A 57,671-nucleotide genomic window follows, 5' to 3' on the forward strand; every position below is an offset into this window, starting at 1 on the left:
CACCACAAGCCCCGCACCCTCACCCCAGCCCGTCCCATCGGCCGACTCCGCGAACGCCTTGCACCGCCCATCAGCAGACAACCCACGCTGCCGCGAGAATTCGACGAGCATGCCCGGCGAGGACATCACGGTCACGCCACCGGCCACCGCCAAGGAGCACTCGCCGCTCCGTATCGCCCGGGCGGCTTGGTGCAACGCGACCAGGGACGACGAGCACGCCGTGTCCACCGTCACCGCAGGCCCTTCCAGACCGAGGAAGTACGCCAGCCGACCCGACGTGACGCTCCCGGTGTTTCCGGTGAGCACGTATCCGTCGACCCCGCCGTGCGGGGTGTCGAGCCGCGGGCCGTAGTCGCCCGCCATGGCACCGATGAACACGCCCGTGTCGCTGCCGCGCAGCGAACCGGGCTCGATCCCGGCGTCCTCCAGCGTCTCCCAGGCGGTCTCAAGCAGCAGCCGCTGCTGCGGGTCCATCGCCAGCGCCTCGCGCGGCGACACCCCGAAGAACCCGGCGTCGAATCCGGCGATGTCGTCGAGGAACCCGCCCTGCCGGACGTACGTCCGTCCGGAGGTCTCCGGATCCGGGTCGAACAGGTTGTCCAGGTCCCAGCCTCGGTCGCGAGGCAGCTCGGACACGGCGTCCCGACCTGATCGCACCAGCTCCCACAGATCGTCCGGCGACGACACGCCACCGGGATACCTGCAGCCCATTCCGACGACGGCGATCGGATCGTCGACGTCGCCGTCTTGAGACGCCGGGACGCTCGGCGCGCCCTCCGCGTCGCCGTGCCCGGTGAGCTCAGCGTGCAGGAACGCCGCGAACCGATCGGGGGTGGGGTGGTCGAACACCAGCGATCCCGGCAGAGCCAGACCCAGCTCCGAGGACAGCCCTGCGCACAGCTCGACCGCGGTGAGCGATGTCAGGCCGAGGTCCTTGAACGACGTCAGCGGCGTCATGTCGGCCGCGTCGTACCCCAGGACGGCCGTGAGATGGGTGCGCACCAGAGTGAGCAGGCTCTCGCGGTCGTGGACCCGCGGCGGCTCCGCGGCGGGCGCGGCCTCGCGCGCCGCCTCGCCGATCCAGTGCCGGCGGCGCTGGAAGGCGTACGTGGGCAGCACGACCCTGCGGCCGCCGTCCAACAGCGGCGTCCAGTCCACCGGCGCCCCCGTGGCATGGAGGGTGCCGAGCGCCTTGAGCAGGGTGTGGACCTCCGCCTGCCCGGTGCGCAGCATGGCCGCCGCCGCCGGCGCCTGCTCGGCGAGGGTCTCCCGGGCCATGCCGGCGAGTACGGGGTCGGGGCCGAGTTCGAGGTAGCGGGAGACGCCTGCGTCGTGCAGGGCGCGGATGCCGTCGGCGAAACGGACGGTGCCCCGGATCTGGCGTGCCCAGTAGTCGGGGTCGGTCAGCTCGTCCGTGGTGGCGGGGCGTCCGGTGAGGTTCGAGATGACGGGGATCCGGGGAGCGTGAAAGGCCAGCCCGCGGATGGCGTCGGCGAACTCGGCGAGAACTCCGTCGAGATGGTGGGAGTGGAACGCGTGGCTGACGTTCAGCCGCTTGGTCTTCACTCCTGCGGCGCGGAAGGACTCCGCGGTCGCGAGCACCGGGTCGGTGTCTCCGGAGATCACCACCGAGCGGGGCCCGTTGACGGCGGCGACGCTCACCCCCGAGGCGGGCATCAGCGCCCGCACGTCGCCCTCGTCGGCGTTGACGGCCACCATCGCCCCACCGGACGGGGCCGCCTGCATCAGCCGTCCGCGCGCCTCGACGAGCGTGCAGGCGTCGGACAGCGACAGCACTCCCGCGACGTGCGCGGCCGTGACCTCGCCGATCGAATGGCCTATCAGATGCGTCGGACGCACTCCGAACGACTCCATCAGCCTGAACAGCGCCGTCTCCAGCGCGAACAGCGCCGCCTGCGTGTACCGGGTCCGGCCGAGCAGGTCCGCGTCGGCCCACACGATCTCCCGCAGCTCTCCGCCCAGCGACGGATCCAGTTCCGCGCACACCGCGTCGAAGGACTTGGCGAACACGGGGAAACGCGCGTACAGATCCCGTCCCATGCCGGTTCGTTGCGCGCCCTGCCCGGTGAACATGAAGGCTGTCCCGCCCTCGGCGACCGCACCGGACACGACGTTCGGCGCCGGCTGGTTCGCCGCCAGCGCGGCCAGTCCCCCGCTCAGCTCGGCCGGGTCCTCGCCGATGACGACGGCGCGGTGCGACAGCGCGGCACGGGTGGTCGCCAGCGAGAACCCGACGTCGAGCGCGTCCGGGGGGCCGTCCTGTGCGGCAAGGTGCCCGGCCAGCCGTTCGGCCTGGACCCGCAGGGCCCGCTCGGTGCCGCCGGACACGAGCCAGGGAACAAGGCTCGCCCTCACGCCGTGGTCCTCCTCGGCCGGGGACGGATCCGGGGCCTGCGCGAGCACCAGATGGCAGTTCGTGCCGCCCATCCCGAACGAGGACACGCCGGCGACCCGCGGCTCGTCGCCGGGCCATGCGCGCAGCTCGGTGGCGACCTCGATGCCCAGCTCGGCGAGCGGGATGTCGTCCGCCGGGGCGGCGAAGTTCAGACTCGCCGGGACCCGGCCGTGCTGGACGGCCAGGGCCGCCTTGATGAGGCCGACGACCCCCGCCGCTCCTTCCGCGTGCCCCACGTTGGTCTTCGCCGACCCCACCACCAGCGGCCGGTCCCGGCCGGCGAAGGCCGCGGCCAGCGCCGCCGACTCCACGCGGTCCCCCACCGGGGTACCGGTGCCGTGCAGCTCCACGTATCCGACCTCGGCGGGCCGCGTCCCGGCGTCGGTGAGGGCCGCTCGCAGGACGTCCTCCTGCCCCGCCCGGCTCGGCGTGGTGAGCTGCTCGCCGCCGCCGTCGTTGTTCACCGCTCCGCCGCGGATCACGCACACGACGTCGTGTCCGTACGCGTGGGCGTCCGCCAGAGGCATGAGCACGACCAGGCCGGCGCCCTCGCCGCGCACGTAGCCGTTGGCGCGCGCGTCGAACGTGTAGCAGCGGCCGTCCGGCGACAACGCGCCGAACTCGCTCGCGGTCGCCGTCGACTCCGGCGAGAGGACCAGGTTGACCCCGCCCGCGAGCGCCCACGCCGACTCCCCGCGCCGCACGCTCTCGTACGCCTGGTGCACGGCGACCAGGGCGGAGGACTGTGCCGAGTCCACGACCACGCTCGGGCCGGACAGTCCCAGGAAGAAGGAGATCCGGTTGGCGAGGACGCCGCGCTGGAGCGAGGTCAGGGTGAAGCTGTCGATCGCTCCGGCGCCCTGGTCGCGCACCAGACCGGCGTAGTCGTCCCCCATCGCCCCGAGGAAGACTCCGGCCCGGCTGCCCCGCACCGCCGACGGGTCGACTCCCGCGTGTTCGAGCGCTTCCCACGCGAGTTCCAGCATCAGCCGCTGCCGGGGGTCCATCGTCGCGGCCTCGCGGGGCGACACCCCGAAGAAGCCCGCGTCGAAGTCCGCGACGCCGTCGAGCAGACCGGCCCTGGACACCCGTGTGCCGACGTGGGCGGCGCGGTCGGCGGGAACCCCGCCGACGGCCTCCCGGCCGGCCGCCAGCAGCTCCCAGTACGCCTCGGGGGAGCTCGCGCCCGGAAGGCGGCACGACAGACCGACCACCGCGACGACGCCCTGACCACTCGTTTTCACGAAGTTCTCTGTCATGACAGCGGAATCTCACTCTGCTCTCGGGAAGGGTGGGCTCGGCCGGTGCCGCCGCTCGCAAACCTCTCGCCCCGGCAATGCGACGAAGGTTGTAGGGGACACGATCCGACTCGGTCACCGGGGTGGGACCTTCGCCTCGCAGCATTGCCTGCCCGGCAAAGGGATCGGCAGAGTCTGGGTCGAGGCCCGACCCGACGATCACTGTGTGGAGGCATTCGCCCGTGTTGCGATTCCAGGTACTAGGCCGCCTAACCGTCACCAACGACCTGGGCGACTGCACGCCGACCGCGCCGATGGCGCGTCGGGTGCTGGCGCAGCTGCTCCTGTGCTCGAACAACATCGTCATGCTCGACGCGATCATCGATGAACTATGGGGTGACAAACCTCCGAAGAGTGCCGTCCCCACCGCGCAGACGTACATCTACCAGCTGCGGCGTCAGTTCGAACCGTGGGTGCCCGAGGGCACGGTCGAGCAGGTGCTCGCCACCTGCGGCACCGGCTACATGCTCCGGGTGGACCCGGACCAGCTCGACCTGGGAGCGTTTCTCGGGCTGGCCAAGCAGGGGCGGACCACGCTCGCCGCCGGCGATCCGGCCGCGGCCGCGCGGTTACTGCGGCAGGCCCTCGATCTCTGGTCGGGGCCGGCGCTCGCCGATGTGACCGCCGGTCCGTCGATCCGGGCGCACGTCGTCCATCTCACGGAACAGCGGGCGCATACCGTCGAACTGCGCATCCAGGCGGACGCCATGCTGGGACGGCACCGGGAACTGGTCGGGGAGCTGAAGGCGATGCTGCTGGCCGACCCGCTCAACGAGTGGTACCACGCGCAGCTGATCAAGGCGTTGGCCTCCAGCGGCAGGCGGAACGAATCGCTCGTCGCCTACCAGCATCTGCGCCGGACGCTGTCGGCCGAACTCGGCCTCGAACCCTCGGGGATGCTGCGGGAACTCCATCAGGAGGTGCTGACCGGACGCGACTCCTGGTCGGACTGGGGGGTCTCGGGGAGGCCTTTCGCGGAGCAGCTCAGCCGGTAGTCACCGCCCCGCGGAAGGCCACGCGGACGGATCGGGGATCGCCTCGCGGCGATCCTCGACCGCGCCGGTGTCGTCCTACCTGTTGTGCAGGAGCCGGCCGCCGTCGACGACCAGGGTGTGCCCGGTGATCCAGGACGCATCGTCCGAGAGCAGGAAGGCCACGGCGGCGCCCACGTCGGCGGGTTCGCCGAGGCGCCTCAGCGGGATGGAGCCGATGACCTTGTCCTCCCTGCCCTCGACGTTCGCCCGGGTGAAGTCGGTGAGGACCGTGCCGGACGCGACGCCGTTCACCCGGACCGTGGGGGCGAGCTCGTTCGCCATCTGCCGGGTGAAGTGGTTCAGCGCCGCCTTGGCTGTCCCGTAGGCCGTGCCGTCGGGAACGGCGAGCTCGCCGGCGATGGAGGAGATGTTGACGATGGCGCCGCCGTGCTCGCCGAGCCAGCCGTGCCAGGCCGTCTGGACCCAGGTGAGGGCGGACATCAGGTTGATCTCGACCGTGCGCCGGTACGACGCCACATCGACATCGACCAGTCGGCGGGCGGTCCGCTCCGTGCCGCCGACGTTGTTGACCAGCAGATCGAGGGACCCGAACCGGTCGACGGCGGTCTCCACCGCGATCCGCTGGTGCTCGGGGTCGCGGGCGTCACCGGCGACCGCGATGACCCGTTCCCCGTCGAGTGCGGCGGCCGCCTTGCGCAGCTCGTCCTCATTGCGTGAAGTGATCACGACGTTCGCGCCCCGCTCCACCAACGCGGTGGCGATGCCGAAGCCGAGACCGGTCCGACCGCCCGTCACCAGCGCGGTCTTGCCCTTTAAGCCTGCCACAGTCTGCGTACCTTCCCTTGATCTGCGCCTGCGGTTCTTGCGCCGTGTCAGCCGGCCGCATTGCTCCCGGCGTTTCACCCGGCGCGGGCGATGAGCCCGATGGAAACCGCCTTGTTGACCGCTTCGAGCCGGGAGCGAGCGCCTAACTTGGTGAAGATGGTGCCCAGGTGGCGCTTCACGGTTCCCTCGGCGATGGTCAGTCGCCGCGAGATCTGCCGGTTGCTCATGGCCTTGCTCACCAGGGTCAGGATTTCCATCTCCCGCCGGGTGAGCTTGTCCTGGCAGCTCGCCGTCGTGGCGATGTGCGTCAGCGCCTCGACGGATATGTGGAGCACGATGCGGATGTCGTCCGCGCACACCGCTCGGATGCTGGACACCAGGTCGTTCCGGCTCGCCGACTTGTTCAGATAGCCCCGGACGCCGCAGTCGAGCAATTGGCGCACCAGCGCCGGATCGTCGGGCATGCTGACGATCAGGATTCGCGCGTTCGGCGAGGCGGAGCGGATCGTGTGCACTGTCTCGGTCACCGACTCGTCAGGAATGTTCCCGTCGAGCAGCACGACGTCGGGCTGTTCGGTCTCACAGTGCGCGCTGCCGGCGGCACCGCCGGCGGCGACGCCGACGACGACCATGTCCGGTTCCACGTTGAGCGTCGCGCACACCACCTCGCGCAGCAGCGCGTGGTCGTCGATCAGTACGATCCGCAACGGGCCGGCGCGGTCAGGCAGCATTCCGCGCCCCCGGATCGGGCGGCGGTTCCCACGACGGTGCCGGAATTCCCGCCGAGCGGCGTACGGAAAATCTTGGAGGCTCCGTCACGGAGCCGACGTCGATAGGCTCTGCCGTCTTCCATTCAAGCTCGTGCTTGACTTTACGGGCTGCGAAATTGGCATGTCGCTTTACCGCTGAGGCTTTTGCCGCAACAGCTGTCATAACTCCCCCATATTCGCTGGCGCACGACATACCGTAGCCCGGGGCTCCACTTCCCAACAAGATCGAATCGAGTCGTTTTAACCTTTCTTGGTAAAGGAGTTCAGGACGGCAAGCCCGGGAGTACATGCCGGGCGTTGCCCCACTGCTTCGGTTCACGGCTGTTCAACAGGCAGGAACCACCGTGTGGCACCCGGAGGGGGAGTCGGCGAAGCGCGACCCCGGGGATACACGGTGGCCTGTCCCGGTTTGACCTGCAGTGACCGTTGAAGCCGGTACGTGCGGCGGACGGGGTCGTTCTTTCGACGCCGCCTGTTTCCGGCGGATCGCCTCTACTTCGGCACCCGCACGACGGTCGTGTACGTGTGGTTGGTCACCATCTCGAATTCCGGGTCCAGGAGTTTCTCCCGAATTACGGAGAGGTCGGCCTCGGTCAAAGATGTCCGACTCAGCAGGAAGGGCTCCAGCATGCTGCTGTGCAGCCGGGCGAGCCGCGCGGTCGGCGCCCCGCCCTCCCCCGGCGCCCGGAAGTCGCGCACCGTGATGTCCCGATAGCCGGCGGCGGACAGAACGTCCGGCGCACACGCCGCCCATTCGAAATCCATACCGGTTTCTCCGGCGAGTTCGTGCACACCGTCGTGGTATTCCTGGAAGATGCGCGCCGTGTATGCGTCGACCGGGGACTTGATGATTCCCTCGTCGGCACATCCGCAGTACCAGTCGGTGAGCACCAGCGCGCCGCCCGGCCGGAGATGTGCGGCCAGCCTCGCCGCGACCGCTTCCTTGTCGGCCACGTGCATCAGCACCAGCCGCGCGTGAATGAGGTCGAACGCGGGCTCCGGCCACGGGTCCTCGACGAGGTCGTGGCGGATCGCCTCGATCCGCGGATGGCTGGGTACGTGCTGGGGCTTGAGGTCGCTGGCCACCACGTGTCCGGACGTCCCCACCCTGGCGGCCAGCCAGCGGGCGACGGAGCCGTCACCGGCGCCCACCTCCCAGCAACGCCACCCATGCCCGACGCGTACCTCCTCACCCAGGGTGCGGAAGGTCTCCCTGTTGAGGATCTCGGAGAGCAGGCCGAGCTGCTCGGGTGCTTCCGGAGCGCCGTTGTCGAAGCGTTGCTCGTGCTCTGTTCTGTACATGATCTTCTCCTTGGTGAGCCGTCCACGCCACCGGCCCCGCGGCTAGATCGACGCGGGCAGCAGCTCGTTGACCAGTTCGACGAACTGCTTCGGGGTCGAGTTCTTGCTCGCCCTGTCGTCCTCGGGCAGGCCGATGCCGAGTTCACGCTCGACCTGGAGCGTCACCTCCACCATCGCGACCGAGTCATAGCCCATATCGGCGAACGTGATGTCGGCGATATCGCCGTCCAGGTCGAATCCCTCGTCCTCGCCGGCCGCCTGGCGTATGTGCCCCACCAGGTCCGCCTGAGTGAAAGTCGCCATTGTCGATCCCTTCGTCTCGTGACGTCGAAACCAACATCGCCGGAAGGCTTCGACACCCAGTCGAGTTCCGGTCGACGGGGCTCCCGGTATTCGGCCTCTGGACCGTCCGGACGCGCGCACCGCGGCAAGGCTTTTCGTACGCGCCACGGCGAGGCCTCGCCCGGGCCTCGAACGAGCCTCCGCCGGACATGACGACCATGACCCGACAGGGGAAACCCGAGGCAATCCGATCCGTGGGAGGAAGAAGATGAGCGACGGACTCTACGTCGCCGCCGCGAGTTCGTGGCTGCCCGAGCGGCTGACACTCGACGAGGCGGAGCTGGCCGGCCTCGCCGATCGGGCGCGGGTCTGGAACACCGGCATCGAGTCGGTGTGCGTCTCGCCGGACAAGTCGGCGCCGGAGATGGCGGTGCTGGCGGCGCGGAACGCCCTCGCGCGCGCCGAGGTCGGGCCGGAGGACCTACGGCTGCTGCTGCACGCCTGCGCGTACCACCAAGGTCATGACATGTGGCCGGCGGCGTCGTACGTCCAGCGCTTCTGCGGCGGTGGCTCCTGCCCGGCCGTCGAGGTCCGCCAGATGTCCAACGGCGGCATGATCGCCCTGGAACTCGCGGCCGGCCACCTGCGCGCGTACGGCGGGGCGACGGCCCTGGTCACCACGGCCGACCGGTTCAGCCTGCCCGGCTTCGACCGGTGGCGCAGCGACCCGAGCACCATCTGCGGCGACGGCGGCACCGCGGTGGTGGTCTCCACCCGTACCGGCTTCGCCCGGCTCCGCGGACTCGTCACGGTGTCGGATCCCGGGCTGGAGCACGGCAGCCGGGGCGAGCGGTTCAGTGACGCGCCGTTGGCCGCGCGAGCGCCGATCGACCTGCACAGCGACTCCCTGGTCCGGGAACTCGGCGTGGAGGCCCTGATCGACCGCATCGAAGCGGGGCAACGGGAGGCGTTCGACCGGGCCTGTGCCCAGGCGGACGTCAAACTCGGCGACATCGACTGGTACGTGCTGCCGAACCTGGGCCGGACCCGGATGCGGGCGCAGTACTTCGACCCGTTCGGCATCGATCCGCAGCGCTCGACCTGGTCCTGGGGGCGGCGGGTCGGGCACCTCGGCGCGGGCGACCAGTTCGCCGGTCTCGCCCATCTCGCCTTCGAGGGCGCACTGGAGCCGGGGCAGACGTGCCTGCTGGCAGGGGTCGGCGCGGGCTTCACCTGGACGGCCGGCATCCTGGAGATCATCGCCAGGCCGTGAGCCGGAGGACACCGAGTCGAGGTGCCCGCGTCACCAGCGGGTGCCTCGTCCGGGACGACGCCGGTGGCAGCCGTCATGGACGGCTGCCACCGGCGTTCGTCATGCCGCCGTCAGCACCATCGCGGAGTTGATGCCGTCGCTGCGGGCCAGCACCAGAGCCGTGGACACGGTCGTCTCCCTCGGCCGGTCGAGCACGAGGTCGAGCCGGTCGGACCGGACGGGGTCGGTCACATTGATCATCGGCGGGATGACCCCGTGCCTCATGCTCAACGACGCCGTGGCCACGTCGAGCGCCGGGCCACCGGAGTACAGCCGGCCTGTCATCGTCTTCGGCGCGGTCACCGGAACACCCCGTGGACCGAAGACGGCGGTGACGGCGGCGGCTTCCGCGCGGTCGAGTTCGCCGACCCCGGCCGCGTCCGCGAACACGACGTCGACCTCGTCGGGCGTCACACCGGCGTCCGACAGCGCGGACTCGATCGCCCGGCGCAGCCCGGGCTCCCGTGCCGAACCGGGCCGCGGGTCGAAGGTGGTGGCGTACCCGGCGATCTCACTGTACGGCCGGGCGCCTCGACCGCGCGCGTGTCCGGCCTCCTCGACGACGACCATGGCGCCGCCCTCTCCCGGTACGTAGCCGGACGCGGCGGTGTCGAACGGCAGGTAGGCCTGGGTCCGGTCGGCGACCGTGCTCATCCGGCCGGTGGTCAGCTCGATGGTCCACCCGAGCGGGCACATCGCGCTCTCCACGGCGCCGCACATCACGACCGGCAGGCCGTCGACCACGTGCCGGCGGGCCTGCGCTATGGCGTCCAGGCCGCTGGTGTTCCCGGTCAGGACGCCGCCGGGGCCGTGCCACCCGTGCCGGATGGAGATCTGACCCGTGTTCACCGCGTAGAACCATGAGAACGAGAGATAGGCGCTCACATGGTCGCTGCCGAGGCTCCAGAGCTTCTCCAGCTCGCGCTGGCTGTACTCGAGCCCGCCGGCGGAGAGACCGGTGACGATGCCGACCCGGTCCTCCGGGAGCGCGGCCGGATCGAGCGAGGAGTCCCGGACAGCTGCGTCCGCCGCGATCAGCACCAGCCGGGTGGTCTGGTCGGTCTGCGGCACCAGACGTCCGGGGATGTACGCCCGTACGTCGTAGTCGGCCACCTCGCCCGCCAGTGTGGCCGGGTACTGCTCCGGATCGAAGCGGGTGACCCGGTCGATGCCGCCCCGCCCGTGGAGGACGGCGTCCCAGTACTCGTCGGTGTCGAACCCGTTCGGCGCGACCACCCCGAGACCGGTGATCACCGCGCGAGGACGCTCCGGCGTCGTGCCGTCGCCGTTCTCCGGGACTGCCCTACTCATCGGATCCCCCCTTGGTCAGCACCATGGCACTCTGGAAACCGCCGAACCCGCTACCGACCTTGAGCACCGTCCGCAGGTCCGCCTGCCGCGCCGTCAGCGGCACGTAGTCGAGTCCCAGTTCGGGGTCGGGTTCGTGCAGGTTGGCGGTCGGCGGAATGAGCCCGGCGTCGATGGCCAGCGCGCATGCCGCGATCTCGATCGAGCCGATGGCGCCCAGCGAATGCCCGATCATGGACTTGATCGAACTGACCGGCGTCCGGTAGGCGTGGTCGCCGAGAGTGCGCTTGAACGCGTCGGTCTCGTGCGCGTCGTTCTGCTTCGTACCGGAGCCGTGGGCGTTGACGTAGTCGACCTGCTCCGGCACCCGCCCGGCCATCCGCAGCGACACCTCGATGGCCTTGGCCAGTTCCGGGCCCTCGGTCCTGAGGCCGGTCATGTGGTACGCGTTGGCGCGCACGTCCCATCCGCCGATCTCCGCGTAGACGCGTGCGCCGCGTTCCCTGGCGTGGTTCAGCTCCTCCAGCACCATCATCGCGCTGCCTTCGGCGAGCACGAAGCCGTTCCGGGTGCGGTCGAACGGGCGGGACGCGGTGGCCGGTTCGTCGTTGCGCGGCGTCGTCGCCTTGATCGCGTCGAAGCAGGCGACGCAGATCGGTGAGAGGGACGCGTCCGAGCCGCCGGCCAGCATCACGTCGGCGGATCCCTCGCGGATCAGCCGCGCCGCGTGGGACACCGACTCGATGCCCGCGGTGCATCCCGTGGACACCAGGGACACGGGGCCTTCCGCCCCGGCCGTCCAGGCCACGTCCGCGGCGATCGACGTCGGGACGAGATGGTTGTACATGTGCGGCACCGCGTACTCGTGGTCGAGGAGCCACTTGCGGCCGCCGTCGGAGAGCACGTTGTACTCCCGGTCCAGGCTCATCGTGCCGCCGATGGCGCTGCCGACGCTGACCCCGCAGCGATGCGGGTCCGTCTCGGCCAGGTCGAGTCCGGCGTCCGCGACGGCTTCCCTGGTCGCGGCGACGGCGAGCTGCGCGCTCCGGTCCATGCGCCGGATCTCCTGCGCGGAGAAGCCCTCCGCGACCGGGTCGAAATCGCACTCGCCCGCGATCCGGGAGCGGAACCCGGACGCGTCGAAGAGCGAGATGGTGCGTATGGCCGAGGTACCGGAGGAGATCAGATCCCAGAACTCCTTGGCGTTTCCTCCGCCCGGGGCGCGCACTCCGATACCCGTGATGGCGATCCGACGGGTCATCGTGCCCTCACCGCTCGTGCGCTGACTGCTGTATTCGGCATGTGGGTCTCTTTTCTGATGACGGTCCATGGCGAGAAAACGGAATCGTCGATGCCGGGGTCAGGCATCGAAGGTGACCGGCAGGGCCTCCAGCCCGCGGACCGTGAGGCTCCGCTGCCATCGCAACTGCTCCGGCGGTACGGACAGGGCCAAGCCGGGCAACCGGCCCAGCAGTCCGTGGAACGCGATCCGGCCCTCCAGCCGGGCCAGAGGAGCACCGAGGCAGAAGTGCGCACCCCGCCCGAAGGCCACGTGCGCGGGGTCCGCGCGGCTGACGTCGAAGTCGTCCGGTGCCGGGAACTTCGCCCCGTCCCGGTTGGCCGACGCCAGGGACAGGAGCACCGGGTGGCCCTTCTCGATGCGCGTGCCCGCCACCTCGATGGGTTCGAGCGGGAACCGCCACGTCGCCGTCTCGAACGACCCGTCGTACCGCAGCATCTCCTCAAGCGCCGAGTCCACCAGTTCCGGTCGCTCGCGCAGCAGGGCGAGTTGGTCGGGGTGGCGCAGCAGGGCCAGGGTGCCGTTGCCGATCAGATTGACCGTCGTCTCGAAGCCGCCGACCAGCAACAGGGACATCATGGACAGCAACTCGGCCTCGTTCAGCCGGTCGTCGTCGTCCCGGGCCGCGATCAGCGCGTCGACCAGTCCGTCGGCCGGGTCCTGACGGCGCTTCTCGACCAGTCGGGTCAGATATTCGAGGAGGTCGCGCAGTCCGACCGGCCGGGCGTCACCGCGGTCGTCCTGGGCGGAGTCGGTGTTCGTCCATCGCCGGAAGTCCTTCGTCCACTGGCGGAACACGTCCTGGTCCGCCTTGGGCACTCCCAGCAGTTCACAGATCACCGTGATCGCCAGCGGGAACGCGAAGTCGCCGATCAGCTCGGCCTGTCCGCGGGGCACGATGGTGTCGAGGAGCCCGTCGGTGATGTGCTGCACCTGCGTGCGCAGGCCCTCGACGCGGCGGGCGGTGAAGGCGGTCGAGACCAGCCGGCGCAGCCGCGTGTGTTCGGGCGCGTCCGTGGTCAGCAGATGCGTCCCGAGCCCGGTGCGGTCCTCCAGCGGTCTCCCCTTGCCCGCCTCCTGCCAGTCGAGCGGTGCGTTGCGCGGGTCCTTGCTCATCCGGGGATCGGACAGCAGTTTCCGCACGTCCTCGTACCGGGTCACCAGCAGTCCGTAAAGGCCACGGCCCTCCAGGACCTGCCGGACCGGTTCCTCCGCACGTGACCACGCGTACTCGGGATAGGGATCAGCGCCGAAATCCATCCTCCGCCTCCTCTGCCTCGGTGTTGGGTTCCTGACCGGCCTCGCGTCCCACCCGGACCTGATCCCTGCCGGCCCGGCCTCCACCATCACGCGGGGAACGTCCGCGAACGGGGCGCGCCGAGCGCGCGTTCGCTTGAGGTCGGTGGTCGAGGGACCTCATGGCGCCGATGCTCGCGGCAGCGGTTCGAGGCGAGTTCGTGTGTGGTTCGACCCAGGGACGGGCGTACGGAGGTGGTCGGGGGGCGCCTCCCGGCGCCGAGACGGCGATGCGGTCGACACCGACCGTGCCGGTGTCGACCGCATGCCAGGGGTACGGATCCGCGTCAGGCCTTCTGCCGGCACAGGATCCGGTCGAGGACGTCCCGCAGGTGCCGCGTGCTGGTCGCCTCGGCATGCCGTGTGGTGGCCGTACGCCAGCCGACGAACCCGTCCGGGCGGACGAGCACGGCGCCGTCCTCCTTGATGCGGGCGGCCTCGGCCCACCCTTCGACCGCGTGCGCCGTGATGCCCAGGTCCCGTGCCGCGTCCAGCCAGTGGTCGGCCGCGGTCCCGGTGATCAGCGTGAATCCGTCGACGAGGTCGACCGTGGACCGTCCGTCCGGAAGCCACCGGTGCGGCAGACGGCTGCCCGGGGCACCGTCCAGGACGAGGTTCTCCATGTCGGAGAGCGGCTCCGGGTCGACCACCGCGCCGGAGTCGTACCGGTAGCCGATCACGGGGATCATGATGCCCGCCATGCCCACGGCGGCCCGGTCGGCGGCGCGGCTCGCGTCGTTGTCCCAGTGCAGGTCACGGTTCTCGGCGCGGAGCACGGTCTGTCGCATGGTGAACAGCGCGACCGGCCGCCGCTCGGCCTCGTAGGTGTCGAGCAGCGCGTCACCGCCGGCGGCCAGTTTCCACGCCAGGTTGTGGCCGTCGGCGATGCCCACGTTGAGTCCGAGACCCCCGACCGGCGGCACCACGTGGGCCGCGTCGCCCACGAGGAAGACGTTGCCCTGCCGGAAGCGGTCGGCGACCCGCGCCGTCGACGACCAGGGCAGCAGGCTGATGATCTCCGGCTCGATGTCGCTGACGCCGGTGGCGTCCCTGATCTGCTGCCGGATCCGCTCGACGGGGGTCTCCGGGTCACCGTTCGGGATGTGGAAGACCCAGCGGCCGCTCTCGTCGACCTTCAGCAGGATCCCGGACGCCCGCTCGTTGCGCAGGAACGTCATGGACGTCGGCGGGGTGGGCAGTTCCGCGCGGAACAGCACGTTGAGCATGTGCGAACTGCTCAGCGGTCCCGGGCCGGTCACGCCGATGCCGAGCAGGTCACGCATCCGGCTGCGGACTCCGTCGGCGGCGATCACGTAGTCCGCGGTGACGGTCCTGCCGTCCGCGGTGGTGACGCCGCCGTCCGTCACCGCGACCACCTCGCTGTCGAAGTCCACCTGGCCGCCGAGCTCCCGCAGCCGTGCCAGCGCTGCCCGGTCGACCCGGTCCTGCGGGCAGCTTCCCAGCTTCGCCGGGCCGATCTCCGGCGGCTCGAACTTGGCCGTGACGGTGGTCAGATCGGCCAGGCTCGTGCCCGTCATGAGGCCACGGACGAGATGGTCCGTCTCGATGTCGATGCCGGCCTCCCGGAGGATCTCCGCCGACCGGTCCGTGATGCCGAAGGCCCGCGGATGGTCGTTGACCTGTGCCCGGCGCTCCAGCACATGGACCGAGACACCCTGACGGGCGAGGAAGACGGCGGTGCACAACCCGACCGTGCCGCCTCCGACGATCACTACGCGCATGCTTGTCCCTCCGAGATGAGAACGGTGTTTTCCTCACGGGTACGTCGCACCCGTGGCGGTACTGGAGACGCCCCGGCTCACCCGCCGCGGCCCCGGGTGGGAGACGCGCGTACGGATCTAGAGTCCGGCGCGGGCGAAGCGACGCACCGAGAGCGGCACGAAGATCAGCAACAGCAGGCCGGCCCACAGCAGGCTCGCGGTCACCGGGTGGGTCAGCGGCCACGCGGCGTCCGGGCCGGGAGCACCGGGGTTGCCGAAGAGCTCGCGCGCGGCCGCCGCGGCGGAGCTGAGCGGGTTCCACTCGCACAGCGCCCGGAGGCCGACCGGCATCCGGTCGGTGGGCACGAGGGCGTTGGACACCATGGTGAGCGACAGCGTGAGCGGTGCAAGCCGGGCCGCGGTCCGTGCCGACCGCACCACAAGGCCCAGGTAGGTGCCGACCCATGCCAGCGCGTAGCGGAACAGCAGGAGCAGGCCGATGCCGGCCAGCGCCCGCGGAACACCGTCGTGCGGCCGCCAGCCGACGACGAGGCCGCACACCATCAGGACCGCGAGGCCGTAGGCCCCGAGGATCCCCTCGGCGCCGCTCTGGCCGAGCGGCACGGACACCCGGTGGGTCGGGAGCGAACGCAGACGCTCCATCACCCCGCGCGCCTGGTCCTTCGCCACCTCCACCATGGCGGTGGACAGGGCGGTCCCGGTCGTCATCACGAACAGGCCGGGCATCATGAACTCGCGGTAGTTCGAGGTGCCCGGCACCTCGATCGCGCCGCCGAACACGAAGCCGAAAAGCACCACGAACACGCTCGGCATCATGAGCATGGTGAGCAGGGTGCCGGGCTCGTGGCGCAGCCGGAACAGCCTTCGCTGGGTCAGCGTCCAGCCGTCGGCCAGGAGGTTCACGACATCGCCTCGGGCGTCTCGACCGGGTGCGCCGGTGCGACGGTCTGCCCGGTCATCGTCAGGAAGACGTCGTCCAGGCAGGGCTCGCGGATCCCGATGTTCCTGATCACCGCGCCGGACGCGTCCAGTTCACTCACGATCAGCGGCAGGGCGGGCGCCTGATCCACCGCGGCCACGACGATGCGTGATCCGTCGGCCTCCGGGCACCGGCCGGTCAGCCGCTCCAGCCTCGCCATGGCACTCGGCACATGGTCCGCCGACTCGACCACGACGTCGATGTGACGGCCGATCTGGGCTTTGAGCTGGGCCGGACTGCCTTCGGCGATCAGCCGGCCGCGGTCGATCACGCCGACCGCCGTGGCGAGCCGCTCCACCTCCTCCAGACACGGGGTGGTGAGGAGGACCGTGGTGCCGTCGGCCACCAGCCCGCGCACGCTCTCCCAGATCTCGGCGCGACTGGAGGCGTCGAGCCCGGTGGTCGGCTCGTCGAGGAAGAGCACAGCGGGAGCCCGTAACAGACTGGCGATCAGGTGGATCCGGCGGCGCATGCCATCGGAGTACGTGCCGACCAGCCGATCACCGGAGTGGGCGAGACCGAACCGTTCCAGCAGCTCGTCGGCGCGCCGGCGGGCGCCGCGCGAGCCGAGGCGCGAGAGGCGGCCGAGGATCCGCAGGTTCTCCCGGCCGGTCAGTCCGTCGTCGAACGAGGCGTCCTGACCGGCCAGGCCGATCACCTTCCGCACATCGGCCGGATTCCGGGCCACGTCGAACCCGGCGACGACGGCCCGCCCGCTGCTGGGCCTGGTCAGGGTGGTCAGGATCCGCACGGTGGTGCTCTTCCCCGCGCCCTTCGGGCCGAGCAGGCCGTAGACGGTGTGCGACGGCACCACCAGGTCCAGGCCGTCCAGCGCGACGACGCCCCCGTACTGCTTCCTCACATCCTCGGTGTACATGATCGCGTCTTCCATGCATGAACCCCTCACCGAGTACGGTGTACGCGATTTTAGCGTAGCCAACTGAGTGCGCCGTACGCAACTCTGTGGCGGACGCGTAGGATGACTGTCGTGTCGGACTCGAAACCAATCATCTGGATGCGACCGGAGAAGCCGGCGCGAGGCCCCGCGCCGGCGCACAGTCGTGGGCAGATCGCCGCGGTGGCGATCGACATCGCGGACTCCGAGGGCATCGAAGCCGCGTCGGTGCGCGCCATCGCCAAGCGACTCGGCACCGGTGCGATGACCCTCTACCGCTACCTGCCGGCCAAGGAAGACCTGTACACGGTGATGATCGACGAGGCGACCGGCTTCGAGCCGCAGGAGCCGACCGGCGATCTCCGGGCGGATCTGACGACCTTGGCCCTCCGCCGCCGGCAGATCTTCCTGCGGCACCCCTGGCTCGCCCCGCTCCTCGCCACCCGCCCGATCATGGGCCCCAACTTCATGCGCGGCATGGAACGCGATCTCGCCGTCCTCGCCGGCTGCGGTCTGGGCATGGACGACACGGTCCACGTGCTCAACCTGATCCACTCCTGGGTCGGCGGCGCCGTGCAGGCCGAGTTGACCGAGCGGGCGACCGCGCAGCAGTCCGGCCTAGATCGCCATGCCTGGCGGCTGCGGATGGAGCCGTACCTCAAGTCCCTGCTGGAGACCGGTGAGTTCCCGCACCTGAGCCAGATGGTCCAGGCCTCCGAGATCGGGGAGGCGGACGAGCGGTTCACGAACGGCCTGGAGATCATCCTGGACGGAATCGAAGCCCGCTTCCCGACGGCCGCAGGGACGGACGGATCGCGCCGGCCGGTCGGCGACACCGGCGGTGGCGCGCCGTCGGCGCGGGGCGCGAACGGTCAGCCGACCGCACGCAGTTCGACGACGGAGTAGCGGTCGGCCGGCGTGACCGAGGTGGTGTGCAGGCCGACGGTTCCCGCCAGTTCGGCCAGTTGCTCCAGGGTGTGCTGCCGGCCGCCGAAGTAGCCGAGCATGCGCAGGTCGCCCTCCGTCTGCACGGTCCGGTCCCCGAAGTAGTCCACGACGAGCACGCGCCCCGTCGTCTGCGCCGCGTCGGCGCAGCGGCGCAGGATACGGGCGGCCGCCGCGTCGTCCCAGTTGTGCAGGATGCTCGACAGCAGATATCCGTCCGCACCCGCGGGAAGAGCGTCGAAGAAACTGCCGGCCGCGACGTCGGCCCGGTGGTCGAGACCGGCCGCGGCGATGGCCTTCTCGGCGCGGCGCACCGGGCCGGGCAGGTCGACGACCGTCCCCCTCAGATCGGGGTAGGACTGCAGGATGGCGATCAGCATGGTGCCGTCGCCACCGCCGACATCGACCACATGACGGAGCGATCCCCACGGATACGCCCCGACCACGGCCGGCGAGTGCGCCGTCAGCCTGGCGCCCATCAAGGTGTCGAAGGACTCGGCGCGCCCATCGTCGGACGACAGGTCGTCCCAGAACGTCACACCGTACTGCTGCGGGAACGCGGCCTCACCCGTACGCACCGTGTGCAACAGGTGGACGAGGCTCAACTCGGCGTGCCCCAGGGCTCCTTCGATGTCGAGTATGGCCCGCATGTCCTCGGGCGCGCCCTCGCACAGGTGGCGGCCCATGGCCGTCACGCCGTAGGCGCCGGGCCCGGTGCCCGACAGCACGCCCGCGGTCACCAGGTGGTCCAGCAGCCGCCCCAGCGCGTCCCGGTCGGCGCCGACGGCCTCGGCCAGCGCCCCGGTCGTCCGGGCGCCCGCGGCGATGTGGTCGGCCAGCCGCAACGTCGCCGCCACCCGGACGGCCATCGGGGTCAGCAGATCGGCGGCTGCCCACACTCCCCCGCCTCGGGGGTTCGTCTCCTTGGCCATGAATCTCTCCTGACTCGGCGGTTCTCTGTTCATGGGACCCGGCCGGGACGGTGCCGGTGCGGCAGCTCACGTCCGGCCGGGCGGTTCCTCGCCCCTCGCGCTGCGGCGAGGTCTCCGGGAGGCCGGTGCGGCCGGCTCAGAAGCCGGCGCGCTCCTCCGCGTACGCCTTGGCGAGGCGGAGGTTGCTCATGCTGTTGCCGCTCAGCAGCCGTCGCAGGTACCGGCGCCCCTCGGCGACCGTCGTCGCACCGCCCAGCTGGGACAGCGCAGAGCGCTTGAGCGTGCTGGTGTGCCGGGCCTCGGCGATGACGCCTTCCGGCGTCTCGGTGAACCGCCAGTGGCCGGTGTGCGCGTCCAGCATCGTGGGCAGCGAGATCTGCTTGTACACGATCAGGTGGTTCGGGAGACAGATCCGCACCGAGCGGACGGTGTGCGTGCTGCCGTCCGGGCCCTTGGTGTCCATGTCGAAGAACTGGACGTTCGGCACGTCCTCGGTCATGGTGAGCCCCACCACGTGCGGGATGCGCTCGGGCCACAGGTCCGCCCGGTAGAGGTAGTCGTAGGCGTCCTCGACGGAGCCGGCGATGAACAGCGGGTCGGTGAAGGAGACGACGAGTTCGTCCAGATCGGCCCGGCGCTCGGCCGTGTCGCGGAGCGTGGCGAGGCAGTCCTCGCTCTCCTGCGCGATCCTGTCCAGCACCGGGCCGAGATCGGCGTCGGCCGGCGCGGCGACCTGGTGGCTCAGCTCGACCCGGGTCCGGTCCGGCGTCAGTTCGCTGAAGACCCACTCGCCGCGGAGGTCGGTGACGGGCTGTTCGGGTTCCTCGTGCGCGAAGGTGATGCGGCGCCCCGGCCGGTCCGTGCGGCGCACGGTCTGCCAGGTGCGGACGGCCGCGTCACCGGCCAGAGCCCAGTACCTGACCGACTCTCCCTTCTCGTTGGAGTGGATCGTCTCCGCGTGCACCGCGGACCGGTGGAACTGCGGCCACCGCGCGATGTCCGCGATCAGGTCGAACACCGTCTCCACGTCGGCCTCGATGGTGATGGCGTGGTCAACTCGCCGCTGCGTACTCGACACAACAAGACACCTCACAAGCGTCGTCACATCCGGATCCGTCGCGACCGACGATGTCCGCCCTCGATCGACCTCGCTTCGAGGACCCTTCGAGTTCGCCGTCCGCGTCCGGCCCCGGCCGTTGACCGGGCGTCGATCCGGCGTCGAAGGCGCGAGCGCAAGCTGGGCGCACCCCCGAAACGCACCCGGCCTATTCGTCAGGAGACGCTCCATGCCGAGCATCGTCACTGTCGGCACATTCGACAGCGGTGACGTCGCCGACGTCACCAAGATCCTTCAGGAGTTCGATGGCGAGGTCGCGTCCGAACTCCCCCAGCTGCGCCGCCGCCAGGTGTTCAGCTACAGCGACCTTTACGTGCACATGCAGGACTGGGACGTCGCCGACCCCGACGAGGCACACCGGATCCTCACCACCGACCCCCGGTGCACGCGGCTGAACGAACGTCTGTCGACCTATTTCGGCGATCACGCCGCCACGGAGGACTGGGACGGCCCGGTCGACCGGCCGACGGCCGAGCGTTTCTACCTGTGGCCGGCCGAGCGACTGGACGACCTGGAGCAGACGTACAGCGCGGTGATCGTCAACACCCAGCGGCAGGAACACATCCCCGAGGCGTCACGGCTGTTCGCGGAGTCGGACGCGACCGACATCCCTCAGAAGATGGGCACGCTGCGCCGCCAGATCTATCTGTGGCGCGGCATCTACCTGCACATCCAGGACTTCGCCGTAGCCGACAGCATGGAGGCGATCAGCGAGGTGTGGACGGAAGGCGATCCCCGCTTCCTCCAGCTCGTCGACGACCTCACGGAGATCATTCCGCCGTACGACCCGCAGGGCAATTCACTGGCCACCCGTTTCTACCACTGGGCTGCAGAGGTGTCAGCATGACGAAGATCCCGACCCACCCCATTCGCCGGCAGCTCCCCGGCGTACTGCCGGCCGAGTACGAGACACTGCGGGAACGAGGCATCGGCCAGGTCGAATTGCCCACGGGCAAACTCGTCTGGATGGTGGTGAGGCCGGAATACGCCCGCATCGTGCTCTCCGACCCGCGGTTCAGCTCGGACAAGACGGACGACCGATTTCCGAAGCTGACACCCAATTCACTGATGAAGCTGCGGTACTGCGCGCCGTTCATGATCAACCTGGACGGCCCGGAACACCTGAAGAAGAAGAAGTCCATCATGGACGAGTTCTCCCCGGAAGGACTCGCCCGGCTGCTGCCGCGCCTGCGGGTCGCCGTCGAGGAGAAGATCGACGACATGCTGCGGCAGCCGACGAAGCCGGTCGACCTGGTGAAGGAGCTGGCGTTCCCCATCGCGTGGCGCCTGCAGGAGATGTTCCTCGGCATCCCCGCGGCCGAGCTGCAGACGATGCGGGACAACGTCTGGAAGCTGCTGCTCGGCACCACCACCGAGGCCGAGGAGAGGGAAGCGGCCGACCGCCTGAACGGGCACGCGGAAGAGGTCCTGAAGGAGAAGTCCAAGCACCTCGGCGACGACATGATGAGTCGTCTGATCGTGCAGGAACGCGAGAAGCACGGCGAGGTCGACTGGTACGAACTCGCTCCGCTGATGCTGTCGAACGCCCAGGGTATTCACAACTCGGTGTCGACGATGATCGCGCTGGGCGTGCTCACCCTGCTGAACCACCCGGAGCAGCGGCCGACGCTGCTCGCTCACCCGGACCGGATGACGAACGCGGTGGACGAGATGCTGCGGTACTTCTCGGTCAACGACGGAACCCCCATGCGGCTCGCCACCGAGGACATGCGCATCGGCGACACGCTGATCAAGGCCGGTGACGGCGTGGCGGTGCCGACGCTGCCCGTCAACCGCGACCCGTCGGTGTGCCCGTATCCCCATCAGCTCGACATCATGCGGGAGGAGCCCGCCCGGCATCTGGCGTTCGGTCATGGACCGCACAAGTGTCCGGCGGACCGCCTGGTGCCGAGCCTGCTCGAGATCGTCTACACGACGCTCTTCGAGCGGGTCCCGACGCTCGCGCTCGCCGTGCCCGAGGCGGAACTGACGTACAAGTACCACTCGATCCAGGCGTTCGGCCCGGCCGAGATGCCGGTCACCTGGTAGCGGCGAAGGCCGCCGCGCTCATCGGCGACGGGCGTGGCCGCCGCGGAGCGCGGTGGCCACGCGGGCCCAGGACCGATCGAGAGAAATGACAACCTCGGGTTGACACCACCCGACTGACAACCTACGGTTGACACCATGACGCAGATCACTTCGCCGGTCAAGCTCGACGAGCTCATCACGGCGATCACCGAGAACCACACCTCCGCCCTCGACCAGCTCAGCGGCGCCATCCTGCTGGCCGACCACATCGGCGAGGTCGCCGACCATCTCATCGGCCACTTCGTCGACCAGGCCCGTCGCTCCGGCGCGTCCTGGACCGACATCGGTCGCAGCATGGGCGTCACCCGGCAGGCAGCCCAGAAGCGGTTCGTCGGCAAGCCCGACGCCAAGCCGTCGAATGCCTTCGAGAAGTTCTCCCAGCCCGCCCGCAGCGCGATCATCGCCGGCATGAACGAGGCCAAGACGGCCGGCAACGCCGAGATCGTCCCGGCGCATGTCCTCCTCGGCCTGCTCGGCACCGAGGGCAGCGCGGTCGGTGCCCTGCGGGCGCAGGGCATCGACCTCGACCGGGCGCGAGACACGGCGGTGGCCGCCCTGCCGCCGCGCAGTGACGCCGATCCGGTGCTGATCCCGTACGACGCCCGCGCGAAGAAGGCGCTGGAACTGGCGTCGCGGGTGGCCTTCCGCCTCGACCAGGACAACGTCAGCACCGGCCACATGCTGCTGGGGCTGCTGGAGGAGGAGGACGGCGCAGGCGTCCTGGCCTCGCTGGGCCTCGACACGGCGGCGGCCGAGCGTTTCGTGGCGGAAGCCGCCGACGAATCGTAGCGAGACCGTCCGGGTCCGTCCGCGGCCGTCGGCCGACGGCTGCGGACTCCTGGAATGGACACGGCACGGGCACCGAACGGGTTACGGCACGGGAGCTCCGGGCGAGGCGGAGCCGGCCGAAGGTGACACCCCGCCCGGATGTCCTCGTGCCCGCTCCGACCCTTGCCGGACTCCGTCGCGCCCTGCGCGTGGTGAACCGCCCAGGGCCTGATCCGAACGACAGGCCCTGGGCGGGTGCGACGGCGGCCGGACCTCCCGCGCAGGATCGCATCCCGTCCCCCTTTCCCGACCCCGTACATGCGGAGTGGTGTGATGACTTTCGACCGGACGCGGACCCTCGGCCTTCGGCGCCTACGGAGGGCACGTCGGCACACGACCGTGCGGGGAAGCCTCGCACCGGCGGGCTCCCTGACCGTGCCGCGCCGGCCGGCCGGTGCGCGTACGGGAGCGTCTGTCTGATGGCGACGCCGGGCACCGACGGCCGTGTCGCTCTCGTCACCGGCGCTTCGGGAGCCCTCGGCGCCGCCGTGGCACGGGTCCTCGACCACCGTGGCTACCGGCTGGCGTTGCACTACACCAGCGGCGAGGACCGGGCCCGCGCGCTGGCGGCCACGCTCAGCGGTCCGAGCACCCTCGTGCGCGCGGACGTCGCAGACTGGGCTGCCACCCGGGACATGGTCGACCGCGTACGCGCTGAGCTGGGAGGCATCAGCGTCCTCGTCAACGCGGGTGCGATCCGCCGGGACGGTCTCATGGCCACCCAGTCCGTCGACGACTGGACCCGGACCGTCGCCGTCAATCTGATCGGCACCTTCCATACCTGCCGGGCGACGCTCCCGGACATGCTGCGGGGCCGCTGGGGACGCATCATCAACGTCGTCTCGCCCGCCGGCCTCCTCGGCAGCCGGGGACAGACGGCGTACTCGGCGGCCAAGGCCGGTGTGCTGGGGATGACCCGGAGCCTGGCTCTGGAGTGCGGTCGGTTCGATGTGACGGTCAACGCGCTGTCACCCGGCCTCATGGCAACCGCGCTCACCGAGGAGCTGCCGGCCGCGGTCCGCGCCACGCTCGTGGCGCGGACCGCGTTCGACCGCATGGGCACGCCCGACGAGGTGGCCCGCGGCATCGAACTGCTGCTGGACGCCGACTACATGACCGGTCAAGTGCTGTCCATCGACGGGGGCATGTCGATCTCGTGACCGCCGTGCAGGACGGCTGCCCCCCCCCCGCGCCCGCCGGAGGAGTTCCCCGCGGCCTTCCTCCTGCGAAGTCCCGGCACCGGCCCGACACCACCGCGAACGCGAACACGGAAACCATCGCATGATCGGCTCCCTCTTGCCCCCCGCCGCCCGCTCCGTTCAGTCCTTCACCCCTCGGCTGGACATCACCCTGTCCCCTCGGGAAGAGGCGCTCATCGCCGGGGCCGTCCCGAAACGGCGCAACGAGTTCACCACCGTCCGCGCCTGCGCCCACGAAGCGCTGGCCGCGCTCGGCCTGGCTCCGGTTCCGCTGCTCCCTGACGAGCGGGGCGCCCCGGGCTGGCCGCCCGGGATCGTCGGCAGCATGACGCACTGCGCAGGCTACGCGGCCGCGACGGTGGCCCACGCCCATGAGATCGCCGCTCTCGGCATCGACGCCGAGCCCAACTGCCCGCTTCCGGAGGGGATGCTGGAGGCCATAACCCTCCCCGAGGAACGCTCCGCCCTGGCCTCACTCGCCGCCCTGCCCGCCTCGGCAGCCGAACCCGCGTGGGACCGCCTCCTGTTCAGCGCCAAGGAGTCCGTATACAAGGCGTGGTACCCCGTGACCCGCCGCCGGCTGAACTTCCAGGAGGCGTTCCTCGAATTCGCCCCGGACGGTACGTTCACCGCCCGCGTCTTCGTCCCCGCCCCGCCCGGACTCGCCCGCATGCGCGGACGTTGGGCCGCCGACAGCAGCCATGTGCTCACAGCCGTGGCCGTGGAGCAGGCGTAGAGCCTCACCGCCGGTTCCGAGGTCATGCGGTCGGCAGGCGTGGTGGGTGGCGCCGGGACGATGGCGCGGTTCCGGGCACCGTCGTCCGGAAGGTGTGCCAGGGATGTGTCGGGTGTTCGGAAGGCTGGGACCTGTGCCCGAGCGTCTGCCCTTCCAGACCTGGCGGCAGGGGGGTGCGACAGGGTGCTGTGGGCTGTGTCCCTTCGTTGAAAGGTTCCTCAGTTGGTACAGCACGAACGCCGCCCCGATCAGGCGGCTGAAGCCCAGGCCCCCAGGCCCCGGAAGCCCGAGCCGACGGATGCTGCCGGCATCCTGGCGCTCCAGCGCACCGCGGGCAACGCCGCCGTCCTGAGGATGCTCCAGCTTTCCGGTCACCCTCACGCCCGGCCTTCCGTCCAGCGCAAGGACCAGGCACAGGAACAGCACGTGCACGGCGCGAGCTGCGGTCACCAGCAGACCGCATCCGGCCGGCCCGCCGTCCAGCGTTCCACCGTCCACGATGTCCTCGCCGGAACCGGCCGCCCCATGGACGCCCCGCTGCGCGAGGAGATGGAAGCCCGCATCGGCGCCGACTTCTCCGACGTCCGCATCCACGACAACGGCGCCGCCCGCGCTTCCGCCGCCGAGATCGGCGCCCGCGCCTACACCAGTGGCAACAACGTCGTCATCGGCGACGGCGGGGGAGACAAACACACCCTCGCCCACGAACTCACCCACGTCGTCCAGCAGCGCCAGGGCCCCGTCTCCGGCACCAGCAACGGCGCCGGCCTCAGCATCTCCGACCCCGGCGACCGCTTCGAACGCGAAGCCGAAGCCAATGCGGCGAGAGTGATGGCAGGTGAACCCTCCGCGGTGCGATCGGCCGGTGACACGCCGCATCACTCGGCATCAGCGATTCAGCGAGCAGGCGGAAAAGGTCCGAAGAAGGCCGCCGTCAAAGCACCCGCCGTCGCCGTCGCTTCCACCGTGAAGACCATCAAATTTCCCGAGCAGGCCCCACAGACGATCAGCGAGACATACGACTCGCGAGAGGCGTCGCTAGGGGTCCACAAGGTAGGGGACCACGTCTACAAGATATTCGGCGGAGGCTCATTGGTCAAAGCCCCGTCGGGGTATACCAAAGCAGTGAAGGCCCTGAATGAGTTCAAGAAGCAGGGCCTGGGCGATCGAATTGCCGGTGCTGAGGCGGCAGGGCGCCTTACGTTTTCCGAGGGAGGGCAGGACAAAGTCGGCTGGGCTGTCAGAATGGACTTCGTCACTGGCACACGCTGGCAGATCGGAAAGCCGGGAGGGGATACGATCTTCAACAATGAGATCCGGGGTCTCGCGTTGCCCCAGCTGGAGGAGATCAAGGAGAATCTCATAAAGGCAAGAAAGGCGAAGGTCAACGACCTTCAAGGGGTCATAAATAGCGGAGTCATGCACTTCCTGGATCTCCACACCGGAGGATCCGGAAGCCAAGCGGAGTTTGCTATGGAATTTGTTGACGCCAGAATCGGAGAGCTGTCGCGATAGCAAGCGTGCCGCTGAACCGCCTGCCGGGTCTCCCGTCATCGGGGATGGCCGGTGCCGTTCCGGCTGCTGTCGTTGCGGTGCCGTTCCGGCCGGGTGTCCGCGTACGAGCTCCTCTGCACAGCCCTGCACAAGCTGCGGCGCAGAGGCCGAGCGGCACTCGTTCGGGGCCGTCCGATCACCAACTGGTCGTTGGACTGGGACGACTGGGTGACCGGACGGCCGTAGGCCGGCGCGGAGCGGCGCTGCGGGCGCCCTCGGCCGCTCGGAGCGGTCCGCACACTGCCCGACCGGACGGCCCCGGCACCCGCCGTGATGGTCCCCCGTCAGATCCAGGGCCGGGCCCCGAAGGGCCCGGCGCCCGGCCCTGCCCGTCTCCCCTTCTCCTCCTCCCCGCTACGAGGCGCCCGCACCGTGCCCGCCCACCGCATCGATGTCCACGCCCGAATCAGGCGGCCAGGCGGGTGCCGCGGCGCCACACCGCGCGGGTGTTGAGGGTGTCGGTGATGGTGGTCGTGGGGTCGCCGTCGACCAGGAGCAGGTCGGCGCGCAGGCCATCGGCGATCCGGCCGCGGTCGGAGAGGTGGAAGCGGCGGGCGGTCGTGGCGGTGGCGGCGCGCAAGGCGGCTGCGGGGGTCAGACCGGCTTCGACGAGGTGCTGCAGTTCCTGGTGGACACTGGCGCCGGGGGCGAGGCCGCCGAGGAAGGGCATGGGCTGGGAAACGTCGGTGCCCACCAACAGGTCCACCCCGGCGTCGGCGAGGGCCTTGACGCTGTCCAGGACGTCCTGGAGCTTGCCCTGGGGGTAATGGCCGAAGCAGGAGCGCAAGGTGGCGTCCCAGGCGGCGTTCAGGCGGGAGGCCACCCGCGGGTCGTCGGCCAGTTCCCTGCCGGTGATGCCCATCATGGAGGCGTTCAGCACGGTGCACGGCACGACGAACATGCCCGCGTCCTTGATCAGTGTGACGATCTCGTCGGTGGGAGGTTCGACGAACAGGTGGGCAAGGCCGTCGATCCCCGCCTCGATCGCCATGCGGGTGGCGTCGATGGTCAGTGCGTGGGCGACGGTCAGCGCGCCGTGCTTCTTCGCCGCGGCGACGCCGGCGTTCAAGGTGGCCTGGTCGAGCATGGGCAGGCCCGGGTGCCCCTCGACGCTGCCGTCGTCGATCATGAACTTGATGTAGTCCGAGCCGTGGGCGATCAGCTGCGGAATCGAGGCCGCCGCGGCCTCGGGGCCGGTGGCGTCAGGGCGGTAGGGCGGCTCGCCGCGGTGCTCGCCGCCCGGGCCGCCTCCGGCGGGCCTGCCCGGGTGGAAGTCCTTCGGGAACAGTTCGCTGGGGTGCCCGCCGGGCGGGGTCAGGGCGAAGCCCGAGGAGCGCACGTCGGCGACAGAGTCGTCCTCGCTGATAGCGCCGCGCCGGTTGCGAGTGTTGGCGCCCTGCATCTCCAGTTCGGTGGTGACGCCGAACTGCAGGGCCAGTGCGAGGGAGTCGCGGTCGGCGTGGACGTGCGCGTCGATCAGGCCGGGCAGCAGTGTCGCCCCGGCCCCGTCGACGACCTCGGCCTCGGCCGGGGCCTGGCCGCCGACCTGGACGATCCTGCTCCCTTGGATGACGACGGTGGTGACGCCGAGCGACTTCTCCCCGTCGAAGACCTGCGCGCCGGTGATGGCGGTGGTGCTCATGGTCGTGCCTCGCTTCTACTGGACTACAGATCCATACCTTAAGTCATATAGATGCAGCACGTATATCGATGGTGCGTGTCGTAGATTTGAGGCGTGAAGAGCCAGGAACAGCCTGTACCCGCCGACGACGACTCGCTCCTCGACAACGTGGGGCCGGCGCTGTCCCGGCTGCGTCGGCAGGTCGGGTCAGGACGTGGGGACCTGACCCGCAACATCGTCCTGAACGTGGTCGGCGACGCGGCGGGCCGGATCACAGTGGGCGGCGTCGCCGACAAGATGGGCGTCGCCCAGCCCGTCGCCAGCCGCGCCGTCGCCGCATGCATAGCGGAGGGCCTGCTTCGCCGCGTCGCCTCCCAACAGGACGGCCGCAGCAGTCGGCTCGAACTCACCGACGAGGGAGAATCGGCACGCAGGGCCTACGCCAGTGAGCAGCGCCTCGCCTTCGAGGAGATCACCGCGCACTGGGACAGTGCGGACCGCTTGCAGTTCGCGCGCTTCCTCACCAGATACGGCCAGGACGCAAGCGCCTGGACAACCCGCGGCAAGTCGGAAGGCTGATCCGACCGCTCAACGACGGCTGTCGGCGCTCGAAGCGACCTCGCCGCGGTCCGCCACCCCTCCGGCTGCCCCTCTCCCCCACCGCATCGGCGTTTCTGACTGCCCTGTCGACAACACTGATGGGCAATCATCTGGTGCGCGGCTGCGGGCGCTACCAGATCCTGATCTTCGTGATCTTGTGGATGGGCTCACCGGCGGCGTTGCCGAAATGCCACTTGTCCACGGTCGCGCTGGTTGCCGGCGCGCCCAGCCTCGGCACGTACTCCAACGTGACCTTGTTGTCTCCGGTCCAGATCCGATCCACGCCGTAGATCGCCACGCTCTGCACGCCCGCGTTGGCGAAGCAGAGGGAGCCGCCTGCGTTGTGAAGGGACAGGAGACCCAATCCATTGCAATCGGTGCGGTTGATGGCGTACGCCGACGAAGCAGGCAGCACAACGGCTATGGCTCCGGCCGCCGCGACTACCCCGAGGCGTGTGATGAAGCGTTTCACTGGTCAGTTGTTCCTTCCATGATGGTGCGGTGCCGCCGGGGGCCACGGCGCACGGCGGCATCGCAGGGACGCAGGCGCGTCCCATCAGCGCAACGTGGGGAAACGCGGTCCGGTTCACCGCTTGAGCGCCTTCTTCGGATCTGGTCGCGGTCTCCCGCCGCGCCTGTCGGCCCCTCACCCGAGGGCGCGTCTCCACGCTCCCGGCGGAGCTCCGGATCCAGTCGCGCCCCGCCGGCCGGATGCCGCCTGCCCACTCCGCCCGAGGGTCATAGGCGCCTCGGGGACCGCCCCGCAAGGCCCCGCGTGGCGTGCGGCTCGAGAGCCGCCAACCGGTATCCGGTGGCCCTGGCACCGCGACTGAGCGAGGTTCGCCGACCTCGGACAGGGTCGACGCCTCTCCTGTTCCCGAAGTCAGCAGGCGGTGGAGTCCAGGACTTCGTAGACATGCCTGATGTAGTCGTGGGTGCGCTGCGAGCCGAGGATTCCGTCGCCCAGCCGGTTCATCGTGTACGAGAACGTGACGCGCCGGTCGAGGTCCATCATGACGATCGAACCGCCCCGGCCGACCCAGAAGCAGACCCTTCCGGTGGGCATGTGCGGCATCGTCCTCGCATCGGCGAGCGCGAATCCGATGCCCCAGCGCACGGGAACGCCCAGGAACAGGTCGACCCCGTCCGCCTGTACGTCGAGGACCTTCTCCACCGTCTCCTCGGAAAGGAGCCGGAGGCCGTTCACCTGGCCTCGTCGGGAGATCACGGAGAGGGCACGGGCCATGCCTCGTGCGTTGCCGTGGCCGTTGACCGCGCCGAGTTCGGCACGGCGCCACTGCGGCGTGTCGACATGCTCGTCCCTGGCGGGACTTCCGAGCAAGGTCTTGATGAAGATCCCCTCGGGATCGAGACCGGCGGGTATCCCGGAGAGCTGCGCCGGGGCCACCAGTTCGGCGATGCGCGGCCAGTCGGCCTGCCGCGCACCGATCTGGACGTCGGCCAGCGACGGCCTGGCGATCTCCGTGTCGACGAACTCGGTCAGGGTACGGCCGCTGACCCGCCGGACGAGCTCTCCCACGAGCTGCCCCTGGGTCTGCACGTGATAGCCCGAGGCACTGCCCGGCTCCCACCAGGGCGCCTGCGCGGCCAGCCGGGCGCTGGCGGTAGGCCAGGCGTACAGATCGTCCATGGTGAACGGCTGCTGCCAGCCGGACAGCCCCGAGGTGTGCGCCAGGACGTGCCGCACCTCGATGTCCTGCTTGCCCTGGGCAGCGAATTCAGGCCAGTAGTGCGCGACCGGTCGGTAGAGATCCAGTGCCCCCCTGTCGACGAGGACGAGGGCCGCCAGACTGCTCAGGGTCTTGGTGGTCGACCAGAGGTTGACCAGTGTGTCCTGGCGCCACGGGACGGTTCGCGCTTCGTCGGCGTGCCCGCCCCAGAGATCGACTTCCATGACTCCGTCGACATCCACGGCGATCGACGCCCCCAGTTCCTCGCCTGACTCCAGGTGCGCTGCCAGCGCCGCTCGGACCGGTTCGAACCGGGCGGTACTCGTTCCTTCGACATGGACCATTGTTTTCTCTCCACTCCTGACGACGGCCGTTCGGTCACTCAACGGAGCGGATGTCACGCTGGTTCACGCGTCGTCGCAGGTGAGGGACGTCTGCCTGGAAGCACCTCTGGCAGGACGGCGCCTGCGGAGATACATCTGCACCGGCTCCGCGGCGCGGGCGCCCGCGGTTCGGCAGGCCGGAATCCGCGGCGCCTTCGCAGGGTGGTGGTTCCGGCGCTCGACCAGGATGGACCTTTCGCGGACCGCCTCACGCGCATCGTGTGCAGCACTCCGCGGGTCGGGGCTCCATCTCGACGAGGAAGCCGTCCAGCGCATGGCCGCCTCCGAAGGGATCACGCCGATCGGCGTCCTGCTAATGTCCCGTGTGGTATGCGGGAGGGGACGACGGGGTCCCCACCGCCCCGATCACCTCAGCAGCACCCATCTCGGCGGCTGGGTCACCGCGACGGGGATCGCGCGGGTCCGGTTTTCGTCACAGCGGGAGCGGATCGCCCTCATGTCGGCTGGTCGTGGTCATGTATGTGCTTCCGATGGTGGCGTCGGCGAGCGGGATTCTGGATGAGTACGGTGGCAGGCGTGGGACAGGATCTCGACTTCGGACTGCTGGGTCCGCTGGTGGTACGGCGAGCGGGGGCGGCACTCGATCCGGGCCGGCGCCGACAACGGCTGCTGCTGATCCGCCTGTTGCTCGCCGACGGCCGGGCGGTCGCTCCGCAGACGCTGTGCGAGGAACTGTGGCCGCAACAGCCGGGCCGGACACCGGACGGAGCGATGGGCTCCCTGCACGCCCATGTCAGCAAGGTACGCGCGGTCCTGGAACCCCGGCACCTGCGCCGGAAGGGCATCTGCGAGGTGCTGGTCACCGAGCCCTTGGGCTATGCCCTGCGGGTACCGGCCGAGAGCCGTGACACCGTGCGCTTCGAGCGGACCCTTGCCCGGGCGCACCGGTTCATGCACCAGGGTCGGCCCGAACACGTTGCGGAAGAGGCGCGAACAGCCCTGGAGATGTGGCGCGGCCCCGCGTTCGCCGACGCCGCGCACCACCTGTTCGTCGTCAACGAGGCGGCACGCCTGGAGGAACTGCGCCAGACCGCCCGTGAGATCCGTGCCACTGCGCTGCTCCTGCAAGGACGGATCGTCGAGGCCCTGGACGCGGCGCAGGAGATGACCGCGGAGCATCCTCTGCGGGAAACCGGCTGGGTCCTGCTGCTGCGCGCCCTGTACCTGGCAGGCCGGCACCCCGAAGCGCTCCAGCGCTACACCGACCTGCGCCGGCACCTCGCCGAGGAGCTCGGACTCGAACCCGGCCCGACCCTGCGCGCCCTGCACCACGGCATCCTCCACCACGACCTGCCGCCCCTTCGCCCAGCCGATGAGCTGAGCAGGTTCGGCGCGGCATCCGTATCCGGAGGGAGTACCGGACACGGGCGCGATCCGCTTGGGCCGAGCACGTCCGGAACGCCGGAGGCGGACGCGTCCGTGGGTCCGGCCGAGGACGAAGCGTCCGACGCCGCCGATCCGTCCGATGCGAGTCGCGACCCGGCGGCGGATGCCGAGGGAACGCCGCCGCCCCGGACCCGTCCGGCGCAACTGCCGCGCAGCCTGACGGTTTTCGCGGGGCGGGAGGCCGAGGGCGCGTGGCTGTCGGCCGTGAGCGGTGTGCCGACCCGGTCCGGAACGACCGCTGCCTCTGCCGTCGTCATCAGCGGGGCTCCCGGGGTCGGCAAGACCACCTTCGCCGTCCACCACGCCCACCGCATAGCCTCCTCCTTCCCCGACGGGCAGCTTTTCGTCGACCTGTGCGGTTTCCACCCCCACGCACCCGCCGTCGAACCCGGCAACGCTCTGCACGGCTTCCTGACCGCGCTGGGCATTCCCGCCCAGCGCATCCCGGAGGACACCCCGGGCCGCAGCACGCTCTTCCGCAGCCTCCTCGCCGACCGGCAGGTCCTCGTCGTCCTGGACAACGCCCGCGACGAGCAACAAGTGCGCCCCCTCCTCCCCGGGGGAGCGGGCTGCCTCACGCTGATCACCAGCCGCAACCGGCTTCCCGGGCTGATCACGACCGACGGCGCCCGGCCCCTCGCCCTCCCCCTGCCCTCACAGGCGGAGGCCCACCAAGCCCTCGAACGACGCCTGGGCACCGAACGAGTGGCCGCCGAGCCCGCCGCCACGGCAGACATCATCCGCCTGTGCGGACGGCTTCCCCTGGCCATGGCGGTGGTCGCCGCCCGCGCCGAACTCGATCCGTCCTTCCCCCTTCACGCCATCGTCGACGACCTGCGGGACACCGAGGGCCTGGACGCGTTCACCGGCTCCGACTCCACCACCGACGTACGCGCCGTCTTCTCCTGGTCCTACCGGTCCCTGGACGAGCCCACCGCCCGGCTCCTGCGCCTCCTGGCCCTGCACCCCGGCCCCCACATCACCGCCCCCGCCGCGGCGAGCCTCGCCGGTCTGCCCCTCGCCCGAACCCGCCGCGCGCTCGCCGGCCTGGTCAGCTCATGCCTCGTGGAACAACCGCTGCCCGGCCGCTACGGCCTGCACGACCTGCTGCGCGGCTACGCCACCGAACTCGTCCACGCCCACGACACCGTCCAGGAACGCCACCAGGCCACCCTCCGGATCCTGGACCACTACCTGTTCACCGCCCACGAGGCGAACCAGCTCCTCAAGCAGGACACGCCGCCCGACCTCGACCTCGGTGCACCCGGCCCGGGCGTCACCCCGGAGAGCCTCACCACCGTCGCGCAGGCGACCCGATGGCTCACCGCCGAACACCGGGTGCTGACCGGCCTCCTCCACACCGCCGTCGGCCAGGGGCTGGACCACCACACCACCGGCTTGGCCTGGTCGCTCAAGGAACATCTCAACCGCCAGGAATTCTGGCCCGAAGCCATCACCGCGCTGACCCCCGCCCTCGAAGTGGCCCGACGCCGGAACAACCGCCTGGAAGAAGGCCGTTGCCTACGCCACCTCGGCCACATCCACGGCTATCTCGGCCACCAGGAGCAAGCCCTTCAGCACCTGCGACGTGCCGTCACGATCTTCGAAGAGCTCGACGCGACCGGTGAACAGGCCCGAGCCCACTACGTCATGGCGTGTGCGCTGTTCCTGTTCGGCCGGATCCAGGAGGCCGTGACGTTCTCCGAAAAGGGACTGGAGCTGTCCCGGGAGACGGGTGAGGAGTTGTGGCTGGCCGAGTGCCTCATGGAGCTCGCCTGGTTCCACGCCAACCTCGGGCAGCTTGAGAAGAGCCTTGAGTACAGCGAGGAGGGCATCGCCTTGTTCCAGCGCCTGGGCGCGCCGTGGCAGCTGGCCCAGGCGTGGGACATCCTGGGCTACACCCTCCGTATGCTCGGCCGTTACGAGGAATCGGTGGCCACCTACCAGCGGGCGACACGGGCGTTCGAGGAGCTGGGCGACCACAGGAACGCCATCGGCTCACTGATGCGGCTGGGTGACACCCGGCTGGCGCTGGGCGACCGGGAAGGCGCACGGGCGAACTGGGTCCAGGCCCTCGAAAGCGCCGACGAGCGTGCCATGTCCCACAGCGCCCAGCAGGTCCGTGACCGGCTCACCGCGCTGGACATGGACGCGGACCCCGCACCCGCCGTGCCGGAGAGAGCGGCCGCCCGTCACGGTCATAAGCTTCCGACTCCGAGAAGTGGGCATCCTGCGGCTTAGAACTCCGGCAAGGGTGGTTCAGCGAAGGGCCGTCCTTCCCTCCGACGGCGCGGGGGCGGTGGACCTCCCCGTCGGGACGAACGGAGGCATCGCACGTCGTGGCGTGAGGTTTCCTCCGTAGCCCCGAACGGTTGCGGCTGCCGAACGGCCCGTCCGGGGCGCCGTCTGGTTTCCACCGGAGTACGTCCCGGGACGCCTTCGGGGGGCCTGTACGCGGCTCCGTCGGCGCGGTGGTCACCGTGGTGCGTCCTTCTTATCCGGATGCGGCGGGCGTGCAGGACTGCGCCCCGTCACCGCTCGGCGGTGACGGGGCGCGTGCGGGCGCCGTCCGGCCCGTGGGCGGCGCCGGCCTCCTGCCCTACTTGGCGAGGAAGGCGAGGAGGGCGTCGGTGACCTCCCGGGCGTGGGTCCACAGCAAGCCGTGCGGGGCACCCTCGACGACCACGTAGTCAGCCTGCGGAAGCGCCTTGTGGAAGAGCTCGCCGGTGGCTTCGATGGGCAGGATGCGGTCGGCGGTGCCGTGCAGGATCAGGGCCGGCACGTCGATCTTCCGGATGTCGGCACGGAAGTCGGTGGTCCACGTGGTGACGCAGGCCAGCGAGGCGTACCAGGAGGCGCCGGCGGCCACGTTCCAGCTGTTGCGGACGGCCGCCTCGCTGATCCGGGTGCCGAGGTTCTCGTCCAGGTTGTAGAAGTCCTGGTAGAACGCGCTGAAGTAGGCGTACCTGTCGGCGGTGACGGCCTGCTTGATGCCCTCGAAGACGCTCCCGTCGACACCCTCGGGGTTGTCGTCGGTCTTGAGCAGGAACGGCTCCAGCGAGGCGAGGAAGGCAGCCTTGGCGACCCGGGCCGAGCCGTAGGTGCCGAGGTAGCGGCCGACTTCTCCGGTGCCCATGGAGAACCCGACGAGGACAGCCTCGTGGAGGTCGAGGCTCTCCATGACGGTGTTCAGGTCGGCGGCGAAGGTGTCGTAGTCGTAGCCAGTGGTGGGCTGGCTGGAGCGGCCGAATCCGCGCCGGTCGTAGGTGATGACACGGTGGCCGGCCTCCAGCAGGGCCGCGGCCTGCTTCTCCCAGGAGTGGCCGTCGAGCGGATAGCCGTGGATCAGCACGACCGGCTGCCCCGTGCCGTGGTCCTCGTAATAGAGGTCGATGGTGGTGGAGTTCTCCTGGCCGACGGTGATGAACGGCATGGTTGTTGCTGCCTCTCGTTGTGGGTTGTGGTGCGGGATGGTGGTGCGGGTACGGTCGGAGGTCGTTGCGGGCCGCGGCTTCGGGTGACCGGCGTCGCATCCGCCGGCCTGGAAACGGTGACGGGGTGGGCGCGGTTCACGGTCTGGCCGAGAAGGGATTGCTGACGCGGCCGGAAGGCAGGGGGCATGAGTGACCCCTTGGGGGACGGATCCGCAACGGACCCCGCGGGAACGCGCACCCGACCGCGTATGCGGCTTGCGGAAGCACCTGCCGGAACGACTCCTCTGCCCGGATCGGCGGGTCCCGGTCAGCGGACCGTACGAGCCGCCTTCTCCACGATGCGGGCGACGGCGTCGGGACGCGAGACGGACACCGCGTGCGAGGCGTCGATCTCAGTCGTACGGGCGTGCGCCCGGGCCGACATGAAGCGCTGGGCCGCCACGGGGATGTTCCGGTCCTCGGTGGTGACCAGCGACCAGGAGGGAATCGTCTTCCAGGCGGCACGGGTGGAGTTCTCCTCCAGCGCGGCGGCGGCGATCGGACGCTGCCCGGTGGCCATGAGCCTCGCCTTGTCCGCAGGGACGTCCGCGGCGAACTGCTGGTGGAACTCGTCCGGCTTGATGAAGACGTCGGCGCCCGAGGCTCCGTCGGGAAGCGTGTAGTTCACCGGATCGATGACCTGGCCGAGGGTGCTGCCGGGAAACTTGTTCGTCAGGCCCAGCGAGTTCTCGCCCGTGTCGGGAAGGAACGCGGCGATGTAGACGAGCGCCTTGACCTTTTCCTCCAGGCCCGTGGCGGCCTGGCTGATGACGGTGCCTCCGTAGGAATGGCCGACCAGGACCACCGGGCCGTCGATGTGCTCGACGACGCTGCGCAGATAGGCGGCATCGGTGGCCGGTCCGCGCAGGGGGTTGGCGGCGGCCACCACCGGGTAGCCGGCACGCCGCAGCCGCTCGACGACCCCGTCCCAGCTGGAGGCGTCGGCGAACGCCCCGTGCTCCAGCACGATCGTCGGCCGGACCGGCGGACGGGGCGTCGCGCCGGCCGTGCCGGGCAGGGTGATGGTGGTGACGGAGAGGCCCACGGCCGCGACGCCGAGCAGGGTGACCAGACGGGCGGGCCTGGTCGGTCGGGTGATACGCATCTTCGATGTCCTTCTGTATGAGGGCTCTAGCCCTGAGAGGGCGGGACGGCAAGGCGAACCGGCTCCGGCGAGAAACACGGCACAACGTCACATCGCAATCAATTGATTCGTGTGCAATGAGAATGGGCGTGAGACTTCGTCCTGGCTCATCGGACGGTGGGCGGCTCCGGGGCCTGACCGACCCTGCCGACTGCCGCCACAACAGCCGGCAGGGCTGACGTCCGGTCAGTGCTTTCATGTGCCCGGACGTCACTGCTTCCTACGAGCGATCCCGCACCGCGGTTCACCGACGGTGGTGACCTCGGCGTCCGTTCCGGCCCGAGCGGTCCTGAGGGGAACTCCGCGGAGCCAGGAGCGTCCGCGCGCGCGGCCATGCGAGGACCTCCAACCCTCAGCCCTGCCAGACGTCGTGACGGCGACCGGCAGGTGGGCCGACAGACCCTCGGATCCATCGGCCCCATGCCCGGCATCGCCTGTCGCCGGGCTGCCGCGATGGCCATGCCGCAGGTGCTGGTTCGGCACCCGTGTCCCGGTCTTCGGGGGCCGGGGCGTCGCTCCGGCCCCCGACGAGGGCGGTGACTGCTTCCGGAGCCTCTCGTACACCTCGACGGCCGTCACCAGGTGGCCGACGGCGTTGGGGTGGGCGGATCCGGACGTCCGCGGCAGCAGCGGGTCGATCCACTGCCCGTCCGGGGGCCGGCACACATCGTGGCCCCGGAACACCGAAGAGGTGTCGACGAACTCGGCCTGCCTCAGGAGAGCCGACATCCCCAGCATGACGTTCAGCCGGTTCGAGGGATCACCTCACCGCCCCCCGCCCTGGAAGTGGCACAGCGCCGGGCCACCGCCCCCTGCCAGGAAGCCCCGTGGCGTGAGGTCCAGCGCTGGGACCGCGTGAGCTGTGCCCTCCATGGACTCGACCGGTACGAGGAGGCGGCGGGCGCCGGACGCGTTCGAGCAACTGGAGGCCCACAGGAATGCGGTGGGTGCACCCCGTAGACCCCCTGCCCCGGCCCTTTTCCTCCGGCCGGGGGCCAGAGCTTCGTCGGCGCCGCCGAGCATCCCCTCGGGGGACACGACGACGCGCCGGGAGTCGGCGGCATGGACCGACAAGCGGTGCGACAAGGAGACGACAAGGTTCCGCAAAGGGGTCCCGCCGAGTGTGGAGCCACTCCCCCGCGCAAGCGGGGGAGCACGCCACGGAACACTCGAACAGAATTGGCACCACCCATGAACGGGACCATGAAGGCGGGGACGGCCCCCCTCGCTCCGACTCGGGCTCATGCCCCGCACGTCGCTTCGGACACCGACCACGACGCCTTCGTACGAGACATCTACGAGCAGTACGGGCCTCTGCTCGTCCGGTACGCCGCGCGGCTGCTGGACGGCGACTGGCACAGAGCGGAAGACATCCTCCAGGAGACCGCGGCGCGCGCCTGGAAACACGCCCTGTTCTTGAGCGCCCGCAGCGAACACATCCGGCCGTGGCTGTTCACCGTGGTCAGGAACCTGGTCATCGACCATCACCGGGCCCGGCAGATCCGGCCACTGGATCTGATGGCAGTCGAGGACCTGAACGTGTCCTGGGACGCCACGGAGTCCACGATCACCTCACACGCGGTGCTGGAGGCGCTGCGGGAGCTGAAGGAGCAGCACCGAACCGTCATCCGTCTCATGTACTTCCTGGAATGCAGCGTGGCCCAGGCGGCCGAGCACCTCGGCATCCCGCCCGGCACCGTCAAGAGCCGCGCCTTCTACGCCGTGCGGGCCCTGCGCAAGGCATTGGAGAGGCAGGGCGTACTCGGCATGTAGTCGCGGCACGGACGTATGGTGCCGGCGTGTTGCCGGTCCCCTCGCGTATCGGTCCGCTCGCGTTCGAGGGGGCTTCGACAGCGACGGGAGAAGACGCGCAAGCAGGTCGAGGAGGGCGCTGCCGACCGCAGCCTCGACGGTCGCTTCGGACAGGACGATCCGTCCGTCGGTAACCGTCTCGTCCACCGGACATGGCTGTCTTCGCACCGTTGCCGTCCCCGAAAGGCAGGCAGGCCGGGGACGGATCGTGGAACCGGAGAGCTCGGAGCGATCTCCGAACTCGTCGTCGAGAAGGCCCGCTGCGGCAGGAACGGCACCGGGCCGAGCTCGTGTTCCCGCCGCGGCAGGGGGGCGTCGGCACCCGTGCGAAGTACTGGCCGGTGGTTGCCGACCATGCTCCTCCAGCTCCACCACCGGGCCGGGCACGGCATTCTGCCCGCCGGCCGGCGTGGACCGCTCACCCTCACCCGGGCTGCCCACGAGGTGCGCCCCTTCGGAGACCGCACACCTCCGGGGGTCCGCAGTCAGGGACCGGCGGTCACCCCGCCCGACAGCACGCGCGACCTTGTCAGGCGCGGTTCTCCGCCTGGAACATCCAACATTGCCTCTCCAGTTCGGCCGTCAGTCCGATGAGGAGATCCTGGCTCACGGCGTCCACCGAGCCAGTCGCCTCGATGCGTTCCCGCACCCTCCCGATGACCGCGGAGAACATGTGCACCAGGGCGTCGACGGCGTCGCCGTCCTTCGTCCAGCCTGACGGGAAGGCAGGCAAGCCGCTGGTACCCGCGATGGTGCCCGCCCGTCCGTCCGGACTCACTCCCAGCGCAGCCGCGCGTTCGGCCACCGTGTCCGCGTGGTCGCGTGCGATCGCGGCGACCTCGTCGAGCTGGACGTGGACTGATCGGAAGCGGGGTCCGTACAGGTTCCAGTGGGCCTGCTTGGCCACCAGAGACAGATCGAGCAGGTCGACCAAGGTCGCCTGGAGGGCCGCGCCGGCGATCTCGCGGTCGCCCTCCGGCAGTGGGCTGTTGATCATCGTCATAGGTCTACGGTCCTTAGGGAGTGGCGTCGGCATCATGACAAGGAGGCCGACGGATTGCCGTCTGGATGAACACCGGCCCTCACACGCACCCGCTTCGGAGCGCCGACGACCTCGGCGCTATGTACGGCCGCAGACCCCGAGGGGTTCAGCCTCTCCGGCATACGGCTGCGCACGCCGCACGACGCCCGGCCATCTCGCATGACTCCGGACCGAGGCCATACCCGCAGGTCAGGACCGGAGCAAAGCCGAAGCATGGATCGACTGAGCGGCAGCACGCGTGGATCGCCTCGACACGCTGAACACACCGCCCCGGCTGCCCGACATCCCCGAACCACGAGCCGACGATCTCATGCCCTTCTCGGACACTGAAGCCCGTTCGGCCCCTGATCGACCCGGACCGGACACCTCCTGGCCTCACGGAACGTCACTACCGAGAGGCGGATGGGGCAGGGGCAGCCAACAGCTCGGCAGCCAGTGCCCCAGCCCTCCACGTCGCTTACCGCCACACAGCCAAGGGCTCCGCGCGGCGGTCACCAACCGCACATGACGCCCCATCAGGCAACTCGCCGTTCGTGCGTCAAACGTGCGTCACGTGTGTCGAACATGCGTCGAGATACCGCACCTGACGCACCTGACACCCATCACACGCACTCGAAGAAAACCCAGGTCAGGCGTCCTTCTTCACCGGCTCAAGGATCGCCACGCACTCCACGTGGTGCGTCCCTGGGAACACATGGAGAGGCAAGCGACGGGGCAGGGTCACAGGTCAGAGTCCCCGTTTCGTCGGCGCAAGGGAGCTGCGTGCGTCAGCAGCGTCACCATCTCCCCACATCTGAGGTTGCCGACCAGCTCAGGCACCTGATCCATAGCCTGTTCTAGGATGGCGAAGACCATCTCAGCGGCCCGACGGGCTTCCGCTCCACTTCCGTGGAACCGAAGGATATGCCCCCACCCGCACGAGCTACTTCGTGCTGCCTGGGGGCACTTCCTTTGCTGTTCCGTGAGTCCGCGGCGTCGTTGGCCAACCGCACCCACCTTGAGGGACAGCTGGCCGAGCTCCTGACCGAGAACTTCCTGCACAAACACCGCCACCGGCCCCAGCCGTCAGAGGTGCGCTCTTGGCAGCGGAGCATCCCAGCACTCACCAACGCGCTTGTCGAAGCCGGGCTCGGTGAAGTCGAGATGCTGTTGGAGTACGCGCTGCCCCTGACCAGCAAGCGCGCGGACGTGATACTTGCCGGTGTCCATCCGAGTACCGGAGAGCCCTCGTACGTGGTGGTCGAGCTGAAGCAGTGGAGCGAGGCCTATCCGGAGGAGGACGATCCGCTGTTGTGCCGCATCGACGCCTACCCGCATCCGATCCTCAACCCGATCGAGCAGGTGCGCGGCTACTGCGACTACCTCATTTCGTTCAACGGAGCACTTGAACGGATCCCCGATTCGGTCGCGGGGGTCGCCTACCTTCACAACGCGACCGACTTCGGGGTGGCGGGACTCCGTGCCGTCACCGAGGACGATCGGGGCCGAATGTTCACCGGCGACCAGCGTGGTGCCTTCCTCGGCTACCTCCGCTCGAGGCTGGCGGCAAAGCCGGGTGCCGAGGCAGCCGACGCCCTGCTGCAGGGCAAGGTGCGGCCGTCGAGGCAGCTGATGGCCGTTGCCGCCGAAGAGGTACGCAACCGGGAGCAGTTCGTTTTGCTGGACGAACAGCGGCTCGCCTACGAAACGGTCATGTCGGCAGTCCGACAGGCCCGGCGGTCCAACCGCAAGCAGGTCGTCGTCGTGGCCGGCGGGCCAGGCTCCGGCAAGAGCGTGATCGCGCTCTCCCTGTTGGGCGACCTCTACCGGCGCGGGGTACCGGCCCTGCACGCCACCGGATCGCAGTCCTTCACCAAGACGATGCGCAAGGTCGCCGGTGCCCGCAAGCCGGAGGTCCAGCGGCTCTTCCGCTACTTCAACAGCTTCATGGAGGCTGAGCCGAACGACCTCGACGTGCTGGTCTGCGACGAGGCGCACCGGCTGCGCAAGACCTCCGCCAACCGCTACACAAAGGCGACTCTGCGGACCGGCCGACCGCAGGTGGCGGAGCTGATGGACGCCGCGCGGGTTCCGGTGTTCCTGCTGGACCAGCACCAAGTGGTGCGTCCGGGCGAGATGGGAACCGTGGAACAGATCCAGGAAGCGGCGGCCGAACAGGGGCTGGACTGCACGGTGGTGAAACTCGACAGCCAGTTCCGGTGCGGTGGCAGCGACGCCTACATGCGCTGGGTGGTAGACCTGCTGGGGCTCGAAGGAAACGCGCCCACCGTGTGGGAGTCGGACGACAAGGTACAGCTCCTGACCGCGGACACCCCCCAGGAGCTGGAGGACTTCCTGGCTGCCCGACGGGCCCAGGACTACGGTGCGCGCATGTCCGCGGGCTACTGCTGGAAGTGGACGACGAAGATCACATCCAGCATGCACACCCTGCCCACCGACGTGGTAATCGGCGACTGGGCCAAGCCGTGGAACCTCTTCGGCGACCGTGCCCTGCTCGGCGCTCCGCCGGCACCCCTCTGGGCCACCGACCCAGCAGGGTTCGGACAGGTCGGGTGCGTCTACACCGCTCAGGGCTTCGAGTACGACTGGTCAGGCGTGATCATGGGACCGGACCTCGTCTGGCGTACGGACCGATGGCTGGTGGACCGAAGCGCGTCCAAGGACCCGTCCTTCACCAAGGCCACCGCAGACGAGGACGTCGACCGTCTCGTCCGCAACACGTACAAAGTATTGCTGACCCGGGGCATGATCGGCACGATCATCTACTCGACGGACCCGGAGACCCGTGAGAAGCTCCGCTCGCTCATCCCCTCGACGCTGTGAGCGTCGTAGGCACCTGGGTCATGCCTGGTGCGCGCACATGCGACTGCAACTGCGGAATCCACACCCCAGCGTGGGCTCACGAGTTAGCATGATCGCGCTGCGCACCTTCCCGGAGGGTACGAGGCTGCGGTTCCTGAGCTCGCCCCAATGAGCTGCGGGTGAGGAATGGTTGTGCCCGTCGTGTGGTGACATGCGACGCGAGCGTGGATGCCCGGTAGGGCGTCCCCCTGCCATTCCGATCTCACTGCTTTGGAGTGGCCATGACCTCAGTCGAGTGCAAGCCTGCGCGTCGTGAACGGATCCGCGAGATCCTGATCGAGATCGCCGCCGCAGTCGTCTCCAATCTTTTGGTGACGGCCCTGGTGGCGATGGCAGGTCTGCTCTTCTAGTGCAGGCCGGTGGCGGGCCCGGTGAGTCCGCCACCTCACTTATGCGACAGCTCCTGTCAGAACAGCCTCATCTCAGGGGCTTGCGACCTCCCACCCTTCTGACGTCTCCCCTTGCCCCGCCCCCGCCCTCGGCCAGGCCTGGGCAGATGTGGTGTACGCGCCTCCACCGGCAGGTTCTCCCAAGTGGGACGCAGCCCGTGAATCTCGACTTTGCCGACGAGGCTCTTGAGATAGTCCCGGGTCTCCTGGTCCGTGGAATACAGCACCGTGGCACGACTGGCCCGGGTCATCAACACGTGATAGGCGTGCCGGACGAGACGCGCGAACTCGTCGTCATCGACACTGCCGGCCTTCACTTTGGGATCGAACGAACCGGGCTCTGCAACCCGCTTGATACCCGGATCTGCTGTCTTGAGCTCCTTGCCCCGCCGAAAGACCCACCGGTCACCGCGGCGCACCATGTCGTCACCCATGAGCACCCCGCACCAGTCCCATTCGAGTCCCTGCGCGGTGTAGACACAACCGATCTGACCCAGACCGTTCTCGTGCACGGACCAGATCCTCGACGGCGGAGCCTCGTTCTCGCAGAAGCTTTCACTGTCCGCGTTCCACGGCCGGTGCCACTCACCGATACGGACGTCGGCCTCCAGTCGTCGTTCCTTGCCGAGCGGCTTCGTCCACGGCCAGCAGTAGCCGGCGACCATGCGCCCGGACGCACCGGCCAGTGCTTCGACCCGAATGATCCGCTCCAGTTCTTCCGGGGTATCCACCACCTCGATGTGCATCAGTCCGTCAGGACGCCACTTGCCAGGCTCCTCGCCCGTCACGCCGAGCAACGCCTTCACCCAACGGACGTAGGCGTCGCTGCCCCCGCATCGGAACTGTTCCCTCAACTTGTAGGGAATGACGAGAGCGTTGTGCCGCTCGGCTGCGTCCTTGATCAGATCGACCGTTCCGACCTCGTTCGGTCTCACGGACTGTCCCTCGTCCAGGAAGAACACCGTCAAACGGGAAGCAGCCAGGAGCTCGTCGACCTGCGGTCCCGTGCCCTGCTCTTCGGGTTTCCAGAATCGGCTGGTCGACCGATCCCGGAGCCGGTGTGCCTCGTCGCAGATCAGCACGTCCAGGAGCGGGTCGGGTGGAGTGACGAAGCTGCTGAAGTAGGTGAACGTCTCCCTGAACTGCCGGTCCCCGTAGCCGACGTGTTCTTGGAGGGCCCCGTTGAAAGCCCGGCTGCCGCTGGCGTACTTGACCGTTCGGCCTTGAGCCTCCAGCTCCGCCTTGATCTGCAAGCCGATCGCGCTCTTCCCGGTTCCCGCCCCGCCCGTCACGAGGAAGACCACACGCCGCTCGTCCGGTACCAAGGCCGGACGTCGAGGGTCCGGTAGGACCCTCGAAGCAGTCTCCAGGACTCGATCCGCGACCTCCTTCTGCCGTCCCCGCAGGGTGAAGACTGTGTCGGCTCCGCGGGACCAGATCATGGCATCCAGCAGCGGAGTATTGCGCAGGCCCATGCTCTGCAGCATCCTCTCGGCCGTGGAGGCCGCGCCGTCCTCGGCGAAGTTCATCCTGAGGTCGGACAACAACTGATCGCGTCGGTCACTCGTGTAGACGCGGGCATAGGCCCCCGTCGGCGCGTCCACGTCGATCAGGGTTCTTACGGATTCGTCGGTGGCGTTGTGCAGGTAGGCGAAACCACCGCATTCGAAGTCAGCGCCCTGGAACGGGCCTCGAGGGCTTGTGAACGCCTCATAGTTCGCACCCAGTTGCAGCGCCGGATGCTTCTTCTCCTCTTTGATACCTGGCACATGCAAAAGGTCCGCGGTCGCCCGTTCCACTCGGCTCACCGTCGACCAACGTTTCAACTCGACCAACTGCACGGAGGGCACGTGGCGCTCTGGATGGCGCCCCACCAGAACGACGTCGACAAGGCGGGGATCGCCGGGGCAGACCGCCTCGTCGAGGGTGGCCGCACACTCGACGATCATCTCCACGTTCCCCCGTCCCGCTGCGACCAGGTCGCTCGCGAGGCTCACCAGGCTCTCCGCCCAGGCAGAACGCTCCGACTCCGAGGCGTCCGCTCCCCGGAAGTAGCGCCATCGGGCGGCAAGATGCGGCACCATCCGGTCGCGCGAGTCGAGAGTGAGCAGATCCTGAGCCGACAGTCTCAGAAGGAGCATGGACACGAGATGGTTCCCCCAGGGCACGAGTGACTCGTGCGGGTGGGGGCATGTCCTGTCCAGGAAGCCCGTCGGGCCGCAGTTCGGTTGTGGTGATCTTAGGTAGTGCCTGGCGTGCCGAGAACATCACGACGGCTGTCGGCCGGAACTGTGGCGATCGTGGCTAGATCAAGCGGTGCGGGTCACGGGGTACCCCTTGAAGCCCGGCACCACGGAAATTGACGTCCCATCCCAGGCGGTCTCATTGCCCAGCGATCGAGACGAATCGCACAGGTTCGGACAACACGGCAGCCGCAGACTCCGAGCCGGCCAGACGGGCGGAAAGCGTCGCTTCCGCCAGCCTCGGCGGCAGCGCCTCTGCGAACTTCAGACCCCGTACAGCCCGCTCATCGACTGCGGGAAGACAAAGCCGGTCGGCCGCACCGGCCGTGTGACTCTTCCAGGACGCCGGCGTCACGTCCTCACGCAGCCGGATCCAGTGATCATTGACGCGTTGGCCCGGCACCGCCACCTCATCAAGGGTGGCCGTCAGTGTGGCGTTGGCCCGGTGTCCCGCCCACGTCCACCAACGCATGCGACCATCGGCATCCCGGATGATGAGCGTGCCTCCCGGATGTACCCGCTCCAGGAAGTGCTCACGCGCTTCGCTCAGGGTCCGGACCGCCCGCTGCGTGAGTTTCACGGGTGGGGCTGTGCCCAGCAGCACTTCGCGTACCGCCCGCGACACTTCGAACGATGCTCCGGGGCCAAAACCGGCGCTGCTCCACTTCGCCTTTCCTCCCCCGTCCACGGGCTCCACGAAGCAGCGCTTTCGCCGCCAGTCGATGTACGTGACCAGCCAGCTCCGTCCGCCGAGCAACAGGCGGCGCGGCCCGTTCACCCGCTCGGTGAGCAGGCTGGGATCGGTTCGGCCGATCTCCAACCGGCCGTGCAGCACGGTGAATTGCGGAGGCGCAGTGAAAACTGCCGTGAGATGCATGAAATGGCGGTGACCAAAACGTCGTTCGGCTTCGGGGCCGATAAACAGGAGTCCTCCGTCCCGGTCCAGATATCCCTCGTCGACCAGATGTCGCGCGATCGGTTCTGCGGCGCCACCGAAGGGTCCGAGACCGTTCCACCACTCCTGCCACAGGTTCTCGCCCACTCGGTGCTCCTGCAGACAGAGAGCAAGCAATTGCTGCGCGACGATGTGGCGCGGCTCAGGAGGGGCGATCACGGGCTCTACCCATCCCCGGGACCACTGCAGCAGCAGCCCTGCCGCGTCCAGGAGCCCGGATTCGCCCAGCGCCAGGAAGAGGCAGTTCCTCAAGGTGTCTGCCCTGCGCCCGGTACGGCCGAGCCGCTGGAGGAAGGAGGCGACCGAGGATGGCGCGTCGATCTGGATCACCCGGTCCAGATCGCCCACATCGATGCCGAGTTCCAGCGTGCTGGTCGAGATGATGACGCAGTCGCGTTCTTCCGCGAAGGCTGTCTCCGCCCGTCTGCGTTCCTCGAGAGAGAGCGAGGCATGGGACAGGAAAGCCGTGATCCCCTTCGCGCGGAGTTTCTCTCCCAGTTCCTCCACGAGCCTTCGTGACTCGCAGAAGACAAGACGCTTCTCTCCCCTGTGGAGCGAGGCAATGACCGTGGCCGCGTTGTCGAGGGAACCGACGTAGTCGAGCTCGATGTCACCCGGCGGCATGACGGCGGTATCCCCTGCCGCCGACGGCCCTGGTCCGGCCAGGTGCGGGGCTACGACCTGGGCCGGCCGTTTCCCTGCGCCCGATCCCTGGAGCCACGTGAGCAGCTCCTCCGGGTTGCCGACCGTCGCCGAGAGCCCGATGCGCTGGAGGGGCCGGCCCACCACCCGTTGCATCCGTTCGAGGACTGCGAGGAGATGCCACCCTCGGTCGTCTCCGGCGAAGGCGTGCACCTCGTCGACCACCACTGCCCTGAGCCCCGAGAAGAAGGACGCATGGTCGACATTGGCGCTGACCAGCATCGCCTCCAGCGACTCAGGGGTGGTCAGCAGGATGTCCGGGCGCTCGGCCAGGATGCGCTTCCTGGCCCCGGCGGTGGTGTCACCGTGCCAGAGCGCGGCCGTACGTCCCAGCCATGACGTGTAGTTCTCCAGGCGCGGGAGCAAATTGTTGAGCAGGGCCTTGAGCGGGCAGACGTACAGCACCGAGGTGCCGGTCCACCGGTTCTTCGCCATGCGCGAGAGGAGAGGGAAGCACGCAGCTTCCGTCTTTCCCCCGGCTGTCGGAGCCAGGAGTACGGCGTCGTCGCCTGCGAGGACCGGTGCTACCGACTCCTCCTGAAGCGGACGCAGGCTGCGCCACCCCAGCGTGTTGACGATGTGGTGGACGAGCGCCGGGTCCAGCTCGCCGGAGGCGCTCACGGCAGCTCCAGTTCGATGTCATCCGCACGCCCTGCAGCCGCGTTGCGCTCTGTTTCCGTGAGTTCGGACGAGGTGACGGTGAAGGCGTAGTGGAGCCGTGGGTCGAAGTCCTCGAACTCGTCCACCCGGTCCAGGACGTCGGCGACCAGCTTCCGCAGGAATACCCGGGGTGCGACTCCGACCTTCCCACCGAGTCCGCCAGTAACAGCCACGGCAAGGTCGCCGATGTACGCGTCGTCGACCCGCTCGCTGATCCGGTCCGGATGACGCGCCTCTTCCCGGTACAGGTTCCGCACTGCTCGGCCGAGTTCGCCGAGATGAGGAAGATCGAAGCCTGCCAGACGAAGCTGGACCGCACGAGGGGAGTCGAAGCGGGGGTCCGTGGTGAAGTCGGTGGCGAGCCGTTGCGCGAGGGGGGCGAGTCGCTGAGCTCCCTGTTGGCCGTCGTAGAACGCCGGGGTTCCTGTGATGACGAGGAAGAGTCCGGGGAAGCGTCCGGCGTCGATCTCGTCGAGAAGTTGCCGCAGAGCGTTGAGCCCCTTCTCCCGAACGTCGCCTCGGACGCGTTGCAGCGTTTCGATCTCGTCGAGGACGAGGAGCAGTCCGGGGTGGCCACAGTCACGCAGCACGGTGAGGAGCCCCTGGAGGAAGCCGAGTGCCGCGAAGTGATCGAGGTCCCCACGGACGCCGGCCGTACGACGCGCAGAGGCTGCGACGGACTTCTGTCCGCCCAGCCAGGCGATGAGCGCTTCGGCGGTGGCTCCGTCCCCAGCCGCGACGGCCCTGCGGTAGCCGCGCAACGCCGCGGCAAAAGCAGGCGTGGTGCGGGCGACTTCCGCCAGCCGTCGTTCCATCAGCGCGTCAACCGCCTCGGCAAGCCCCGCCTCGTCCTCTTCGTCGGCCTCTCCGGCGTCGAGGACTTCCTCCTCCAAGGTGTAGAACCACGAATCGACCACCGCGCGCAGGGCACTGGGCTGATGTGTTGCGGTGGTCAGCCGCTCGGTCAGCCTGCGATAGACCGTCTCCAGCCGGTGCAGCGGAGTCTCCGTCTCGGAGATCTGCACTTCGGCCGTAGCCAATCCCGCTCTCTTCGCGCGTTCGGCAAGCCAGCGGGCGAAGAAGGTCTTGCCGGAACCGTAGTCTCCACGAATCGCGTGGAAGGCGGCCCCGCCCCGCGAGGCCGTCGCCAGGTCGTCGTCGAGTGCCGCTTCGAAGCGACCGAGGCCGACCGCGAGGAGGTCGAGACCCGCTTGGGGCACGGTTCCGCGCCGCAGCGCGTCGATGACCTCCCGCCGTCGGACCGCGCTGGCCTGGGCCACGGGGCCCGTCATCGTGACCCCTGAGTCGGCAGGAACTGCCCGCGCAGCAGTGTCTCGTCCAGTTTGACCGTGTGACCGCCGTCGATGAATCCGAGCACGGGGTAACCCTCGACGTTCAGAAGCCGCTGGACAGTGGCGACGAAGCCCTCGATGTTTCGTCGCACACGTCCGGTGGCCGAGATCGCTGCCGCCAGGGCGGCCGGGGACATGGTGCCGCCCGCTGCCACCAGCTCATCGATCACGGCCGCCACGATCTTTACTTCCGGCGCCTTGCGAACGTACGCCTTCTGCGCCTCGTAGACCTCGCTCGCCACCACCTGGTCGCCAAGGCTGAGCGGTGCGGCCAGGAGTTCCTCGCCACCGCGCCCGTCGGCCGTCACTACGTCCGCGTCCGTGAACAGTCCCTCGGACTGCTTCGGAGTCTTGCTCTGCTTGGGCTTCGAGGAGGTGACTTCACCTGCCGTAAGAGGCTCCGCCTCCGTCGCAGTGGCGGCAGAAGACCACCACCACGAAGGTGCTGCCTGCTCCCGGGGAAGCGGATCCCATCCCTGAGGCGCCAGCTCGGCCGAGGGTGCGAGGACCAGCACGGGCACGGTTACTTCGGCCAGGGCAGCACCGCCGTGGTATCCGGCCCGGCGACCCGAGTAGCGGATGTTCTCGCGCCAGGGCGCGACGATCGTCCCGTCGCCATCCAGCACGCGGGGGCCTCGCAGGGCTACTTCCCCCTCCCGGGCATCCGAGCCTGGCCGCCAGCGGGCAGACCCGACCGGCCTGTCAACCTCGACCGGGGCACTGCCCGGTTCACGCTCCAGAACGTGTCCGTGGTCGGATGTCAGAACGACGGGTCGCCCGTAACTACGGGCCGCGGCCAGCAGTTCGCGCAGATAGGTGACGTCGTGCAGCGACCAGGCGGTGCGCTGGCCCTGCTGCCCGGAGTCGAGAGCGTCGTCGATCGTGTTGAGGACGACTCCGACGACGGCATCCGAGGCGAGGGCGAGCAGTAGTTCCGGGGCAAGGAAATGCCCGGCGTCTCCGCCGATCGAGGCCTTGTGGAAGAGCTCGGCGTCCTTGCGACGCTTCCTCCAGAAGGCAGTGAAGCCGGATGATTCCACTGACTGACCGCCCGCTACCGCAGCCCCTGTCAGCAGTGAGGTCCGGCTCACCTGGGTCACGGAGGGGAAAGTCGTAACCGCCGCGAGGCGCTGTGCGGGTTCGCCCTGTGCCGGACGCGGAATGATCTCCCGCCAGCCCTCGCGTTCCGTCTCCTCACCGAGCTGGGCCGCAACGGCACTGTTCATACCGTCCAGCACGATGAGAAGGGGGGCCACGCCGGCGGCCAGCGGTCGCACGACGGTCTCCAGGACGTTCTCGACCACGAGAGCGCCGCCCGGCTGCTGAGCGGTGGCATGGAGTGTCCACCCCGCCAGTTGCCGGGCGAAAGCCTCGTCCAGTGCTTCCCTACGGTCCCGCCCTTCGGCGTACAGCGCGCGCAGATGCCGCGCGGCTTCCCGGTCGCCCCCGGGATCGCCGCTCCACAGCACCGTGAGCGCCCGGTCGGCCCAGCCCCAGTCGGCTCCGTGCGCTGCGACTCCGGCCGCCACCCCTGTGACGGCGGGTACGGGCAGGCGCAGCCAGCGTGCGAGGCGTACGGCCATCTCCGCGACCCGTACGCGGTCGGGGAAGAGCCCGGCCAGGGCATGCCCCTTCAGGTCTGCGAGTTCGTTCTCGCCCGCGTCCGGAGACTGGCGGGCTGCCGCGATCACCGCCCCCAGCTGGGCTGCGAAGCTGGAGGGGAGAAATCGGCTGGCGGCCAGGCCCGTCGTGAGGCCCGCGTCGCGTGCCAGCTCATCGGCCCGGTCGAGTACCGCGAAGACGCGCTGTCTGGCACTGTCGCTGCTGCGTGCCTCGGAGATCCAGCGGATCAGTGTCCCTTCCACCGAGTCCGTGAAAGCGGTGAGTTCGGCGCGCCGAGGGCGTGCCTGACCGAAGAGTCCGCCGACGGCGAGGACCGTGTCCGGGCTCGCCGCCGGATCGCGCAGCGCCGCGCCGAGCAAGCCGAGTGCCATGGCGTCCGCCCCCCGCCCCGTTTCCGCGAGCGCGAGCAGCACCGGTACCGCAGGGCCGGCCACCTCGCCGAGCCACTTCTTCAGCTCGTCCCGTTCGACGTCCTTGAGTTCGGCGAATCGGCGGGGGCCTGCCGTCGTGCGGGACCATGCCAGCAGGGAGTCCGCGTCGATGGCGGTTTCTCTCGACGTGTCCGCGGAGCCTGGGGTCCGGGCCAGCCCGAGGCGTACGACGACCAGGGCGCGCAGGGCCGAGTCCCGGGTGAGCACCCCCGCGGCTCTCGGCCAGCCGCCTTCAGCAGGTTCGGCGTCGAGCAACGCTTCCAGCAGCCAGTCCTCGCGGTACATCCGCATGTCCAGGCCGGCGGCACCGAAGCGCTGCAGGACGATCTCGGCTCGGTCCACGGTGAGCGTGCGACGGCGCACCGCGTGTCCGCGCAGGTCCCAGCCGAGCTGTGCGTCGTCCACCCCGGTGGTGACCACGAGCAGGCTGCCCGGGGCTGCGTCCGCGCGGTGCTCCTGCCACGCGGCGAGCAGGCCGAGGACGGACGACTCGTCTCGCACGCTCACCCGCCGCGGCTCACCGCCCACCGTAGCGGTGAAAGCGCCGGTGGCCCCAGGTGCGTAGCGGCCGTGGATCAACATCAGAGAGCGGTCGCGCAGCGCGGAAGCGTTCTTTTCCAGTAGGGCTTCGATCGTGCGGCGGCCGACCTGCGGAAGAGGTTGGACCATCAGTTGCCTGCCTCTTCGGTGTCGGCCGTCCCGGCATCGGCCTCGACGACCTGCCACGAGACCTGGACGCGGGCGCCGGGATGAGCGGTGAGGAAGGTGCGGAGCTCGCTGCTGAGTTCCGCGACGGTGGCAGCCAGACTGGCTTCGAGCCGCGTCGGTTCGACGAGGTACGCACCGTGGGAGCCCGGCGGGCCGGGGGTGGGTGCGACCGGCCCGGTAGGAGCGGCAGGCCCTGGCCACGCTGCTCCCTGTCGGGGGTCCACCGCCTGGGGCGAGACGGTGGGCACCGACGGGTTGCCGTGCTCGGTGAGCCGGATGTCCTCGGCGGTCGGTTGCGCCGGGGCCGGCGGCGCAGTCACCGGCTGCGCCGCCTGGGCGAGCCTGGTGGCCTCCCTCATCAGTGCCATGGCCGAGCCCTGGATGCCGGCGAGGACCGGGGCGAGGGATTCGTCGCGGGACTCATGGCTGTTCGCCACACGTTGGACGGTTGCCAGGAGTCCGCGGGCCCGGTCGCCGACGGAGTCGTCGCGCGTCGACAGTTCATGGACTGTGTCGAGTAGCGGAGGCCATTCCTCTGAGTGGAGCTCGGAGAGCACATCGGGCGCCTGCTTGAGGGCAGCACCGATCTCCTCGTCGCCGACCTCGTAGGCGATGCTTGCGATCTCCTGGACGACGAGGGTCGGATCGCCGGTGCGCTGTACGCGGGCCATGAGATCGGCGGCGGCTTTCAGGGACTGAAGTCGCGGCGCCTGCACACCTCCGGGCCCCTCCAGGCCCAGCCGGCCGGCGTGCTTCTGCAGCAGGTCGCGCACCCCTGCAACGGCTTTGCGGTGTTCGTCCGCGACACCCCGCACCTTGTTGGCGAGCTGGGCGACGTTACGGGCGAAGAGCACCGGCGAAACGTGCACCCCGAAGATGACACCCGCCCTGCGCAGAGCATTGCTGAACGTGTCCTCGTCCGGCAGCGCCACTGCCCGCAGCCCATAACCGGGGCCGATCTTGTCGAGCTCGGGGGCCTGCGGAATCGTGGAGGTCTGGTAGATCCAGGTGCGGTCGTCGACCAGCGCGTAGGCGGCGATGAGCAGGTTGCCGACGTGGCGGTCGAGCCCTTCGTAGCCCATCTCGGAGATCCAGGTACGGATGGTCTCCACGGCGAGATCGCCGTCGGCGTCGGCACTCTCCGCGGCCCGCTTGTTGATGCGCAGCCGCCAGTCGTTGGTGACGACGAGCGGACCGTCGTGCACCTCTCCGAGACCGAGCGCGTGCACGATCTTCCGGACCTTCTCCAGGTGGTGGCCGTCGACGACCACCCGCCGCGACCCGTCCTCCATCGCCCGGGTGATCCATTCAAGCGTGGTCTTGAGGTCGCCCAGGGTGATGGGCTTGCGGGTCAGCCGGGGGTCGAAATCGGGGTGCTTGGGGTAGCGCGCCGCGTACATCTCGTCGGCGAGCAGCAGCAGGTTCTGTTCGAACCCGACGGCAGGTTCCGGCCGGGTCCGTTCGAAACCGCGCTGGAGGGAGATCAGATGCTGCCCCTCCGGTACCTGCGCACCGACCGTGCCGGGCTCGGCCCGGTTGATCCCGTACAGCTCCAGGAGCGATGTGGTGAGCCGTTCGGTGAGGCTGTCCCGCGAGGCCTTGAGCTGGTTGCGGATCTGAGTACGTTCCTCTGCGGGGCGGGTGGCGGTGTGATCCTCCAGCCGGTCCCGCTCCAGCAGGTAGTTGATCTTCAGGAGGCGGCCGAGCTGCCGCCCCGTCTGCTCGGAGAAGAAGTCGGGCAGCCAGACGAGGACGGGCTCGTTCCGACCGGCCCTCCGGAGCTTGTCGACACGCTGGACGTCGTCCATGGGTGAGTGGTCCGCGTCGTCGAAGGGGTAGTCGAAGACGATGCGGATGTTGCCCGGCAGCTGCGGCGTGAACTCCTCGTCCGGCAGGTGGGTGTCACGCACGTTGCCGAAGACCAGCTCGACCCGGCGCCTGGTGCCGCGCCAGACGACCTCCCGCTCACAGACGAAGGACTCGGTGTCCTTGACTCCCAGCGCCCGCCACAACTGGTCCTTGATCCACTGACGGCGGTAGCCGAGCTGGTCGGCGGCTCCCTGAACCTCTTCGAGGAGGGGCTCCACGTCCAGATCCGAGAGGTGCAGGTGGAAGACGGGATCGCTGGTGTCCCCCTCGCTGCGCAGCTCTCCGTCGTATTCCACCTGGAGATCCCGCAGCCGCTTGACGGCCACGGAGCCCGCGTCGCCGACCCGGGTGCGAATCGCGCCGTGGTTCAGCGCGGCGAGCCGGCTGCCGGTGAGGCGGGTCAGCGCGGGCACATTGGGGGCGAGGGCTGCCAGCAGCAGCGTCTTGACCAGCCGGTCGTCGGTCTGGAAGCGCTTGTCGTCCTTCGACTTGTACTTCTCCAGAAGGGTGTCCTTGACCCGACCGTGGAAGCGGTGCGCGATCTCCGACTCGCGGCGCAGCTTGGGCGTGAAGGCCGCGCCCGTGCGGTCCGCGATGACGTCGTACAGGTCTCCGAGCGGGATCAGCTCCCCGAGCTTGAGGTCGTCGCGACGCCGGCGCAGCAGCTCCTGCACCAGCTTCAGGCCGGTCCGCTCGCGCTGCAGGGCGCCGGAGAGGTCGACGAGCACGTTCAGCAGGGCCGGGGAGAGCGGGTAGAGCTCGCGGAAGTCGTCCCAGCTGGCCTCGGTGCGGCCCTGCGCGTCGAGGAGCACTTGGCGCACCTCGTCGTTCGACGACTCCACGATCTTGAACGCGTCGTCGCGGACGGACTCCATGCCCGGCTTGGGGGAGAGCACGCGGTGCTTGATGATCTCGACGAGGTTGCTGTCCTCGAGGTCGACGACGTCGAAGCGTTCGGCGAGGTACTCGATCTGCTGCTCGAGGTTCTCCACGTCGGCACCGGCCACATCGCTGCCGATGAGCTGGGACAGGTCCCGCTGGCGGGAGATGAACGACACGATCGGCACCGGCCGGCCGCTGTCCGCGGACTCGATCAGCTTGACCAGCCGCTGCACCTGGTCCCGGACGAAGTCCTGCTTGCCCATGTTCGCCTGGAGCCACAGCACCAGCTCGTCCAGGAAGAGCACGACCCCGGTGTAGCCGAGAGCCTGGGCATGCCGGGAGATGATCTTCAGGCCGTTCTCCAGCGGCACATAGGCCCCGGCCTCACCGCGTACGCCCTGAGCGTACGAAGCCATCGGCCCGGCCAGCAGCGCGGAGACCAGCTTCTCCCGGTACGGGTCGTCCACGGCGGAAGCGGTGAACGCCCGGTCGAAGTCGGTGCTGCTCCAGCCGCCCGCAGCCGACACGCCGGTACCCGCGTCCAGCGGCGCCATGTCGTCGGGGTCGGCTTCCACGGGCGCGGCGCTGCTGGGGGCAAGCGCCGCAGCCCCCTTGCCCAGCCACTGCAGGAACTTCGCGTCGTCGGCCAGGAACGCCCGCTGGGCCCGGGCGTCGGCGAGCAGGGCGTCGGCCCGGTAGACGGGGGGCAGCGGCTCGTCGGGGTGGAGTTCGCGCACGGTGTGCACGTAGCCGCCCAGCAGCGCCGAGTCGAGGTCGGTGGAGCCGACGAGGTGGTAGGGAACCATCAGGAACCGGCTCTGCCGCAGCCAGTCCTGGTGCGGGGCGACCACCTCCATGAGGCGGGGCTTGGCATGCACCGCGGAGTGGTTGTTGAGCACCGCGTGCAGCACGGACAGGAAGTGGCTCTTACCGGAACCGAAGGAGCCGTGCAGATAGGCCGCGTGCGAGTTCCCCGTACGGACCGCGTTCGACACGATGCTCAGCGCGTGCCGGAAAGCACCCTGGAGCTGTTCGGTGACGACGTACTCGGCAACCCGTGCGTCGGTCTCGCTGAATCCCTGAGAGAGCTCGATCTTGAAGTCGCCCGCATGGACGTCTTCCTTGATGTCGATGACATCCTTCAGGAAGAGCTCGCTCGTAGGCATCAGGCGATCAGTCCCTCGGTCGGTGGCTTGGCGTACGTCACACGGTGTGCGCTGGTCGGCACGCCTCAATCTTGCCAGGCCCACGGCTTGCGGGACCCGGCCCCCGCAAGATCCACGCCACTCCAGGGCACCCTCGGTCACTTCTCCCTCTTCACGGGTCACGCTCCGTGCCGCTGGGTAGATTGGCCGCCGGGGTAAGGGGTTCCGACGGGGGCGGGGGCGGTACGTGGGGTGGCGCGAGGAGATCACTACGGCGCTCGGCGAGTGGATCGCGATCGAGGGCGGTGCGGGAAGGCAGCCCCGGTGGCAGCGCATCGCGCGCGCGGTCCGCACCGGGGAGCCCGGAGGATTCGCGGTGGACCTCCGGGGTTCCGACATCGGCCCGGACCAACTCGACGGCCTGCGGCTCTCCGGCCCCGAAGCCGACGACATCGAGGCGAACGGCTTCGCCGTCTCCGAGGCGGTGCAGAACGGCTCGCTGCTCACCCTGCGCGTGGCAGAGTTCGCCGATGTCGCGGACCCTCATGTGTGGATGCTGAAGCAGCCGCCCACCTTCCTCATCGAGGCCTTGCGCGACGGTATCGCCGGGCTCGGCGAAGCCCCTCTGGCCGCCGCGCTGGCCGGCCGGGCCATCGGCGGGACACCCGCGCAGGCCCCGGATCCGCCCGGTTTCCATCCCGCGCAGGGGGATGCGTACCGGGCCTGCCTTGGCTCGGGTGTCCTGCTGGTGTGGGGACCGCCCGGCACGGGCAAGACCACCGTCCTCAAGCGCGCCATCGGCGACCTGATCGCCCGGGGTGACCGGGTGCTGCTGGTCTCCGCGACCAACATCGCCGTGGACAACGCCCTGCTCGGAGTGGTCCGGGAGAAGCGCCACAGCCCGGGCGACATCGTCCGCGTGGGCCCGCCCCACCTGCGGGAGGTCGCCGAGGACGCCTCGGTTTCCCTGCCGCTGATGGTCCGGGAGCGCCTGGCGGAGGTCGCCGAGCGCCGCCGGACGGTCGAGGCCGAACTCGTCGCCGCCCGGAACCGGGCCGACCAGCTGGCCGCCCTGAACACGGTTCTGGCCGGTTTCGATCCCGCCGCCTACTTCGCTGCGCTGAAACTGCTGCGCACCCCGGGGCAGGACCTGGCGGCTGCTCTGGGGCGGGTGGCCTCGGCCGAGACCCGGTCGGCGGAAGCGGTACAGAGCTACGCGGATGCCGCGCGGGTGGCGCAGGAGGCGTCCGACCGCAGCGCGGCCACGGATGCGTCGCGTGAGCAGTGGAAGCAGGTCGAAGGGCTGCGCAAGGAGCAGGTCCGGGTCCGGCTGGCAGCGGAACGCCGCGAAGCCGCCGCGCTGCTGACGGAGGACTCCTGCGGTGAGCTGCGGGAGGAGTTACAGGAGCTCGAAGCCTTGGGCCCGGTGGCCCGGTGGCGTAAGCGGGAGAAGATCACGGAGCTCCAGCAGCAGCTGCACGACGCCGAGCAACAAGCGATCAGGGACCGCCGCGCGGCAATGGACGCGCGTACGACGGCGACCACCCACATAGCGACGCTCGACACCCGGATCGCCGCACTCATATCCGCCATCCCGTACACCCCGCAGCAGATCGACAGTCTCGAAGCCGACGCGGAAGCCAAGCTGATCGCGGCGGAACGTGCCCAGGAACTGTGCCAGGTCTGGGACCGGGAGTCGGCCGAAGCCACCCAGGCGGCCTCGCAGGCCCAGGCTGCACACGATCTGACCGCAGAAGCCGTCCGGTGGGGGTGGCCACAGCGGTACGACCGGGCTCAACGGCTGCGCCCGGCCGTGGCGGCCGACGCCGCCGGACGCCCCGCGCTGGAGAAGCAGTACGAGGAAGTCCAGGAGGAGTACGAACGCCTCGCCCGCAACGCCCAGGGCGAGATCATCAAGGGCGCGAAGCTGGTCGCCACGACCCTCGCCAGGTTCCGCACCAACCGGGCGGTCTTCGAGGGCCCGTACGACGTCGTCCTGGTGGACGAGGCGGGCGCCGCCACCCTGCCGGAGGTACTGCTCGCAACGGGAAAGGCAGGCCGTGCCGCCGTCCTGCTCGGGGACTTCATGCAGCTGGGTGCGGTCATCCCGCCTTCGCTCAAGGAGCCGGACCGGGACGACATCAAGCGATGGCTGCTCCCCGACGTCTTCCAGCACTGCGGGATCGTCGAGCCGGCGGACGCGCAGGCGCACCCGGCGTGCGTCACCCTCACCGAGCAGCACCGCTTCGGCCCCGCCGTGATGAAACTGGCCAATGATCTGGCGTACGGCGGCGTGCTGCGCGGCGGCAGCCAGGCGCGGGCGGCGCGACCGGCGGACGACCCCGAGATCGTCCTCATCGACACGGACGGCCTGCACGAACTGGCCAGGGCCCATCTGACGGGAAGCCGGAAGGGGTGGTGGCCGGCAGGTTCCCTCATCTCCCGGGCGCTGGTGGAACTTCACCGGGAGAACGGCGAGGAGGCGGGCATCGTCACCCCGTACGGGGTCCAGGCCGAGGCCACACTGGAGGCCCTGCGCGATGTCGAGGGCTCCGGGC

The 57,671-nt window shown here is 69.5% G+C and carries 39 protein-coding genes (1 of these 39 running past the window's edge); 15 read left to right on the forward strand and 24 right to left on the reverse strand.

All coding sequences use genetic code 11. The annotated features are described in order from the left end of the window. Positions 1 to 3,675: type I polyketide synthase (locus tag IF00_RS0124430; protein ID WP_158710516.1), on the reverse strand; the 3,675-nt coding region annotated here is incomplete at its 3' end. A 221-nt stretch (positions 3,676 to 3,896) separates the two neighbouring features. Here IF00_RS0124430 and IF00_RS0124435 point away from each other — a divergent pair. Continuing rightward, entirely contained in the window at positions 3,897 to 4,709 is an 813-nt protein-coding gene (locus IF00_RS0124435) for an AfsR/SARP family transcriptional regulator (protein WP_037638987.1), read from the forward strand. Between the two features lie 75 nt (positions 4,710 to 4,784). Here IF00_RS0124435 and IF00_RS0124440 read toward each other — a convergent pair whose 3' ends face one another. The 4 genes from IF00_RS0124440 to IF00_RS0124455 all read right to left on the reverse strand — a co-directional run bounded on the left by IF00_RS0124440 (position 4,785) and on the right by IF00_RS0124455 (position 7,909). Continuing rightward, positions 4,785 to 5,534 carry an SDR family oxidoreductase gene (locus tag IF00_RS0124440; protein WP_030321418.1) on the reverse strand — a complete coding sequence of 250 codons (750 nt, stop codon included), beginning with the start codon at positions 5,532 to 5,534 and terminating at the stop codon, positions 4,785 to 4,787. A 74-nt stretch (positions 5,535 to 5,608) separates the two neighbouring features. Then, complete coding sequence (locus IF00_RS0124445; RefSeq protein ID WP_030321420.1) at positions 5,609 to 6,265, reverse strand: response regulator; 657 nt, start codon at positions 6,263 to 6,265, stop codon at positions 5,609 to 5,611. Positions 6,266 to 6,796: 531 nt separating this feature from the next. Continuing rightward, a complete protein-coding gene (locus IF00_RS0124450; RefSeq protein WP_030321421.1) occupies positions 6,797 to 7,606 on the reverse strand; it encodes a class I SAM-dependent methyltransferase in 810 nt (269 codons plus the stop codon). A gap of 42 nt (positions 7,607 to 7,648) precedes the next feature. Next, positions 7,649 to 7,909 carry an acyl carrier protein gene (locus IF00_RS0124455; RefSeq protein WP_030321424.1) on the reverse strand — a complete coding sequence of 87 codons (261 nt, stop codon included), beginning with the start codon at positions 7,907 to 7,909 and terminating at the stop codon, positions 7,649 to 7,651. 247 nt (positions 7,910 to 8,156) lie between these two features. Between IF00_RS0124455 and IF00_RS0124460 the strand changes: the two genes are divergently transcribed. Beyond that, positions 8,157 to 9,161 (forward strand): ketoacyl-ACP synthase III family protein, encoded by a 1,005-nt coding sequence (locus tag IF00_RS0124460; RefSeq protein WP_030321426.1) that lies wholly within the window; start codon positions 8,157 to 8,159, stop codon positions 9,159 to 9,161. 99 nt (positions 9,162 to 9,260) lie between these two features. Here the strand turns inward: IF00_RS0124460 and IF00_RS0124465 are convergent, their stop codons facing one another. The 6 genes from IF00_RS0124465 to IF00_RS0124490 all read right to left on the reverse strand — a co-directional run bounded on the left by IF00_RS0124465 (position 9,261) and on the right by IF00_RS0124490 (position 16,717). Beyond that, a complete protein-coding gene (locus IF00_RS0124465; RefSeq protein ID WP_051820597.1) occupies positions 9,261 to 10,511 on the reverse strand; it encodes a ketosynthase chain-length factor in 1,251 nt (416 codons plus the stop codon). Further along, a complete protein-coding gene (locus IF00_RS0124470) occupies positions 10,504 to 11,769 on the reverse strand; it encodes a beta-ketoacyl-[acyl-carrier-protein] synthase family protein (protein WP_030321431.1) in 1,266 nt (421 codons plus the stop codon). The genes IF00_RS0124465 and IF00_RS0124470 overlap by 8 nt, the downstream gene beginning before the upstream one ends. Positions 11,770 to 11,868: 99 nt before the next feature. Beyond that, positions 11,869 to 13,068: a cytochrome P450 family protein gene (locus tag IF00_RS0124475; protein WP_030321433.1), complete on the reverse strand. Its 1,200-nt coding sequence runs from the start codon at positions 13,066 to 13,068 to the stop codon at positions 11,869 to 11,871. Positions 13,069 to 13,391: 323 nt separating this feature from the next. Continuing rightward, positions 13,392 to 14,846, reverse strand: coding sequence for an FAD-dependent oxidoreductase (locus IF00_RS0124480; protein WP_030321434.1), 1,455 nt, complete (start codon positions 14,844 to 14,846; stop codon positions 13,392 to 13,394). 117 nt (positions 14,847 to 14,963) lie between these two features. Then, entirely contained in the window at positions 14,964 to 15,749 is a 786-nt protein-coding gene (locus IF00_RS0124485) for an ABC transporter permease (protein ID WP_030321435.1), read from the reverse strand. After that, the gene (locus tag IF00_RS0124490; RefSeq protein ID WP_030321438.1) at positions 15,746 to 16,717 is read right to left on the reverse strand and encodes a daunorubicin resistance protein DrrA family ABC transporter ATP-binding protein; all 972 of its coding nucleotides are present in this window, start codon (positions 16,715 to 16,717) and stop codon (positions 15,746 to 15,748) included. The genes IF00_RS0124485 and IF00_RS0124490 overlap by 4 nt, the downstream gene beginning before the upstream one ends. 87 nt (positions 16,718 to 16,804) lie before the next feature. Here IF00_RS0124490 and IF00_RS0124495 point away from each other — a divergent pair, with 87 nt between their 5' ends. Then, positions 16,805 to 17,626 carry a TetR/AcrR family transcriptional regulator gene (locus IF00_RS0124495; RefSeq protein WP_245234618.1) on the forward strand — a complete coding sequence of 274 codons (822 nt, stop codon included), beginning with the start codon at positions 16,805 to 16,807 and terminating at the stop codon, positions 17,624 to 17,626. On the opposite strand, the gene IF00_RS0124500 is transcribed toward IF00_RS0124495, so the two are convergent. Both IF00_RS0124500 and IF00_RS0124505 read right to left on the reverse strand, forming a co-directional pair. Further along, positions 17,593 to 18,597, reverse strand: coding sequence for a methyltransferase (locus tag IF00_RS0124500; RefSeq protein WP_030321442.1), 1,005 nt, complete (start codon positions 18,595 to 18,597; stop codon positions 17,593 to 17,595). The genes IF00_RS0124495 and IF00_RS0124500 overlap by 34 nt on opposite strands. Positions 18,598 to 18,733: 136 nt before the next feature. Next, positions 18,734 to 19,675: an aromatase/cyclase gene (locus tag IF00_RS0124505; protein ID WP_030321444.1), complete on the reverse strand. Its 942-nt coding sequence runs from the start codon at positions 19,673 to 19,675 to the stop codon at positions 18,734 to 18,736. A gap of 208 nt (positions 19,676 to 19,883) precedes the next feature. On the opposite strand from IF00_RS0124505, the gene IF00_RS0124510 reads away from it, so the two are divergent. The 6 genes from IF00_RS0124510 (at position 19,884) to IF00_RS44000 (ending at position 26,080) form a co-directional block, all read left to right on the forward strand. Beyond that, positions 19,884 to 20,561 carry a TcmI family type II polyketide cyclase gene (locus IF00_RS0124510; protein WP_030321446.1) on the forward strand — a complete coding sequence of 226 codons (678 nt, stop codon included), beginning with the start codon at positions 19,884 to 19,886 and terminating at the stop codon, positions 20,559 to 20,561. Beyond that, on the forward strand, positions 20,558 to 21,763 hold the full coding sequence (locus IF00_RS0124515) for a cytochrome P450 (protein WP_030321448.1): 1,206 nt from the start codon (positions 20,558 to 20,560) through the stop codon (positions 21,761 to 21,763). The genes IF00_RS0124510 and IF00_RS0124515 overlap by 4 nt, the downstream gene beginning before the upstream one ends. Positions 21,764 to 21,898: 135 nt before the next feature. Further along, the gene (locus IF00_RS0124520; protein WP_030321450.1) at positions 21,899 to 22,591 is read left to right on the forward strand and encodes a Clp protease N-terminal domain-containing protein; all 693 of its coding nucleotides are present in this window, start codon (positions 21,899 to 21,901) and stop codon (positions 22,589 to 22,591) included. 458 nt (positions 22,592 to 23,049) lie between these two features. Further along, positions 23,050 to 23,790, forward strand: coding sequence for an SDR family oxidoreductase (locus tag IF00_RS0124525; RefSeq protein ID WP_030321454.1), 741 nt, complete (start codon positions 23,050 to 23,052; stop codon positions 23,788 to 23,790). A 121-nt stretch (positions 23,791 to 23,911) separates the two neighbouring features. Further along, positions 23,912 to 24,565 carry a 4'-phosphopantetheinyl transferase family protein gene (locus IF00_RS0124530; protein WP_030321455.1) on the forward strand — a complete coding sequence of 218 codons (654 nt, stop codon included), beginning with the start codon at positions 23,912 to 23,914 and terminating at the stop codon, positions 24,563 to 24,565. A 222-nt stretch (positions 24,566 to 24,787) separates the two neighbouring features. Then, positions 24,788 to 26,080, forward strand: a complete 1,293-nt coding sequence (locus tag IF00_RS44000; protein ID WP_388311865.1) for an eCIS core domain-containing protein — start codon at positions 24,788 to 24,790, stop codon at positions 26,078 to 26,080. Positions 26,081 to 26,525: 445 nt separating this feature from the next. On the opposite strand, the gene IF00_RS0124540 is transcribed toward IF00_RS44000, so the two are convergent. Continuing rightward, entirely contained in the window at positions 26,526 to 27,761 is a 1,236-nt protein-coding gene (locus tag IF00_RS0124540; protein ID WP_030321459.1) for an amidohydrolase family protein, read from the reverse strand. Between the two features lie 93 nt (positions 27,762 to 27,854). Here IF00_RS0124540 and IF00_RS0124545 point away from each other — a divergent pair, with 93 nt between their 5' ends. Continuing rightward, entirely contained in the window at positions 27,855 to 28,319 is a 465-nt protein-coding gene (locus tag IF00_RS0124545) for a MarR family winged helix-turn-helix transcriptional regulator (RefSeq protein ID WP_030321461.1), read from the forward strand. Positions 28,320 to 28,470: 151 nt separating this feature from the next. On the opposite strand, the gene IF00_RS0124550 is transcribed toward IF00_RS0124545, so the two are convergent. Together IF00_RS0124550 and IF00_RS0124555 are read right to left on the reverse strand one after the other, a co-directional pair. Then, positions 28,471 to 28,812, reverse strand: a complete 342-nt coding sequence (locus tag IF00_RS0124550) for a beta/gamma crystallin domain-containing protein (protein WP_030321463.1) — start codon at positions 28,810 to 28,812, stop codon at positions 28,471 to 28,473. Between the two features lie 411 nt (positions 28,813 to 29,223). After that, positions 29,224 to 30,375, reverse strand: coding sequence for an EstA family serine hydrolase (locus IF00_RS0124555; protein WP_030321465.1), 1,152 nt, complete (start codon positions 30,373 to 30,375; stop codon positions 29,224 to 29,226). A 576-nt stretch (positions 30,376 to 30,951) separates the two neighbouring features. Between IF00_RS0124555 and IF00_RS0124560 the strand changes: the two genes are divergently transcribed. After that, positions 30,952 to 34,062 carry an AfsR/SARP family transcriptional regulator gene (locus IF00_RS0124560; RefSeq protein WP_030321467.1) on the forward strand — a complete coding sequence of 1,037 codons (3,111 nt, stop codon included), beginning with the start codon at positions 30,952 to 30,954 and terminating at the stop codon, positions 34,060 to 34,062. Between the two features lie 358 nt (positions 34,063 to 34,420). Here IF00_RS0124560 and IF00_RS0124565 read toward each other — a convergent pair whose 3' ends face one another. Together IF00_RS0124565 and IF00_RS0124570 are read right to left on the reverse strand one after the other, a co-directional pair. Beyond that, positions 34,421 to 35,254 (reverse strand): alpha/beta fold hydrolase, encoded by an 834-nt coding sequence (locus tag IF00_RS0124565; RefSeq protein WP_030321469.1) that lies wholly within the window; start codon positions 35,252 to 35,254, stop codon positions 34,421 to 34,423. Between the two features lie 308 nt (positions 35,255 to 35,562). After that, positions 35,563 to 36,399, reverse strand: a complete 837-nt coding sequence (locus IF00_RS0124570) for an alpha/beta fold hydrolase (RefSeq protein ID WP_030321471.1) — start codon at positions 36,397 to 36,399, stop codon at positions 35,563 to 35,565. Between the two features lie 1,230 nt (positions 36,400 to 37,629). Here IF00_RS0124570 and IF00_RS0124580 point away from each other — a divergent pair. Further along, a complete protein-coding gene (locus tag IF00_RS0124580) occupies positions 37,630 to 38,211 on the forward strand; it encodes a sigma-70 family RNA polymerase sigma factor (protein ID WP_030321474.1) in 582 nt (193 codons plus the stop codon). Between the two features lie 568 nt (positions 38,212 to 38,779). Here IF00_RS0124580 and IF00_RS0124585 read toward each other — a convergent pair. Then, entirely contained in the window at positions 38,780 to 39,253 is a 474-nt protein-coding gene (locus IF00_RS0124585) for a Dps family protein (RefSeq protein WP_030321476.1), read from the reverse strand. A gap of 942 nt (positions 39,254 to 40,195) precedes the next feature. On the opposite strand from IF00_RS0124585, the gene IF00_RS0124595 reads away from it, so the two are divergent. Together IF00_RS0124595 and IF00_RS47095 are read left to right on the forward strand one after the other, a co-directional pair. Next, the gene (locus IF00_RS0124595; protein ID WP_245234624.1) at positions 40,196 to 42,115 is read left to right on the forward strand and encodes a DNA/RNA helicase domain-containing protein; all 1,920 of its coding nucleotides are present in this window, start codon (positions 40,196 to 40,198) and stop codon (positions 42,113 to 42,115) included. Positions 42,116 to 42,375: 260 nt separating this feature from the next. Then, complete coding sequence (locus tag IF00_RS47095) at positions 42,376 to 42,504, forward strand: DUF6408 family protein (protein WP_245234619.1); 129 nt, start codon at positions 42,376 to 42,378, stop codon at positions 42,502 to 42,504. Between the two features lie 56 nt (positions 42,505 to 42,560). Here the strand turns inward: IF00_RS47095 and IF00_RS0124605 are convergent, their stop codons facing one another. The 5 genes from IF00_RS0124605 to IF00_RS0124625 all read right to left on the reverse strand — a co-directional run bounded on the left by IF00_RS0124605 (position 42,561) and on the right by IF00_RS0124625 (position 55,134). Then, positions 42,561 to 44,684 carry a DUF2075 domain-containing protein gene (locus IF00_RS0124605; protein ID WP_245234625.1) on the reverse strand — a complete coding sequence of 708 codons (2,124 nt, stop codon included), beginning with the start codon at positions 44,682 to 44,684 and terminating at the stop codon, positions 42,561 to 42,563. Positions 44,685 to 44,925: 241 nt separating this feature from the next. After that, positions 44,926 to 47,064, reverse strand: a complete 2,139-nt coding sequence (locus tag IF00_RS0124610) for a DEAD/DEAH box helicase (protein WP_030321486.1) — start codon at positions 47,062 to 47,064, stop codon at positions 44,926 to 44,928. After that, positions 47,061 to 48,395 (reverse strand): BREX system ATP-binding protein BrxD, encoded by a 1,335-nt coding sequence (brxD, locus tag IF00_RS0124615; protein ID WP_030321487.1) that lies wholly within the window; start codon positions 48,393 to 48,395, stop codon positions 47,061 to 47,063. Before brxD ends, IF00_RS0124610 begins: the two co-directional genes overlap by 4 nt. Continuing rightward, entirely contained in the window at positions 48,392 to 51,178 is a 2,787-nt protein-coding gene (gene pglZ / locus IF00_RS0124620) for a BREX-2 system phosphatase PglZ (protein WP_030321489.1), read from the reverse strand. Before pglZ ends, brxD begins: the two co-directional genes overlap by 4 nt. After that, positions 51,178 to 55,134: a BREX-2 system ATPase PglY family protein gene (locus IF00_RS0124625; RefSeq protein ID WP_030321491.1), complete on the reverse strand. Its 3,957-nt coding sequence runs from the start codon at positions 55,132 to 55,134 to the stop codon at positions 51,178 to 51,180. Before IF00_RS0124625 ends, pglZ begins: the two co-directional genes overlap by 1 nt. A 226-nt stretch (positions 55,135 to 55,360) precedes the next feature. Between IF00_RS0124625 and IF00_RS0124630 the strand changes: the two genes are divergently transcribed. Further along, a protein-coding gene (locus IF00_RS0124630; RefSeq protein ID WP_030321492.1) for an AAA domain-containing protein crosses the window boundary here: on the forward strand, positions 55,361 to 57,671 show its 5' portion. Its footprint extends 977 nt past the window's final position; 2,311 of the gene's 3,288 nt are visible here — the first part of the coding sequence; the start codon lies at positions 55,361 to 55,363; its stop codon lies off the right edge, out of view.

Source organism: Streptomyces flavochromogenes, assembly GCF_000717595.1.
GTDB classification, from domain to species: Bacteria; Actinomycetota; Actinomycetes; order Streptomycetales; family Streptomycetaceae; genus Streptomyces; species Streptomyces flavochromogenes.

Coding starts and splice junctions, on each gene's coding strand:
- IF00_RS0124445 (WP_030321420.1), bottom strand. CDS start 6,265: ATGCTGCCTGACCGCGCCGGCCCGTTGCGGATCGTACTGATCGACGAC.
- IF00_RS0124450 (WP_030321421.1), bottom strand. CDS start 7,606: ATGTACAGAACAGAGCACGAGCAACGCTTCGACAACGGCGCTCCGGAA.
- IF00_RS0124455 (WP_030321424.1), bottom strand. CDS start 7,909: ATGGCGACTTTCACTCAGGCGGACCTGGTGGGGCACATACGCCAGGCG.
- IF00_RS0124460 (WP_030321426.1), top strand. CDS start 8,157: ATGAGCGACGGACTCTACGTCGCCGCCGCGAGTTCGTGGCTGCCCGAG.
- IF00_RS0124465 (WP_051820597.1), bottom strand. CDS start 10,511: ATGAGTAGGGCAGTCCCGGAGAACGGCGACGGCACGACGCCGGAGCGT.
- IF00_RS0124470 (WP_030321431.1), bottom strand. CDS start 11,769: ATGACCCGTCGGATCGCCATCACGGGTATCGGAGTGCGCGCCCCGGGC.
- IF00_RS0124475 (WP_030321433.1), bottom strand. CDS start 13,068: ATGGATTTCGGCGCTGATCCCTATCCCGAGTACGCGTGGTCACGTGCG.
- IF00_RS0124480 (WP_030321434.1), bottom strand. CDS start 14,846: ATGCGCGTAGTGATCGTCGGAGGCGGCACGGTCGGGTTGTGCACCGCC.
- IF00_RS0124490 (WP_030321438.1), bottom strand. CDS start 16,717: ATGGAAGACGCGATCATGTACACCGAGGATGTGAGGAAGCAGTACGGG.
- IF00_RS0124495 (WP_245234618.1), top strand. CDS start 16,805: ATGACTGTCGTGTCGGACTCGAAACCAATCATCTGGATGCGACCGGAG.
- IF00_RS0124500 (WP_030321442.1), bottom strand. CDS start 18,597: ATGGCCAAGGAGACGAACCCCCGAGGCGGGGGAGTGTGGGCAGCCGCC.
- IF00_RS0124510 (WP_030321446.1), top strand. CDS start 19,884: ATGCCGAGCATCGTCACTGTCGGCACATTCGACAGCGGTGACGTCGCC.
- IF00_RS0124515 (WP_030321448.1), top strand. CDS start 20,558: ATGACGAAGATCCCGACCCACCCCATTCGCCGGCAGCTCCCCGGCGTA.
- IF00_RS0124520 (WP_030321450.1), top strand. CDS start 21,899: ATGACGCAGATCACTTCGCCGGTCAAGCTCGACGAGCTCATCACGGCG.
- IF00_RS0124525 (WP_030321454.1), top strand. CDS start 23,050: ATGGCGACGCCGGGCACCGACGGCCGTGTCGCTCTCGTCACCGGCGCT.
- IF00_RS0124530 (WP_030321455.1), top strand. CDS start 23,912: ATGATCGGCTCCCTCTTGCCCCCCGCCGCCCGCTCCGTTCAGTCCTTC.
- IF00_RS0124540 (WP_030321459.1), bottom strand. CDS start 27,761: ATGAGCACCACCGCCATCACCGGCGCGCAGGTCTTCGACGGGGAGAAG.
- IF00_RS0124555 (WP_030321465.1), bottom strand. CDS start 30,375: ATGGTCCATGTCGAAGGAACGAGTACCGCCCGGTTCGAACCGGTCCGA.
- IF00_RS0124565 (WP_030321469.1), bottom strand. CDS start 35,254: ATGCCGTTCATCACCGTCGGCCAGGAGAACTCCACCACCATCGACCTC.
- IF00_RS0124570 (WP_030321471.1), bottom strand. CDS start 36,399: ATGCGTATCACCCGACCGACCAGGCCCGCCCGTCTGGTCACCCTGCTC.
- IF00_RS0124580 (WP_030321474.1), top strand. CDS start 37,630: ATGAACGGGACCATGAAGGCGGGGACGGCCCCCCTCGCTCCGACTCGG.
- IF00_RS0124585 (WP_030321476.1), bottom strand. CDS start 39,253: ATGACGATGATCAACAGCCCACTGCCGGAGGGCGACCGCGAGATCGCC.
- IF00_RS0124595 (WP_245234624.1), top strand. CDS start 40,196: ATGCCCCCACCCGCACGAGCTACTTCGTGCTGCCTGGGGGCACTTCCT.
- IF00_RS47095 (WP_245234619.1), top strand. CDS start 42,376: ATGACCTCAGTCGAGTGCAAGCCTGCGCGTCGTGAACGGATCCGCGAG.
- IF00_RS0124605 (WP_245234625.1), bottom strand. CDS start 44,684: ATGCTCCTTCTGAGACTGTCGGCTCAGGATCTGCTCACTCTCGACTCG.
- brxD (WP_030321487.1), bottom strand. CDS start 48,395: ATGACGGGCCCCGTGGCCCAGGCCAGCGCGGTCCGACGGCGGGAGGTC.
- pglZ (WP_030321489.1), bottom strand. CDS start 51,178: ATGGTCCAACCTCTTCCGCAGGTCGGCCGCCGCACGATCGAAGCCCTA.
- IF00_RS0124625 (WP_030321491.1), bottom strand. CDS start 55,134: ATGCCTACGAGCGAGCTCTTCCTGAAGGATGTCATCGACATCAAGGAA.